Here is a 57671-nt window from a genome sequence, read left to right on the forward strand (position 1 = left end):
CTTGCTTGTACCGCTTGAATACGAGCACGCATGGTGGCATTGGCCTTTTGTAAGGCTTCTTGAAAGGCACGTACTTCGGCAATACTAATCCGGCTCATGAGGACAACGCCTTTCGAAGCTCGGCTTGCGTATGGTGCTTACTTCTTGTCTCCCTTAACTCGCTTATGAATGTACGCAATTGGTTTTTGCTAATTCGGATTTTAATCATATCCATTCACCTCTTTGTTGTCTAATAATTACATGGTTCAGTATAACACAAAGGAATATAAGAGGGAATTGTGCACGAAATCGCTAATTTTACAACTAAAACAAATACATTCATTGCAAAGCAAACCCTAGACAAATCCTTTGCCTAGGGTCTAAAATTTTTTTAGTTAAACCAACCTTTAACTCCGTCAGATACGTATGTTCCTACACCTTGGAAGAAACCGCCGACTGCATGCATGCTTTGCGTGAACCAGCCTGCTTCTTCGACATTTGCATTTGTGATAACTGGAACGGTTAACACGTCTGTGCCGTCAACATAGCCTAGCTTATCACCATCTTTAAGAGTAATGGACATCGTTCCTACGTTGGTACCTTTTTTGACTGGCGCATCAATTGACTTTTCTTTTAATGTTACTTTGTTGTCTAATTTGGCATCACCAGTTGAAATGGGGACAACGAGATTGGCATTTTCTCCAGTTACAAGGCCAACTGTATCTTCTTTCCCTTTCACGACATCAATCGTTTTAGGGTCTTTCACTGCAGTTCCTGCTTTTGCTACTTCTTGAACTTTAAAATTATTGAAAGCATAATCGAGCATTTTGTTTGTTTCGTCAAAGCGCGCACTGTTGTGCTGACCTGCGCCAGTTCCGCCATTTGCATGGAGAATGACTGTGATGACGCGCATACCATTTTGTTCAGCCGTTGCAGTTAAGCACATTCCCGCGTAATCAGTCGTACCCGTTTTAAGACCATCAACGCCTGTGCGGCCGTAAATCAGGCCTGGCAGAAGCCAGTTCCAGTTTGTCATTGCGATACGGTCGGACGTTCCCGGTCGGAAATCCTTCTTCGTAATGCTCGCCGTTTTCAGAACTTCTGGATAGTCATCGACGAGATGTTTCGCTAGTTTTGCCATGCCACGCGCGGTCATCTGGTTTTCATCTTTATTCGTCCCAACTTGTTCCATACCTTTTAGATCTTCATTGTTTAACCCAGTAGAATTGACGAACTTGTGGTCGCCAAGTTTTAGCTCATTCGCTTTCTTATTCATCATTTCAACAAACTTACCTTCGGAACCGGCGATTTTTTCCGAGAGTGCAATAGCCGCACCGTTTGCGGAATAAATAGCTATCGCCTCATATAACTCTTGGACGGTGTATTCTTCGCCGAGGCGGAGTGGCACGTTTGATAATGACGTGTCTTGTGAAATTTTGTGAGCGTACTCTGAAATCGTGACTTTATCGTCCCATTTTATTTTTCCATCATGAATTTGCTCAAGGAGAATGTATTCATCCATCATTTTCGTCATGGACGCAATACCTAATAATTTATCGGCATCTTTCGAATATAAGATTTTTCCAGTACTTTCCTCTATCGCAATGGCTGCACTCGCATTCACGTTTGGTGCATCTGCCGCCTGCGCTAAACTCGGGCTCATAAATAGTCCACTAATTGCAATCATTCCAGCCATTAAAACAGCGCCGATTTTTTTTGTAAATTTCTTCACTCTACCTTCTCCTTTATAAAACCACTGGCACGCGCCAGTTTTCTCTAAAATTAAAAACATAACCATTTTATTTTACCATGAATACGGAATACCGTACACCAACTATAGACTTATCTATTTTTTTATTATCGGCAAAATGACACAGGACGGATGTTCCGCATCATGAAAAATAACTTGGTTTGCGGGGATGCTCGTCGCCGTGTCAATAAAGCTTCCACCAGTGTTTGGATTCGGATCAAAACGCGGGAAGTTGCTTGAGGAAATTTCCACGCGAATCTGATGCCCTGGAAGAAACACATTACTAACTGCCCATAGATCAATCGTATATTTTAAAATGTGGTTTGCGACGTCATTTTGATGCACACTGGACGCACGAATGATTCCATCGGTCAAATTGAATGCCGTTCCGTCTGGCGCAACGTCCACCAGTTTGGCCGTAAAATCGGTGTTCACCGCATCCGTTTTCGCATACAATTCCACAACAATCGGCCCTGTCACTTCAAGTGGCTCCTCCACCGGAGCGGACGTGTAGCACAAAACATCTTCGCGAAGTTCAAGCGCCGCCTGATCTTTCGGTCCATCAACTTGAAGCCCCTTGTGGAGCGTACCACCGCCATTCGATGGCACCGGATTTTCAGGATTATACGTGTAAAAATCTTGCGTTTGATTCCCCTCCGGAAGCTTTGTGTGCAGCCTGCCGTAGCCATTTCGCGTGTTCGCCGACCCTTCGCTTGCCAAATAAAACGGCGTGAAGTGCGTATTCTCAAGCGGCCAATTTTTCGCCGACCGCCATTCATTCGCCCCCATCGCAAAATATTCAACCGCTGGACGCGGCGCCTCATCTCTGCCCTTCAAATGATGATCAAACCACGCAAGATGCAATTTATGCATACTCGGCCCGCTAAATTTATTCGCCGCCGACCCAAAATCCCGATTTCCAATGTACTGTGTGAAATTCGCATGCGTCCATGGCCCAATAATCAGTTTATCCCCCAAACCACGTTCATGCCCATTTTTAAAATTCGCAATCGTTTTATCCAAAAAGCAGTCGTACCAGCCCGCAATATGTAGCCCCGGCACATTCACACGCGCATAATGATCCCGCACCGTAATCCCGCGCCAGTGCGCATCATCTGGCCGAAGTGAGAGCAATTCCGAAAAATAATTCATCGCACCCGTTCGCACAATTGGTGGCCACTCCACATACGGCTTAAAGTCATACCAAGAATCAATGTCGTCTAAGTCACGCAATACATCTTGCAGACGCTCACTCCGTTTTGATGACTCTTCCCGTGCAATCATATTTGGAAGCATCGACTCCAAATTCCATGTTTCCCACATGCCGAGTTCGAGCGCACCGTTATGGTCATTAAACACGTCTGTCATACTATTTTGCGCCATCACAGGTGCAATCGCTTTTAGTTCAGGTGCTCCGCTAATCGCAGCAAGCATTTGCGTATAACCATAGTAAGATAGGCCAAACATGCCCACCACGCCGTTTGCATATGGCAGGTTAGCAGCCCATTTAATCGTGTCAAACCCGTCACTTTCCTCCGCCACATATGGCACAAATTTTCCAGAAGAAGAATAACGACCACGCACATCTTGCACAATAACCACGTAGCCCGCCTCCGCCAAAATTTCCGCCCGCATAAAGTTCAAACCGTACTCCTTGCTATAAGGTAGCCGCGTTAGTAAAACCGGGTAAGTGCCTTTTTCTGGGCGATAAATATCCGCCATAAGTGTAACCCCGTCACGTGTTTCCATAGCTACATTTCGTTCTAAAACAATCCGTCTCGATTCCATTTTAAAACCACCTCTCCACCTTATTTTTTCGTAAATTGGAAGAGAAGTCAAAAAAGAGGCTTCCTAATTTGCAGGAAACCCCCATTGTAATGATTTACTTCTATTTAGATACTTTAACGCTTTCCTTATTTTCCTTCTTCTTTTTTCGCCATAGAAGAAGCATTCCGAGTGTCAATAAGATAAACCCTAGCACTACCGTTTTGGTCGATGCAGTATCTCCCGATTTCGGAAGTGTTTTAGTTGGCTCAGATAATTTCAAAAGTTCCGCTTGTACAATGACTTCGCGAGTAAATTCCGCCACATTCCCGTCCGAATCCGTTACTTTATAAAAAACTTGGTACGTATCTGGGTAATTTGTATTTACGTTATTCGAAATAATTTCAATCTTAGCTGTCAAGTTGCCGTCCTCTTTATCTTGCGCTGTTAGATAGACAAACGGGTCAAACAACTCACCTTGTTTTAAAGTTATCGTCTCCTGCCCCGTTATAACCGGCGCCTCAGTGACAATTACTGTACGTATAAAGAACGCTTTATTTCCATCGCTATCCGTCACTTCGTAGCTTACTTCATACGTATCTGATTTACTCGTATCGACGTTGTTGCTTGTAATCTCAACTTGACTTGTAATGTCTCCATCTTCTTCATCCGTCGCGTTTATCGTACTCATTGGATCAAATTTCGCATTTGGATTTAAACGCGTTTTAGCTTCCCCAGTTATTAGCGGCATTTCTGTAACCAAAACCGTGCGGGTAAATACAGCTTTATTCCCGTCACTATCCGTCACCTCGTAGCTAACTTGATACGTGTCTGGTTTGCTCGTATCAACATTATTACTTGTAATCTCAACTTGACTCATCACTTCCCCGTCTTCTTTATCCGATGCCCCGATTGTACTCATTGGATCAAATTCCGCATTCGGATTTAAGCGCGTTTCCATCTCCCCTGTTATTACTGGGGCTGCTGTCACAATAACGGTACGAATGAAAGTCGCTTTATTTCCATCACTATCCGCGACCTCGTAGCTTACTTCATATGTATCAGATTTACTCGTATCAACAGGGTTGTTCGTTACAACAACACGACTCGTTATATCTCCGTCCTCTTTGTCAGCCGCTCGAATCGTGCTCATCGGATCAAATTCCACATTCGGGTTTAAGCGTGTTTCGCGCTCACCCGTTATCGCTGGAATATCTTTTACAATAATCGTGCGGTTAAAAGTCGCTTTATTCCCGTCACTGTCTGTAACTTCATAGCTTGCTGCGTATCTGCCTGATTTACTCGTATCAACCGAATTGCTCGTTACACGAACACGAGCTGTAATATCCCCGTCCTCTTTATCCGTCGCACGAATTGTACTCATTGGGTCAAACAGAGCATTCAGTTGTATAACCGTTTCCGCTTCCCCCGTGAGGACAGGTCGTTCATCGGTTCTCACCGCAATCGCATCATCAACTGCGTCTGCATTGTAACTTTCTTCCTCAAAGTTTTCATCACTATAGGTTGCTGCTGTATCAGGGCTCGCAGCAGATGTTTCACTGCTCCCAGTTAACGGAATGGTTACATTCACAGTAGCATTTTTTGCAATACTATCTGTTTTAAAAGTAAGCGTGCGCGTCGCTTCATTATAACTTTCCTGACTAACCCTCGTATTCGCGGACGTTAATCTTCCAGTTGTGTAGGATAACTCATTCGGAATCCGAACAGAAAATTGATTGTTAACAGCTGTCATCCCACCTATATTTTTAGCTTCCAATTGATAATCCGCACTCTGACCAATTTTTATACTATCCAAAGAAAATTGACCCTTCACTTGAAGTTCAGACGGCGTTGTAAACTGGACGTTATCTAAATAGTTTCCTCTACTCGTAAACTCACCCGTATTACTGACCGCACGAAATTGAAAGCGCGTTGTTGTTTGGCCCTCAGGAATTGTATAGCTACCTTTATATTCTCCCCAGCCACTATTCCCATCAGTCATTCTTACTTGTTCAATTAGTGCCCCACCAGGCGCACCAAATTCAGCAATAGCAATATCTGCCTTTTGTCTACCCATGTGATAGACTTGCCAACGAATTTTTGTCCCTGGTGTTGTTGAAATATCTTGATAAAGCGCTGAATTCTCATGTGCATTTAGTTCGGCCCATTGCGTGCCACTTTGTGCATGAAAAGTTTGCTGAATAATCGTATCAATAAAACCTGTCTTCAATAACTCAATTTGATTGTCGCTAGCTGTTGTTTGCCACCCTGGTACAAGCGATGCGTCAAACCAGTTCCAGTTTTCCGCACTGTTAAAAGATGGATTCTCAAAATCACCATTTTGAAGCGTATTAACTGCTGCATCATTTTGAACGTTTGAATGACTTACTGCCGTATCCGCATCTACTTGCATATCTAGCTTTCCTTTGATAATAGGCGAAATGATTAAGCCTGTCACAAGAGTCAAAACAGCAATGATTCTCATCTTTTTTTTGCCGATTTTTTTATTTTTCATTCAATCAAACCCCTTTTTGTTGAATTTTTTAAATTTTACAAATTATCTAACGATAAATTTGTATTTACAATATACACATATTTAAAAATAAGTGACAACCTTTATCTTTATATAAATCGAATCAAAAAACCTATTTTCACTTTTTTGTCAATTTTCAAAGACAAATAACTACATTTTGGACCTATCATACAAAAAAAACAAACCAGAAATTCTCCTTCTGGTTTGTTTCAACGTAAACTAATTTTGACTTTCTCGTTCAGCACTTTGATCAATTGCACGGAACATCTGATTGTAACGCTCTTCGTCTTCTTGATTATCCCGTACTACTTTTGCAACTGTGAAGGCAGATGAAATTAAACCAACAGCTCCCATCAAGTAATATCCTTTTACCATTAACGGTTCTTTTAACGTAATTAACCCAATTACCATCAATGCTAAAAATGTAACAAATGATCCCCAAGCCAACAATACAAAAGCTGGTGAATTTCGATAAGCTTTTCTCTTCATAGATAGTCTCCTTTTTTATAAATCTGTTTACTTATTCACTATATCATACCATTGTATGATTATTTGTGACAATTTTTCGACACTTATTCTTTTAAACATAAGAATTTTCCCGATTCCAGTTACTTATCCAGCAACCGCGTCTTGCATGTCTTCACTATTACATAAAACTACTTTGTTTCTCCCCGTATGTTTAGCCTCATAGAGCGCTTTATCTGCATATTGATAAAGCTTATTAAGTTGCTTTCTACTTTTTCCACCCGATGCGATACCGATTGAAATCGTTGTTCGAATTGTTTCGCTTGAGCTAAGTATAATAGGATGCTCTTGAATAGCTAATCGAATTTCTTCACCTATTTCATGGGCTTTTTCACTAGGCGCGTTTGGCAGTAGGTAGCAAAATTCTTCCCCGCCGACTCGGAAGAGATTTTCAGGCATCTCCACTTTCGTTTTCATCGTTTGAGCAATTGATTGGAGTACGCGGTCACCAGATGCGTGCCCATACGTATCGTTAACTTTCTTAAAAAAATCAATGTCCATAATAAAAATGGCGAGCTCCTGAATTTTCGGGTTCTTCGCAAGCTCTTTTGTACGGCTGCTGAAAGCTCTCACATTGTACAGCCCCGTTAAAAAGTCCACATACGCGTACTCAACCTCTTCGCGGAGTAAGCGTCGCGTCGTGAGCATATCATTGATAATAAAATTAATGCTAAATAGCGCTACGAATGAAACTACGAAGATATTCCCGCCAATAAAAAACACAAATGGCTGATATCCGTAATAAAGAAACAACGTAGCCGTATAAATCGTCACCCCTATTGTGTTTAAAAGGAGAAAGGACTGGATTTGGTGCAATTTGCTTTTCCTAAGCTTCACCGCAATAAAAATAAGCGGGAGTGCCACGGTTAACGTGCAAAACACCCCAAATAGCGTAGCTTCGTTTAGTCCTCCACCAATAAAAATACGAATGCCACAAGCAACCAGGGCGGCAAGGAGCGCAGGGGAAGCGCCAATATAATACGCTAATAGCATAAAAACAATAAAACGTAAATCAACTTGAATACCACTTGGTAACTTAATCGCGAAAAACATCAAAGCAAAGTTCGTCACAGAAGCCGCCATAACAATATAACAACGTGTTTTCCAAGTAAGACTCAACTTTTTTTCATTTGGAATTATCTTATTGATGATGTAGCAACCAGTAATCACAATGAAAACGTTGGTCAGAGACGCCATAATAACTTCTATTAACATATACATTCCTTTCCATGATAAATTCGTCTACTTTATTTTAACAATTTAAGCAAAGAATGTAAAATTAATCACAAAAAGGCGGTTTTGCCATTCAAATCTTATTTAACCTAACTTCCAACTCTTTAACCCAATTTGTAATGGCGTCATAAAACAAGACAAACTCAAAATCAGACATATTATAATGAACTATATATTGATTATCACGTAAGCAAATCATAATCGAAGAACGTATTTGTTCCTCCAAAGCATCTTTTTGAATGTCTTCACGATAAAATACCCAGTGTGTGGCTGTTGGGATTGGCTCCGTTTTCTTCTTTAAGTCTTCTGCAATGAGTCTACAAATTGTTTCTTCTAGTCCCTCTTCCTCTATGCTTGAAAAGTGCCCGTACCAAAGCGTACGACTGCATTCCTCACCTGAAGAGTGGCTCTCATCATAAAATTGTTTCATCTGCTTCAGCTCCTTTATACCTCTTAATTAAATCCTCAAGAAATTGCGTTTGATTATCAGACAACCTCTTTATTATAACTAGCAAAATCGAATGTTCCACGTGAAACATTCGATTCCTTCAACTACTTATCTAACTTCAATTTAGCTAAAGCCTCTGCCATAGGATTGTTAAATGGCTCATCTTCTTGTTTATTCTGCTGTTTCATATATTTCGCAACATCTTTTTTAGAAACATTTTTATTTTTTTCTTTGCCACGACGATCATTAAAGGCACTCAGTTTTTCACGATAGCCACACGTACCACAAACAAAAATTTGTTTATCTCCTTGCCCTTTTAGCTCTAGTTTTTTATGGCAATTGGGGCAGCGCGCATTGGTTGCACGCGATAGGGATTCGCGGTGCCCGCATTCTCGGTCTTGGCAAACTAGCATTGTGCCGCGCTTACCTTTGACCTTCAGCATTAACTTACCGCAGTCTGGGCATTTTTGCGAGGTGACATTATCATGCTTAAATTTGCGATCGTTTTGCTTGATTTCTAAAACGGCTTTTTTAGCATAGTCGCGCATTTCGCTCGTGAATTTTTGTTCGTTCAGTTTTCCAGATGCAATTTGCGATAGCTTTTGCTCCCAAACAGCCGTTAATTCTGGGGATTTCAAATCAGACGGAACTAAGTCCAGCAATTGGCGTCCTTTTGATGTAATTTGAATTTCTTTCCCGTGTTTTTCCAAAGAAAAGCTGTTGAAAAGTTTTTCAATGATGTCTGCGCGTGTTGCTACTGTGCCAAGCCCCCCCGTTTCACCAAGCGTTTTTGCTAAACTCTTATCGGAAGTCGCCATATACTTGCTTGGATTTTCCATTGCCGAAAGCAGTGTGGCTTCATTGAATCTTGCTGGCGGTTTGGTTTTTCCAGAACGAATTTGAACCTGTCTGACAGGAATTTTATCGCCGACTTTCATTTTGGTTACCGTATCAGCTTCATCGTTCCGCCCAGCTATCGCCTTCCAGCCAAGTGATTTAACTACTTTTCCTTTTAAAGAAAAGGCGACATCTTCCATCTTAGCTTCTACGCTCGTTTCCTCGTACACATAAGGCTCGGAAAGTACGGCTAGAAAGCGCGTTACAACTAGGTCATAAATTTTCCGTTCTTTGTCCGATAAATCGCCAAGTGACACAGTTTCTTCAGTCGGAATAATCGCATGGTGGTCACTAACTTTGCGGTTATCAACAAAAGATTTATTCGCTTTTATTCCTTTTTGGATAATGCTGCGCGCAAATTTCGCATATTCGCCGACACCGCAACCTTCAAGACGCTCTTTCAAAGTAGGTACGATATCATCAGAAAGATAGCGCGAATCTGTACGTGGATAAGTCAGCACTTTATGACGCTCATATAAATTTTGCATTAAGTTTAATGTTTCTTTCGCAGAGAAATCATAGCGCTGGTTCGCATCACGTTGCAGTTCTGTTAAATCATACAGCCCCGGCGAAAAACTCTTTTTCTCTTTCACATCGACACTCGTCACATGCAAATCAGCACCACGCAATTTTTTCAGAAGCGTTTCAATTCGCTCCTTATCAAAAACTTGCCCCTCTTTCCAAGTAAAAGTCCCATTTTCTGTAACGGCTTCGAGCGTATAGTGTTCTCTTGGCTTAAATTTTTGAATTTCTTCCTCACGAGCGGCAATCATTGCGAGCGTAGGCGTTTGAACCCGACCACAAGACAGCTGCGCGTTAAATTTCGTCGTCAATGCGCGTGTTGCATTAATCCCAACAACCCAGTCCGCAACCGAACGGGCAACTGCCGAATGATATAGGTTTTCATAGTTCTTTCCGGGCTTTAAATTTTTGAAGCCTTCCCGAATTGCCTTGTCCGTCACAGACGAAATCCACAGGCGCTTAACAGGTTTGCGCACTTTCGCATAATCAAGCACCCAGCGCGCAACTAGTTCGCCTTCGCGTCCCGCATCCGTCGCAATGACAACCTCCGAAACATCCTTTCTAAGCAAAAGTTTCTTCACCGTTTCGTATTGACGGCGTGTTTCTTTAATTGGTACTAACTTCATTTTTTCGGGTAAAATTGGGAGATCTGCCATATCCCAACTCTTAAATTTCGCGTCGTACATCTCAGGATCCGCCAGCGTAATGAGGTGCCCAAGAGCCCACGTCACAATATATTTGTCGCCTTCTAAAAAGCCGTTCTTGCCATTTCCGCGCGCATTTAAAACGCGACCAATATCTTTACCAACTGAAGGCTTTTCAGCTAGCACTACTGTTTTTGTCATTCTACATTCACTCCAGTTTGTTCATTTTGTAAAAGCGTTAAAAATTCAAAGCCATATTTTTCCATCTTCACCGCTCCAACACCTTTAATTTTCAGCATATCCGCTTCATTTTGCGGCATAAATTGACACATTTCACGCAGCGTTTCATCCGAAAAGATAATGTATGGTGGGACCTTGTCGCGTACGGAAAGCTCTCGTCGTTTCTCACGTAACAATTCGAATAGCGTTTGGTCCACATCAAGAACAACACGCGTCGCCTGTTTCGCTTCTTTTCGCATCACAATTAGTTCCGATTTCAGCACTTGAACGGCTTTTTCCGTCAAATAAAGCGAAGGAAATTGTCCGTCTGCCGGTTGTAAATATTTTTCCGCTGTCAAATAGTCGATGAGTTGCAAAACGTCTTTTTGTGACATGCCTTTCATTAAACCGTGCGTACTAAGCTGATCAAAACGCCATTGCTTCACTTTTTGGTCATTCGATCCGGTTAAAACTTTGGCCACAAGCACCTTTCCGAATCGCTCGCCCATACGTTTCACACAAGAAAATACTTGCTGTGCTTGAATCGTAATATCTTTTTCCTCACGTGTATCTAAACAATTACTACATTTCCCGCAGTTTTCCTCGTCCTCACCGAAATACTGAACGATATATTTTTGCAAACAAATCTCTGTGTATCCGTAACCCGACATTTGTCGCAGCTTGCGGTATTCGTTCTCTTTCCGTTCATCCGGGAGCTCCGATTGCTCAATCAAAAACTGCTGAATATGCGTATCCTGCGGCGAAAACAGTAAAATACAGTCACTCGGCACACCGTCACGTCCCGCACGTCCTGCTTCCTGATAGTACGCCTCCATGTTGCGCGGAATGTTGTAATGCAAAACAAAGCGCACATTCGATTTATTGATGCCCATGCCGAATGCATTTGTTGCTACAATCACTCTTTTTTCGTCAAAAAGGAAAGCAGTTTGTGTTTCGTCGCGCTCCGTATCATTCATGCCCCCGTGATATTTTCCGGACGAAACCCCGTTTTTATTCAAAAACTCCGCAATCCGTTCGACTTCCTTACGCGTAGCCGCATATACAATGCCCGATTCGGTATTATTTTGTGCCAAATAATCGAGCAAATACTTATCCTTGTCTTGCCCTTTTACGACTTGAAAAGCTAAATTATCTCTAGAAAATCCCGTTTTGATAACATGCTCATTTTGAATGCCGAGCAATTTGCAAATATCCTTTGAAACGTCTGGCGTTGCTGTAGCCGTCAAAGCGACAATCAGCGGCCTTACAGCCATATCATTCAAATAATCGCACAGCTTCAAATAGCTTGGCCGAAAATCGTGTCCCCACTGTGAAATACAGTGCGCCTCATCAATTGCAAAAAGCGAAATTTCCGTTTCATCTAAAAGGCTTTGAAATTGTGGCGTGTCTAGTCGTTCGGGTGCAATATACAGCATTTTGAGGTTCCCTGTCCGCGCCAAATTAAGTCTTTCATTCACTTCTCGAATGGATAATGTGCTATTAATAAACGTCGCCGAAATTCCCGCTGCATGAAGCGCATCGACCTGATCTTTCATGAGCGAAATAAGTGGCGACACCACAATTGTAAGCCCCTCAAAAACAAGTGCCGGAATTTGATAACATAGCGATTTCCCGCCGCCCGTCGGCATAATCGCAAGCGTGTCTTGCCGATTTAAAAGCTGCCGAATCGCTTCTTTTTGCCCCGAACGAAATGACGCATAACCAAAGCTCTTTTGTAAAATCTCTTCTGCCTGTTTGAGCACCATATACGCCTCCTTTTCCGAATTTAGTCTATTTAAAAGTGTACCACAAAACGCGCAAAATGAATAATCGCTCACCAAACGCAAAATTCCATTTTGACCTGCAATTTAGGCATGAAAAAAACACCCAAATAGGGTAATTTGAGTGTTTCTGTACATTATACGCTGTAATTAGGTGCTTCTTTTTGTAATTTGCATATCGTTGTGGGTGGCTTTCGCGAAGATTGACACAACAGTAGCCATGCTAGAACGAATTCCCCAAATTAACTGAAACTGCACATCATAAACAGAGCCTTTAGCCAGAACACGCCCTTCCATATTCACATGAAATTCAAGTTTTCAAAGTCGACATAAAAAAACCAACGTGGAAAAGGGAGGGAACCACGTTGGTTAAAAAGGGAGTTTTGGAATTTTCATTTGGGGGAAATGAAAATCATTTGTTGTTAGCTTATGGTTATATTTTAACTGCACTCTACTAAAATCTACTGTGAAAAAAATGAAAGTTTGTTAAGAAAAACACGTTTCCCGGTAAAGCTGTTATATTTTGTCATCTCTTGGTGGCTAAATCAAGTGGTTTTTCCAAACTTATTATTGCAGACTGATTCTTTCTTGTAAATATACTTTTTCAATCCATAAAAAAACCAGTGTGGAAAAGGGAGGAACCACACTGGTCAAAAAAGGGAGTTTTGGGATTTTCATTTAAAAGGGGAAAATGAAAATGTTTGTTGTTAGCTTATGACTATATATTACCGAGAAATCCCTAAAATCCACTGTGAAAAAAATGAAAATTCACTAAGAAAATGATTTATTTCTTTTCATTCAGGAAGCGAATCGCAATTTGTTTATACACATCAATCATTTCCAAATAATTCGCGATGCTGACATATTCATTCACTTGATGCGGCGTTTCGTTGCCTGGTCCAAAAATAATTGTCGCAAATTCTTTTTTTGATTTTGTGAATTCCGCAGCATCTGTCGTTCCTGAAATCCCAAGAAGCGGCATTTTCTTTCCGATAAGCTCTTGCGCCACATCTTGCGCGACTTGAACGAGTTCGGAGTCGGCTTCACTAAACACGGGTTGCTTATCATAATCCCACTTTAATTCCAATTGAACTTGCTCTTGTCCATTTAACTGTTCTACAATTTCAGCAAATTTTTGCTTCACTTCCTCATTGCTAACTTCTGGAATAGTTCGGATATTCCCTTGCATGTATGCTTGCTCAGGAATGCTATTCACTTGATTACCGCCTTCAATAATGGTGACATTATGGATAAATTTTCCTAAAATTGCATTTTCCTTCTGTATAGAGTGAACATAACTTTCTATTGCACGATAACAAAGCATCAAATTGTCAATTGCGTTAATTCCAAATTCAGGTGTCGAACTATGCGCATTTTTTCCAAAAGAAACAATCTTATAATTCATCGATCCTTTGTGCGCATAGACAATATTATGCCCGCTCGGCTCACCGATAATTAAACCATCTAAATTATCAGCATACCCTTCGTCAGTAAGCTGCTTAGCGCCTAGCTCCCCTACTTCCTCACCAACAGTCGCAAGCAATTTGATTTCTCCGTCTAACGAAATCTTCTCTTCGGCAAGTTCAATCATCGCAATAATAAGCGCCGCCAGCCCAGATTTCATATCCGTTGCCCCGCGACCGTATAGCTGATCATTTCGTTCAGTTCCTTCAAAAGGGGGCGTGTCCCAATCCGCCAAGTTCCCCGCATCAACCACATCCATGTGACCCGAGAAACCTAATACGCGACCATTTGGGTTCCCAATACGACTTATTAAATTCGCTCGCTTTTCAGCAAACATCACTTTTTGAGATTGAATCCCATGGCGACTCAAAACCGCAGCTAAATAGTCTGCCACAGCCTCTTCGTTTCCATTCGTAGAATCAATGCTTACAATGTCTTTCAAGATTTGTATTTTTTCTTGTCGCTCCATGTCCCATCCTTCTTTCACCTAGATTTACTCTTCCTTCTATTCCCTAAATTCATTACTTTTACGCACAAAAAAACCAACGTGGAAAAAGGGAGGAAACCACGTTGGTCAAAAAAGGGAGTTTTGGGATTTTCATTTTGGGGAAATGAAAATGTTTTGTTTGTTGTTAGCTTATGACTATATATTATCCAGATTTCCCTAAATTCTGCTGTGAATAATATGAAAGTTCCCTAAGAATTCCATTTTTTTATTTTAATAAACCTTTTTCTCGTAACTTAATATCATATAATTGATAATTTTCTACATCAAAACATACAAAACAAATTTCCTCTAAGGACGTTTCAGGTTCTGCAGATAGCCATTCGGAAACTGTATCTATTGCAACTTCAGCAGCCAGTTCTTTCGGGAATTGATAAATACCCGTTGAGATATTGGGAAACGCAATACTTTTTAGCTCTTTATATGCCGCGATATCAAGCGATTTCCAGTAGCAAGAAGCTAATAAATTCGGCTCGCGTTTATCTCCACCCTGCCAAATAGGTCCAACTGTATGAATAACGTATTTTGCCGGCAATTGGAATCCTTCGGTAATGACTGCCTCACCCGTTGTACAGCTTCCAATTTTTTGCGCAATCTTCTTACAAGCCGAAAGCAATTCGGGGCCTGCTGCTTGATGTATGGCACCATCTACGCCGCCACCGCCAAGGAGTGTGTTGTTTGCGGCATTTACAATTGCATCGGTCGTCTGTTCTGTAATGTCACCTTGTACTAAACGTATTTTCATAGAAAAGCACCTCCTCCCTCTATTTTAAAGCATAGAAAGAGAAAGTGCATTTTTTAAAGACGATTAATATCTTTTATAATCCATGGCTTCGGTCGAACGTGTAAAATATCATCTTGCACAAGTCGGCCAAGTGTTAGCGCAACAAACTCACGTGTTGCAGTCGAATACTTTGCTAAAATGGGTTGAGTAATCTCTGAAGGCAAAATAATTTGACCTTGTTCATCTTCTCTGCCAAGTTCTAGTCCAATTTGAGCAATACAAGCACGAATTCTTTCTTCTTTAGACAAAGTATTTTTGACTAAATGCTCCATCGCCATCTGCAAAAGTCGCTCCTTCTGATTTAAAAAAAAGCGCGAATCAATTCCAGCACGTGCTAAAATGCGAGTTAAGAAAGAATGATTAATTTCCCAACATGCCCCACTTGTCAAAGACTTGATATTTACTTGAGTTGTTGAGTCGAATTGCATAAGTGCATCTGGGGCAAAAAAAGCACTTTCAGTTAAAAATTTCAATGTTAATTCTTGTTGTTCCATCTCTTCAAAACTAAGGTTTAACATCATTGTTCCGGCAACTAGAAAATATACTTTTCCATCTGGATTTGATTCAGTAAAAATGGTTTGACCCTTTTTAAAAAGAATCATTTTAGCATGCTTATTAAAGTCTTTCTCACGTTTACAAAGGGTTAATATTTCATCTTCCGAAATCTGAGTGGCTTGATTCTCTCTATTATACATCATAAAAAACTCCTCTTTGTCGTTTCTCTCAACTAAAATCATAATCCACTTCTACTAATTTTGTTAAACCTTTTTTTGTAAAATTAATATATAAATTAACAAGTTTCACAAAAAAGTCACAAAAAATATCTTATTTTTGTTAAAATATAACTTTTTCAGAAAACCAGGAAAAATTTCCATCAAAATTGTTTAATATTTTATTATGCAAATAAAGTGTCCGTGAACAAGTTTCGTCAATAAAATATCGATCATGTGATATCACAATTAATGTTCCTTTAAATTGACGAATTGCTTCCTCAAGCACTTCACGCGATGCAATATCCAAATGATTCGTTGGCTCATCTAAAATAAGCGTGTTGACTGGCTGATTGATGAACTTGGCTAATCTAAGTCGCATACGCTCTCCCCCGCTTAGTTGCTCTACTTTTTGAAAGACCATTTCCTGATAGAACATAAAACTCGCCAACATGTTTCGTGCTTCTCCTTCTGGCACGTGAACCTCCTTACGAAATGCTTCAAGCACGGTTTCCTTGCCCGACATTTCGTCCATTTGTTGCGATAAATAAGCGATTTTCACATTACTCCCAACCTTCACACGCCCTTTGCTCGGTGCCTCCTCTCCTAAAATCATCCGCAGAAGCGTTGACTTACCGGCACCGTTATCGCCAATAATCGCAACACGCTCCCCCTCACGAATATGCAAATTAACATCTTCAAACAAAACCCGGTCATGAAATGATTTTGTCACTTCATCAAACAAGACAACATCTTCCCCGCTTCGTTTCGCCTCTTCAAACTGCAACTGCATTTCCTTTTGACTTAAAGCAGGACGTTTTACTTTTTCCATTCGCTCAAGCGCTCGTTCCATACTCTTGGCTCGCCTAAAGAAGTTATCATTTGGCGGGTTGGCTTGTATTGCCCATTCTCTAAGTTGCTTAATTGCTTGCTTCATCTTTTTAATTTTTTTCTGTTGGTCTTTATATGCTTGAAATTCTCTTAAAATCCGTTCTTCACGCTCTTTTAAATAGCCAGAAAAATTAGTATGGTACGTGATGAGTTCCTGATTTTCCAATTCAATCATTTTTGAAACAATTTCATCCAAGAAATATCGATCATGTGACACAACTAAGATGGCACCTTTATAGCGCTGTAAAAATTGCGTCAACCATGTCACTGCTTTTAAATCCAAATGATTTGTCGGTTCATCAAGTAAAATCAAATCGTTTTTTTGCAATAAAAGTGCTCCTAAAGCTGTTTTCGTCTTCTCACCACCACTTAAATCTTTAAATTTTTCCGCTTGTAAAGAACTGATACCCAGGCCATTCATTACTTTCGCAATTTCCGAATCCATTTCATAACCGCCTTGTTCCGCAAATGATGCAAGTAAATCGCCATATCGATCCATAATTTTAGTCGAGGCATCCATCTCCATTTGTTTTTCCAAGTTCTCCATTTGCGAAGCAATTTCAAGCAGATTAGAAAAACTGCTTTTTAAAACATCATAGACTGTCACATCAGCTGTTTTTTCTTGGAATTGATTCAACATACCGATTCGCAGACCTTTTTTTCGAGTCACATTTCCACTATTAATACTTTCCAATTCTGCAATAATTTTTAATATCGTACTTTTACCTTCACCATTTCGTCCAATGAGACCAACTCGTTCACCTTCCATGATTTGCATGGAAATATTGTTTAAAATGTTATCACCCGCAAAGCTTTTACTTACTTGATTTAAATCTATAATTTTCATCTTTCTTCCTCCTTCATACGCTGAAAAGAGGCATGAATGTTTCACGTGAAACATTTTTTGTACGCAAAAAAAAGCACCAGACAAGCGCCTGGTGCCTTCCCATTTATTCAAAATGAGATCCATGCTTCTCTTCAAATTCCATCTATGCATTTACTGAAAACTGGGCATACTTGTCCCCTGTAAATGCGAAAATGGAAAAAAGCGCACGAACAATATATAAGAATTCAACTAAACTTGCTTGTGCCTTTAAAAGAAACATCGATCTCACCTCACTTTTGATTTATTTCTTACAGAATAACTTGATTTTGGCATTTTGTCAATGAAACATGTTGTTTCAGTTTTGAAACTTTTACCAATCACATGAAACAATGACCAGAAAGGCATGAAACTATTTACGTTTAGAAATAAATCGCTTACATTGAGAATAACAAGTTTAATGACGGAGGTGTCAAAATGGAACATAAAAATCTAAAGCCCTTTCCAGAAGATTTCTTATGGGGTTCTGCATCTGCAGCCTATCAAGTTGAAGGAGCTTGGAATACAGACGGAAAAGGCCCATCAGTATGGGATAATTTTGTAAGAATACCCGGAAAAACATATAAAGGAACAAATGGAGATGTCGCTGTTGACCACTACCATCGCTACAAAGAAGACGTTAAATTGATGGCTGAACAAGGATTGCGCGCCTATCGTTTCTCCGTTTCTTGGAGCCGTGTAATTCCGCATGGCAACGGGGCGGTTAATGAAGCTGGCTTGCAATTTTATGAAAATCTCATTGATGAACTGATTTCTTGTGGGATAGAACCAATTGTAACGCTCTATCATTGGGATATCCCACAAGGTATTCAAGACGAATACGGCGGCTTTGAATCTCGGCGTATTATTCAAGACTTTACGGATTACGCGGAGGTGCTATTTAAACGCTTCGGCGACCGTGTGAAACACTGGGTGACCCTAAACGAGCAAAATGTATTCATCACGCACGGGTATCAATTGGAGTATCACCCTCCTGGGATTTCGGACTTAAAACGCATGTATGAAGCAAATCATATCGCCAATTTAGCGAATGCTTCCGCGATTAATAAATATCGCGAACTTGGCCTGGATGGGAAAATTGGACCTAGTTTTGCTTATGGACCAAGCTACTCGATTGATGCAAATCCAAAAAACGTTTTAGCTGCCCTTGATAATGAAGAACTAAGTGCCTATTTTTGGATGGATGTTTATACGTTTGGCGAATATCCTATTGCCGCTTGGAACTGGCTGGTAGAAAATGATCTTGCACCTACGATACAGCCAGGGGATATGGAGCTCTTAAAACGTGGTCGCCCAGACTTTATGGGTGTCAACTACTACCGCACTATGACCAATGCTTTCAACCCAAGAGATGGTGTTGGGGCTGGGAAAATGAACACGACGGGCAAGAAAGGCACTACGGAGGAAAGCGGGATCCCGGGAGTTTCGAAGCACGTGAACAATCCACATTTAGAGAAAACGAATTGGGACTGGGACATTGATCCGACCGGGCTTCGAATTGGGCTTAGACGTATCACGAGTCGTTATCGCTTGCCGATTATGATTACCGAAAATGGGCTTGGTGAATACGATTCGCTAACAGAAAACAAGGAGATTCATGATGAATACCGTATTGATTACATTCGTAACCATCTATATGCAATTCAAGAAGCAATCACAGATGGCGTCGAAATGATTGGTTATTGTACGTGGAGCTTCACAGATTTACTTAGCTGGTTAAACGGCTACCAGAAACGCTATGGTTTTGTTTATGTAGACCGCGATGAAACCGATGAAAAAGAGCTTGCACGTTATAAAAAAGATAGTTATTTTTGGTATAAAGATACGATTGAAGAAAATGGGCGCAATATTGAACGAGAAATGAAAAAATGAGTGCTACTCCTCCGCCCTTTTCGCAGGGCGGAGAAAAAACAGGAGGTTTACTATGAAACAAATTTTACTTGTTTGTGCAGCAGGAATGTCCACCAGTTTGCTAGTTGAAAAAATGAAAGCGCACGCAAAAGAGATTGGGGAGGATGTTGCGATTGAAGCGCTCTCGATTTCTGAAGCAAGCAATAAAATAAATGATGTCGATATCGTCATGCTTGGCCCACAAGTTCGCTATCAGGAGAAGCAGATTAAGGAAATGGCTGCTGGCCGAATACCTGTAACCGTTATTGATATGATTGATTATGGTAAAATGAACGGTGCTGCAGTCTTAACGAAGGCGCTTGCTGCAATTCACTAAAAATTAAATGATTTTTAAAATGGGAGGTTTTTTAAATGAGTATGATGACCAAATTTGAGCATGGTATGGAGCGCTTTTTAGTTCCCGTGGCAAACAAGCTAAATTCACAACGCCACATTGCAGCCATTCGTGATGCATTCATTTTAGTTTTCCCTTTAATTATGGCTGGTTCAATCATTATTTTACTTAACTTTGCAGTCCTATCTCCAGACGGATTTATCGCTAAAATTTTATTTCTTGGTAAGATTTTTCCCAATTTAGCGGAAGCACAAGCCATCTTTGCTCCTATTTTACAGGGCTCCACCAACATAATGGCCATTTTGATTGTTTTTTTAGTGGCACGAAACTTGGCAATCTTTTTTAAACAAGATGAGCTCTTATGTGGTCTTACAGCTATTGGGGCATTCTTCATAATCTATACGCCGTACACGATGGTTGAGGAACAAGCTTACTTAACTATCAAATTCTTAGGTGCCCAAGGGCTTTTCGTCGCTCTAATTGTTGGTCTTATTACTGGGGAAGTTTTCAGTCGGTTAGCACGTAACGAGCGGTTAGCAATTAAAATGCCGCCCCAAGTGCCGCCAGCGGTTTCACGCTCGTTTAGAGTGCTTGTACCGGTTATTATTGTCATGATTCTCTTCTCTGTTTTAAATTACCTTATTTCGCTGATTGCTCCAGCGGGACTTCACGATTTGGTGTATAAAGTCATTCAATCACCACTTAAAGATATGGGGACAAATGTTTACTCCGTCTTAATTCTTGGCTTTATTTCGAACTTGCTTTGGATTCTTGGTATTCATGGTCCAAATACAGTTGCTGCGATTCGTGATACCATTTTCACTGAACCAAACTTAGCAAACTTATCTTACGTTTCGGAACATGGATCGGCTTGGGGCGCACCATACCCGGCAACTTGGGCTGGCTTAAATGATGCTTTTTCTAACTACGGCGGCTCTGGAATGACGCTTGGTCTTTTAATCGCCATCTTCATTGCCTCTCGCCGCGCTGATCATCGTGATATTGCCAAGCTTTCTATTGCGCCCGGGCTTTTCAATATTAACGAGCCTGTCATTTTCGGGCTACCAATTGTATTAAACCCGATTATGTTTATTCCTTTTATCGTCGTACCGGCAGTCACTACACTAGTTGGGTATTTCTTTGTAGCAACGAAAATCATTCCACCGATTGCTTATCAAGTGCCTTGGACAACTCCAGGCCCGCTGATTCCTTTCCTCGGAACAGGTGGAAACTGGCTAGCTCTACTGGTTGGGCTACTCTGCCTGGCCATCGCAACTGTCATTTATTTACCATTTGTTATTATTTCGAATAAAGTAGCCGCGTCTGATGCTGCAATGGACGCTAAAGCAACCGAATCGGCTGAGAAAACAAAGCCCGAAGTTGTAAATGAATAATTAAATCGCGCACACCAAAAAAGAAAGTTCTCAAGAAGGAGAACTTTCTTTTTTAGGCATGTTCTTGATTATATGTACGTTTTGCCATCGATTCTAGCAAAAACAACACAGGAATTTGAGTCGTAATATTTGTCCGGTCAACCATTTCTGGCGTCACAAAGTACGGAATATTTACATCTGAAAGCCCTGCAAGCGTGTTCTTTGTTGTGTTCGTAATGCTAATAATTTTACTGCCATACTCGCGCATGTTCTGCGCCTGCAAAATGACTTGATCTGTTTCACCAGATACCGATAAAATAATCATAACAGCATTCTCAAACTGCTCTCCAGGATTGGGGTAAAAGGGGTCTTTAATATAAAAGGTTCTTTTTTTCAAGTTGGAGAAATAACGGGAGCCATATTCTGCTAGAATCCCTGATGTCCCTATCCCGAAAAACACAACCAGGCTTGCTTGCTGAATCATGCTAACTGCAGCATCCAATTGCTTGTCATAGTCACGATTTAACGTCCGCTCAAAAAACTCTTCCAAAACCTCAACTGTATCCGCTGTTTTCCTCTTACTATTTGATTTAGCTTCTTGTTTTAATTGAACTTTAAATTCTGAAAAGCCGTCAAATCCAAGTTTTCGTGTAAAACGAACAATTGAAGCTGGCGAAACATGTGTCGCTTCTGAAAGTTCTCTCACTCGCATAAACATAACTTTATCCCGATTTTCCATAATAAAACGGTATAAATGTTGTTCTGTTTCCGTAAATTGCTTAATAATTTCATAGGAAAACATCATATTCCCCCCGATTTGTTATGATTATTTCCCGGGAAATAATCATAGAAAGCAGGTTGATTTCAACCTGCTTCCTTCTTATTTTATAATGATGGAATGTTTTTCTTTCTTTTAATGTACCATCTAAGTGCTAGAATGGCAGCTCCGGCAATGACCATGACCGTTGGATCTAACGCAACGTTAATTGCTGGTGGAACTGTAATTTGAACAATCGTCATAATGAACATCCACAGTGCGATAACTAGGACGGCCATTAATATGTAGCGAAGTGTTCCACCTTTTCTTCCTGCACGCATTTCTGTTGCATAACGGCGTAAAATAATCATGGCGAAACCACCTATAATACCCGTTATAAGGAGAACAGCTAATCCTAAAGTTTGTCCTTGGAAATAAGCACTCAATCCTGAAATAAGCATCATTGCGCCCAGAACGAGTAAGCCTCCGTCTAAACCAAGCCACCATTTGCTTGTATTTGGTGCCGCTTCAGCACGTGCTGCTTTAACCGTTAAAGAAGTGACATATTCTGTCGGTGTTAAGTCAAACAATTTGCGGGCCGTTATGCCTTGTTTTTGTTCCGCCAAGATTTTTTCTGTCATTTCAATAAGAATACTTTCTTGCTGTACTTCTGGGTAACCCGTCTGACGTAAATGTTTTTCAACTTCTTGTACATATTGCAAGTTCTTTTTTGTGAGCTTTTCTTTTTGCTCGGCTAAAGAAATGTTTGTCGTTTCAGTAGTCACTAAATTAATTCCTCCTAATTTTCAAGCTGAATTCTTTTCCTACAAACTCTATTATACCTAAACTTTTTCTAAAACGCGATATTATTTCAACTTGATTTTGCCATTTGGAAATACGCATTATAGCGCCGAACAATCCATATTGCTGCGAAAAAGGCAATGAAAAGGACGACTATCGCAATACTGAGATAAAGGGACAAGGAAATACCACTTTCTACATTGCCATCCGTAGCATTGGCAACAAATAAACCTGAACTGAGCGCGAAAAAGAAATACACAATCCATTTCACCCAGCCAAACGCGAACAATTGGCCATTGCGTTCCAATTTTTGGTTATTAAATAGCCAAATGGCGAAAATAACACATGCAATCATTAGTGCAAAGAAAAACCAAAGCGGGCCGACTGATTTTAACTGCATATCAAACGGCGAGAAGACTTTCAAATAGTCCTCACGTAAAATGAGCGATGACATATCTAATTCACCCTTATTGCGATTTAAAATCATATACATTTTGTCTAGGCTGGCGATAAGCAACACTGGGAAGAGAAGCGCACCAACACCTATTAAAACGCTCGCAACTGGCGAAGCAATACATAAGCCGATAATGACGGCTACTAAGAAAATTAAAATAAAACTTAGGTAGGCTCCTAAAATGTCGTGAAGCAATTTCGTTTTTTCCCAGTCAAGATATTCGGCTGGTATTTTAGCCTGAAAGTAAAGCATTCCCGCCCCTAAAGAACTGAGGAGACCGACTGTGATTGCGCTGATGCCTAGCAACATTTTGACCGATATAACGTGGCGTCTTTTGTATGGCAACATGGCGGTAAAGCGATTTTTGCGTGTGAACCGCTCAAAGGCAACGATAAATAATCCAAGAGCAAAGACAGCAATCTTAATGATGTCAAAGAAAATCGATCCTGTAAATGATATGTAATAAGGACTTATATCCTCATATTTTGGGTTTACCAACTCTGGAAATAGTGGATTCAAATAAACAATCGTTAAATTCGTTTTAATCTCTTCTTTGGAAAGCTGCAAATCGGGGTCACTTTCCTGTTCTTTTTGGAAACTTTCAGAATGATAATAGTCGCGCGTATCTGCCCACGTATTCGCATCCGTCATCAGCCCGCCAAAAATCCCGATAAAAAACATGATAACAAGAAGAACTAAAATCCATCTAGCGCTTTGCCACTCCTTGTACCACAATCCTTTTGAAAACATATTTTTTCCTCCTTATAACTCTAAGTACGAAATCTTTTCTTCTGCTAAATAAAAGGTGAAAATGTCCTCCATCGTCATGGTCATTTCCTCCAAGAGAAGGACTTGTTCTCGTTTTAAGCGCTCTAAAAATTCCTCTTTATCTTGTGATACGTAAATCGTAAAGATTCGTCCATTCCGGTAAAGCAGTTTCGCTTCCTGCTTAACAAAATCCGGCACACCTTTTGTTTTAAAAGCGACTTGAATTTTCATTGTCTGCTGCCTAAATTCTTCCAAATACAAATCCAGTTCAAGCGATGCGCCTTTTAGAAGTAAAACACGGTCAGCAATTTCGTCAAGCTCGTCTAGGCGATGCGAGGCGACTATAACGCTTGTATGTTTCTCCTTCGCCTGCTCTAAAATAAAATTCAAAATGTCACGTTTAATCATGACGTCAAGCCCTTCCATCGGCTCATCTAAAAGTAAATATTTCACATTTAAGGAAAAAGCTAAAATCATAAAGAATAACGCTTTCCTACCTTTTGAAAAAGAAATGATTTTGGTGTCCATCTTCATGTCAAAACGTTCCATTAGCTCTTGAAAATAAAATTCATCGAAATCCGTATAAATTGAGCGGTATAGTTTTACAATCGTCTTGACATTATGAGAGTTAAAATAATTCATACTATCTTCTAAAAAGAAGATTTCTCGCTTTAAAGCTGGCTTATTTAAAATATTCTCGCCATCAATTGTGACTTTTCCTTCATCTGGCAAAAAAATCCCAATTATCGTGCTAAATAAAGTTGTTTTTCCGACACCATTTCGTCCGATAAGCGCTGTAATTTCACCCGGCTTTAACTCAAAAGAAATATTTTGTAACACAATGTTGTTATCAATAACTTTTTTGATGTTTTCTACGCGCATAATATCCCATTCCTTCCAAAAATATACTTACCCATTTATTATACATGAAAGCAGTGTAACTATTAAAGTATTTCACAAACCAATTGTTATACTATTCACTCGCTTTGTTGTAATATTGAGTATGAAAATAAACGCGCCTGAGGTGAAAACATGATTAACTTAGATTCACAGTACATTTCTTTTATTAAAAAAAACCCTCGTTTAGCTAAACAACTTTTTTCGGGACATTTCGGATTGGAAAAGGAAAACTTACGCGTGACGCCTAGTGGGCATCTAGCGCTAACCAAGCATCCCTCTATTTTTGGACCAAAAGAAGAAAATCCATATATTAAAACCGATTTTTCGGAAAGCCAAGTTGAAATGATTACGCCTGTCTGCGATTCTGTGGAGGATGTTTATAATGCGATTACAAATTTGCATAATATTGTTTCGCTGGCGCTTCCTGAAAATGAGCAGCTTTGGCCAAACAGCAACCCTGCCCTTATTCCGGCCGAGGAGGACATTCCGATTGCCGAATACCAGACAAAGGATCATCCAAATCGCCTTTACCGCGAACATTTAGCGGTGGAGTACGGCAAGAAAATCCAGCTTTTATCTGGCATTCATTACAATTTCTCTTTTTCTGATGATTTTTTGAAAGAGCTTTTTCAAGCGTTTCGCAAGGAAAATGAGACGTTTCAGGCTTTTAAAAATCAGATTTACTTAAAAGTGGCCAAATATTTTATGAAAAATCGCTGGTTATTGATTTACTTAACGGGCGGCGGCCCTGCCTATATGGACGGCTTTACGACCGTTCCTGATGCTGTGAAAACTGCGGATAATGCGCGTATTATAAAAGACGGCATTTCCTTACGAAACAGCTCTGCGGGCTATAAAAACAAAGATTCCTTGCATATTGATTATGATTCTTTTGATGGCTACATTTCCTCAATTGCTAGCCACATTGAAAATGGTCGAATTAATAGCATGCGTGAATTTTACAATCCTATTCGGTTAAAAAATAGCCATACCGACCAAACGCTTGAAAGCCTAGCTGAACAAGGCGTTGAATATATTGAAATTCGCGCAATCGATTTAAATCCACTTGAGAAAAATGGGATTTCCAAGGAAACTTTGCATTTTATTCATCTGTTCTTAATTACTGGTTTGCTTTCTGAAAATAATCGACTTTGCCCTGATAATCAGCAGATATCTGATGATAATGAGGAGAAAATTGCACTTTTCGGCCTTGCACAACCACCTATTATGGGTTGTGACCATGTCGAAACTCCATTTTTAGAGGCTGGTTTGCTAGAATTAAACAAAATGTCGACGTTCCTTTCAGAGCTTGTCCCAGACGATAAGGAGCTGCAAGACGTCATTTCACTTCAAAAAGAACGTCTGGCTAACCCTGCAGAAACGATTGCCGCCCAAATTGCGACAAAAATTAAAGAGCTCGGCTATTTAAACTTTCATTTAAATGTCGCTAAGGAATCACTAGAAGAAGCAGATGCCGAAGCATACCGTTTTATCGGCGCGGAAGACATGGAACTTTCTACGCAAATTTTATGGAAATCTGCCTGGAAGAAAGGTTTAAAAGTCGACGTTTTAGACCGGTCGGAAAACTTTTTACGTCTGTCACTTGGTGATAAAAGCGAAATTGTGAAGCAAGCAACCAAGACGTCTAAGGATAATTATGTGACGGTACTTGTAATGGAAAATAAAGTGGTGACAAAACGCATTTTGGCTGAAAATGACATTCGCGTTCCGTTTGGGGAAAATCATACTGAGCTAGAAGATGCTCTTTTGAGCTATTCAAATTTCGCAGGAAAACAAATTGTGATTAAGCCTAAATCAACGAACTACGGTGTAGGCATCAGCATTTTTAAAAACTTTTTCACAAAAGAAGCTTTTGAAGAAGCTATCAAAATTGCGTTTAGCCATGACTCTGCGATTATGATTGAAGAATTCATTCCTGGCGATGAATATCGTTTTCTTGTAATGGGTGATGAAGTGGTGGCGGTGCTAAAACGAATTCCGGCTAACGTTGTTGGTGACGGAATTCACTCGATTCGCGAACTTGTGGAGGAGAAAAATTCGGATCCACTACGCGGGACAGATCATTTAAAGCCGCTCGAAAAAATCCAACAAGGGCCTGAAGAAACCTTGATGCTTTCGCAGCAGCAGTTGATGTGGGAGGATATACCGAATTTAAATCAAACGGTTTATCTCCGGGAAAACTCAAATATTAGCACTGGCGGTGATAGTATTAACGTCACTGATGAAATGGATTCTTACTATAAAGATTTAGCTGTTCGTGCGGCAAAAGTTGCCCATGCAAAGATTTGTGGTGTCGATATTATTGTGCCACCTAATCCAACTGACTATTTAAATGCAGCGATTATTGAGCTAAATTTCAATCCTGCTACTCATATGCATGCGTTTCCTTACAAAGGTGAACGTGTTGCGACAGGTGATAAAATTATCGATTATCTTTTTAAATAACCTTTTGGAGATAATTAGATTTTAAAAATAAAAAGCATGAAACCGGTAATCACGCCATTTTGAAATTGGCCCTACTGGTTGCATGCTTTTTATTTTGACCAGACTTTTTCATTTCACTTAAAACTCTAAAAGATGGAATACAGACTGGGACTAGGGCTTCCCCCTCTTTTTAATACCGTTTTTATTTTTGTATATAATTTTATTGATTTTCATTTTTTCGTATGATAATATATAAAAGAAAACAACACAAAAAAAGAGGAGGATTTACATGAACACTATTAAAAAAACTTTTTTCCCAGCACTTCTATTTTTAGCAATGGTTGCAGCAATTGTATGGGTAGTACCTTCACAAGATGCTGAGGCAGCAGTTCCAGAAAATAATTTAACTTATCTTCTTACTTGGCAAGCCCCAACTGGCGAGATTGATTACTACACAATTTATAGAGATGGGCTGAAAATCGGAACCACTTCTGGAACTGGCTTCTATGATATGGGTCTTGCACATGGAACTACATATAAATATAGAATCGACGCTACTTATAAAAATGGACATGTCCAAATATATTGTAGTTACCCTAGAACCTACACAACAGCTGGAACAAATGATTTAACGTGTAAAATAACTTGGAGAGCTTCTTCTTCCGATGTTGAATATTATGTTGTCTATCGTGATGATATAGTAATTTTCACAACTGATGGCTTATCTTTTGTTGACCGAAACCTTACACCAGGAGAAACATATCGCTATAACTTACAAGCTGTCGATAGAGCTGGAAATAGGTCTGTAAAAACTGCTCCACTTTACTACACAGCTCCAAGTAATTAAAGCAGAGCCTATTCCTCTAAAAGTTTAGATTAAAAACTCTAACTTTTAGAGGTCTTTTTATTGTTTTAAATTTAAATTACATATGGTTTAAGATTGTCTATAAAGAAAAACCCGACCGGCTAAATCCAGTCGAGTTTTAACTAAAATAGTAAGCTTTTGTTTCACGTGAAACACTTTATACGTTAAATCGGAAGTGGACAACGTCCCCATCTTGCATGGGGTATTCTTTTCCCTCCAGACGAACTTTCCCAGCCTCTTTAGCACCTTGCTCTGAGCCGTATTCAACGAGTGCATCATATGCAACCACTTCGGCACGAATAAAGCCGCGCTCAAAATCTGTATGGATAATTCCCGCACATTGCGGCGCTTTCATACCCTTACGGAAAGTCCATGCACGTACTTCTTGCACGCCAGCAGTGAAATACGTTGCTAATCCCAGTAATGAATATGCAGAACGAATTAATTTATCCAAGCCAGATTCTTCAATGCCAAGCGCTTCTAAAAATTCACGCTTATCTTCGTCTTCAAGTTCCGCAATTTCTTCCTCCGCGCGCGCGCATACTGCAATAACTTCTGAGCCTTCGCTAGCCGCGAATTCCTGCACTTTTTGCACATAAGGATTGCTAGACGGGTCAGCCACGTCTTCTTCACTCACATTCGCAACATAAAGAACAGGCTTTTTAGTTAAAAGGAAAAGGTTCTTGACAATTTTGTCTTCCTCTTCATTAAATTCCACTGCACGTGCTGGTTTATCGTTCTCAAAAGCGTCTTTTAGCTTAGAAAGCACGTTAAATTCAGCGACAGCGTCCTTGTCTTTCTGCTTTGCAAGTTTCTCCACACGACCAATTCGCTTATCAACCGTTTCAAGGTCTGCTAAAATCAGCTCTAAATTGATTGTTGAAATATCGTCTAGCGGATCAACTCGGCCTTCAACGTGTGTAATATTTTCATCTTCAAAACAACGTGTCACATGACAAATTGCGTCCACTTGGCGAATGTGAGATAAAAATTTATTACCAAGCCCCTCACCTTTACTTGCTCCTTTTACAATCCCAGCAATATCGGTGAATTCAAACGTAGTTGGTACCGTCTTTTTAGGTTCTACAAGTTCAGTTAATTTATTTAAACGTTCATCAGGAACTTCTACAATTCCTACATTTGGATCAATTGTTGCGAAAGGATAATTGGCTGCTTCCGCCCCAGCTTTCGTAATTGCATTGAAAAGTGTAGATTTCCCTACATTGGGAAGCCCCACAATACCAGCTGTTAATGCCATGTTTAAATTGCTCCTTTGTTAGTTATTAACATACAAAACGAGTTAGTCTCGTTTATTTTCACTAAGTAACATTATAAAGGTTTTTCCCCTAAAATACCACCCTCCCATAAAAAAACAAGCCAGTTAAAACCGGCTCGTCAGTTTACTTTCATTTTAAATCTGTAATATGTTTTTCTAAATCAATACCTGTTCCGGCTGCAACTCGAGCTGCAAACTCTGGTTCAGCTTGATAGAAGTTGCGCAAGTTGCGCACTTTAATATCTTCACGGACAGTTTCCCAGTCATCAACAATATTTTTAACAAGCGCGTCACGCTCCGCTTCCGTATAACGATGCCACACTTCTTTCGCATGTCCAAAATTATTTTTCTTCTCCGCTTCAAGGCGGCCAGCAACATGACCTCGTATTTCTTGCTCTGGCTCAATATAAGTTGGATTTTCTTTTGGCTCCGTCTCATAACTATTTGGTTCAAAATTAATACCACTCGTCTGTTGTTTAAATGGCATTGCCCCATCACGTTGATTATTTTGCACAGGTGTTTTCGGGCTATTTATCGGCAATTGCAAATAATTTGGTCCCACACGGTGCCGCTGCGTATCTGAATACGAAAATAAACGACCTTGCAATAAGCGATCCTCCGACGGTAGCATACCTCTTACAAGCACTCCCGGATTAAATCCAACCGATTCCGTTTCCGCGAAAATATTTTCAGGGTTACGATTTAATTGGAGCGTTCCGACTAATTCATATGGGAAAACATCTTCAAACCAGTCTTTCGTAGCATCTAGTGGATTGAAATCAAATTTATCAAGGTCAGCTGGATCTAATACTTGCACATATAAATCCCACTCCGGATAATTACCTGCTTCAATGGCTTCATATAGGTCACGTGACGCATGGTTGAATTCTTTCGCCTGAATTTGAGAGGCTTGTTCGGTTGATAGATTGACAATCCCCGCTTTTGGTTGCCAACGCAATTTTACGTATACCGTTTTTCCTTCTTCGTTTATCCATTTAAACGCGTGTACACTTGAACCCCTAATTTCCCTATAAGAAGCAGGTGTTCCTTCGTCACTGAATAAGTATGTAATCATCGTAATCGCTTCTGGCGTCAAACTGATGAAGTCCCAATAACGGTTTGGGTCTTGAATATTTGTTCGCGGATCTGGCTTAAGCGAGTGGATTACATCTGGAAATTTAATAGCATCACGAATAAAGAAAACTGGTAAATTATTACCTACAAAATCATAGTTCCCTTCTTCTGTATAAAACTTAACTGAAAATCCGCGCGGGTCTCGAAGCGTTTCAGGAGAATGCAATCCGTGAATAACTGTTGAAAAACGAGCAAACACTTCGGTCTCCTGTCCTTCTTCTTGAAGAAAGTGCGCCATAGTATATTTTTTCATACTATTCTTAACAACAAATTTCCCGTGTGCGCCTGCTCCTCTCGCATGCACAACACGCTCTGGAACACGTTCTCTATCAAAATGGGCTAGTTTTTCAATTAATACATAATCCTCTAGCAAAGTAGGTCCTTTGAGTCCCGCAGTCATCGAGTTTTGATTATCACCAATCGGAACACCTTGATTTGTTGTCAAATCTTTTTTATCATTCATGTTAACCCCTCCATCTGTTTAAAATAATTATTAAATGATACTAATTATAGTGTAAGGTAGGCCATTTAATTATTCAACTATTTCAACTTAAAAAAAGAATCTAGATTCTAAGATCCAGATTCTTCAAATTTTGTAACTATTTTCTTCACTTTACGCTCAAACTCTCGTCTTGGCAGCATCACGCTATGCCCACAACCAACACACTTTATCCGAATATCCATTCCCATCCGAATAATTTGAAATTTATTTTCCCCACAAGGGTGAGGTTTTTTCATTTCAACAATATCGTTTAAGCCAAAATCTAATTTATCCAAACTCACTCACCCTTCCAAGAACTCCTTTAATCTAAATCGATATCTAAAATATCTAAAATCCTGTTCAAATCGTCGTCCGACAAAAATTCGATTTCAATCTTTCCTTTTTTATCTCGGCGTTTAATATTGACTGCTGTTCCAAATTTACTCCGCAATTGATCTTCACTTTCGCGAATATAAGCTGGTATCTTCTTAGGCTTTAATGTTTCACGTGAAACATTCTCATTTGTTTCCGTAACTAGTTTCTCTAACTGTCTAACAGTCAAGCCATCTTTCACCGTTTTTTTCGCAAGCGGTAAAATGTTTTTCTTTGCTTTTAAACCTAGCAACGCCCGACTATGTCCAACTGATAACGAGCCATCTCGCAGCATATCTTGAACTTCATCTGGTAAAGTTAACAACCTGATAAAATTAGCAATATACGGACGACTTTTCCCAACACGTTCCGCTAATCTGGCTTGTGTTAATTTTAAATTCTCCATTAAAAATGCGTATGATTCGGCCTCTTCTAGCGGAGATAAATCTTCACGTTGTAAGTTTTCTATAACGGAAAGCTCCATTAATTCAACATCGCTAAGTTGGCGTACAACAGCTGGTATTTCTTCTAAATTCGCCGCTTTGGAAGCTCTGAAACGTCGTTCACCTACTACAATTTGATACTTGTCATCAATTTGGCGTAAAATAATGGGCTGTAAAACACCGTGCGTCTTAATTGAATCCCGCAATTCATTGATGGCCTTCTTATCAAAATTCTTTCTTGGCTGAAATGGATTTGCTTCGATTTTCTGAGTTGCAACAAAAACAACTGCTTCTTCATTCGTATCCACTGTATTAAAAAGTGCATTTATACCTTTACCAAGGCCTTTAGCCATGCGAAATCACTTCCTTCGCTAGTTCTAAATAAACTTCTGCCCCTTTTGATTTTGCGTCGTATAGAAGAATCGGTTTCCCGTGGCTAGGCGCTTCACTAAGTCGAATATTTCTCGGAATGATTATATCAAACACTTTATTTTGGAAATATTTTTTAACTTCTTCAATGACTTGAAGACCTAAATTCGTTCGCGCATCTAGCATGGTTAGAAGTACTCCCTCAATTTGCAAATCTGCATTTAAATGCTTCTGTACAATTCGGATTGTATTTAACAACTGGCTAAGCCCTTCTAGCGCATAATATTCGCATTGAACTGGAATAAGCACAGAATCTGATGCAGTGAGCGCATTTAAAGTTAATAGTCCTAATGATGGTGGACAATCAATTATAATGTAATCGTACTCTTCTTTCAGCGTATCAATTGCTTTTTTAAGCCGGATTTCTCTAGAGATAGCTGGTACCAATTCCACTTCTGCCCCAGCAAGCTGAATAGTAGCCGGAACGACATCCAGATTATCTAATTCTGTCTTCTGTCTAACTTCTTGAATTGGAACATCATCAACGAGAACATTATAAACACAATTTGTAATCTCGCCTTTATTAATGCCCACTCCACTCGAAGCATTCCCTTGTGGATCAATGTCCACAAGCAAAACCTTCTTTCCTAAGAAAGCCAGGCTTGAACTCAAATTAACTGAAGATGTAGTCTTTCCTACACCACCCTTTTGATTTGCTAATGCAATAACTTTGGTCACTTTTTTCTCACCAACCCTTATCTACTTGCTGAAATATATATCTTCTTTTCTATTTTACCAAAACTTTTTGATTTCGTCTTATATTTCTTCAAAAAAATGTTTCACGTGAAACATTTTAACTGAATTCCATTGTTTTACAACACATAAAAAGACGCCGCAAAGGGCGCCCTTAAAGAATTTATAGCATATTATTTCGCTGAGATTTCATTTAAATTAAATGTTGCCTTAACTTCCAGTGCCTGCCAAGCCTTTTGATACATACGCAAAGTCAAATCTGGATCTCCTGCTTCAATACGCTCGATAATTGTTGGCGATAAGTCTGATTTTAGCGCCATATCAAGTTGAGACCACTTCTTAGCAATTCGCTTGGCAAAAACAAATTGACCTAGTCTCGCAGAAAAACTATCTAAATAGTGAACGATACCTTCGTTTTCATACGCAAGTTCTTTTAAAGTGTTAAAATCATAGTCGCTCATACCAATGCTTAGCTCGGCCTTTACACGACTTAGGAAAATTCGTTTTGCTTCTTCACGATAAGCTCCCATGTTATCTGTAAATGGGTTCTTATCTTTGAAATATCCTTTAGCAAAACAGTAGTATGTTTCAGATTCTGAGAAGGCAGTAAAATAAATAAGGCGGCAGTTTTTATCTTTAAAATGAATTTTCATTTCTTGAATAGGTTGGTCAATGGACGTTTCAATACGCGTGCTTTGCAGGGAATACGCTTGGCTCTTCCCTATCGTAAGATGAATATCTGGTAAAATTTGCTTGCCAGTACTCATTTTTCTTGTTTCCGCTTGTTCCAATTGTAACAGCCCTTGAAGAAGTAACGTTGCCATCAAAGGTTCTTCAAGAATTAAGTTGCGTACAAAGTCATACGCTTGAAATTCACCTTGTTCGTCTTTTACAAAAACAATTTTAGCCATACACCTGCGCGGTTAACCCGCTCCCTCCTTTATCTCTTATCTGTTTTTTACATTTTCCTTTTTCTATACCCTAAAAAAAGAAAAACAATCCCTTGCAAGATTGCCTCTAGTTGTTTGCTGCATCATACTTTTTCGCTTTTTTATACCAGCCATAAATATCACGTACGAGTAGGATAATATATACGAAAGCAACAATGTACATTAAATAACCTAATCCCATATTTAAAAATGCTCTTGCCGTGCTCACTTCAGACGCCGCACGACTCGTCAACATCGGGTACATAAAGAAAATAACCATGCGTTGCGGTTGCAAGCTCAAGATAGCCGTTGTAATAGAAGATACGAATGATGGTAAAATCATTGCCGCGCAACTAATTCCGATAATATGCCAAATAATTTTCACGATTTTCATAACAGATTCCTCCCTATGATTTATTTTTTGGAATCTGAATCGTAATCTCAAAAAATTCCTCGGATTCCTGCTCTTTAACTTCTAAGTCTAACCCACTTTTTTGAACCAGCTGAACAGATTCTTTAATCGTGTTAAGCGCAATGCGAACATCCTTACTGACAGCCCGAATTTGTGGCTTTTTAGGCTTAGGAGCTTCTTCTTTTTTTGTTAAAATTTCTTGAATAAGTTGGTCGGTTTGTTTCACATTAAAATTTTGCTTGATAATTTCGTTTAAAACCAATGTTTGCTGCGCCTCTGTTTCAAGAGCGAGAAGCGCACGCGCATGCCTCTCAGAAATATCTTTCACCAAAACCGCGTCCTGAACCTCTTTAGGCAACTTCAAAAGCCGTAGTTTATTCGCAATAGCCGATTGGCTCTTCCCAACTTGTTTCGCTAAATCGCCTTGCGTCACACTTTGCATATCAAGAAGCGCATCATACGCTTTCGCTTCCTCAATTGGCGTCAACTGTTCGCGCTGCAAATTTTCAATTAATGCAACCGCAGCCGTCTCATCATCATTAAAATTCTGAATAATCGCAGGGATTTTTTCTAAATTTAAATGGCGTGCCGCACGATACCTTCTTTCTCCAGCAATAATTTCATAGCCGCCATCTTTTATTTCGCGCACTACGATGGGCTGAATTAAACCGTGAATTTGGATGGTTTCAGCCAATTCTTCAATTTTATCTTGATTAAAAACCGTTCGCGGTTGAAATTGGTTAGGTATAATGGAATCAATTGACAGCTCTTCAACATGTTTTTGCAAACTCATTTCTTCGGCTTCGTTATTCTCATTTTTATCCTTTTTTCCAAATAGTGAAAAAGCCATGCAGTTTCGTCCTTTCCAAGCTTCGTTCGCTCATTTTAAGTCCTACTTCTATTTTAGCAGAATGAAAAACATTACTCAATCGGTTGTTTATTCGGGGTTCCCGCCTTACGCGGATACTTATTCGGTGTTTCCTTTGTTTTTTCAATGACATATATATTTCGTTCGCTTCGCTCAACCGGAAGTTCAAACGCAAAATGATTCGTCACTTTTCCCCCAAAAAGAGAAATTGCCTTTGCAGCCACTTCGAGCTCCTGCTCCGCCTGCTGTGCCTTCATCGCAAGGAAAACTCCGCCTTTTTTCACAAGCGGTAAGCATAGCTCCGACAACACACTCATTCGCGCAACGGCACGAGCTGTTACGAGGTCAAACTGCGCCCGGTGTGCCTTGTTTTGGCCGAATGTTTCCGCGCGGTCATGATAGAAATTCACATTTCCAAGTTGCATTTGTTTCGCCAAATGATTCAAAAATGTAATTCGTTTCGCGAGGGAATCGACAATGCTAACTTCAAGGTGTGGGAAGCAAATTTTAAGTGGAATGCTTGGAAAACCAGCGCCCGCCCCAACATCACAGACAGATTTAACATTTGTAAAATCTACAAAAAAAGCAGCCGAAATCGAATCATAGAAATGTTTCAAATACACGTCTTGTTTTTCAGTGATTGCGGTTAAATTCATCTTTTCATTCCATTCGACCAGCGTTTTATAGTAACAATCAAATTGATTCATTTGATCTTCATTTAAAAGAATGCCTTTTTCAGCAAGAGCAGCCTTAAATTGTTCTGGATTCATTTTCTTCCCCTTTTCCAATCATTTTCCATTTTATTTTATCATAACTCGGGCATTCTTGTTAGACTATACCAACAAAAAAAAGCATTTAAATCGGAATCAGCCAAGCTAAAACCTGTTTAAATGCTTCTTAAGCTTATTTCACTTTCGCAATTTTTCCTTGTTCAATATAAACGAGCAAAATGGAAATATCTGCTGGGTTGACGCCGCTAATTCGGCTAGCTTGTGCGATGGAAAGTGGTCGAATTTTTTTGAGCTTTTCAACCGCTTCTGTCGCAAGTCCGAAAATCGCGTCATAATCAATATTTTCAGGGATTTTCTTGTCTTCCATGCGCTTCATTTTTTCAACTTGCTGATAGGACTTTTCGATGTAGCCTTCATATTTGATTTGAATTTCCACTTGTTCTGCAACATCCGGTGAAGCAATTGTTTCACGTGGAACAATTTGGATGATTTTTTCGTATGTCAATTCTGGACGGCGCAAGAAATCTGCGGCTAAAATACCATCTTTAAGTTCGGCGCTACCTAAACTGCGTAGCATCGCTTGGACTTCCTCAGTCGGCTTAATTCGCGTCTTTTGGAGGCGTCTGATTTCTGCTTCAATTTTGGCTTTCTTTTCTAGGAAGCGAGCGTAGCGAGCATCCGAAATCAAACCAATTTCATGTCCAATTTCCGTTAGGCGCAAATCCGCATTATCATGGCGTAGGAGTAAACGGTATTCTGCGCGAGAGGTCAATAGACGGTACGGTTCCTCCGTCCCCTTTGTAACCAAATCATCAATTAAAACACCAATATACGCCTCGTCGCGGCCTAGAATAATTGCGTCCTTGCCTTGCACCTTGCGGCAAGCGTTAATTCCCGCCATCAGGCCTTGACCGGCCGCTTCCTCATAGCCACTCGTGCCGTTCAGTTGTCCGGCTGTAAACAAGCCCGGAATAAGTTTCGTTTCAAGCGATGGCCAGAGCTGGTCAGGCATCACAGCATCATATTCAATCGCGTAGCCCACACGCATCATTTCAACATTTTCAAGCCCCGGAATCGTCCGAAGCATTTTTTCTTGAACGTCTTCTGGCAAGCTCGTTGAAAGCCCTTGGACATAAACTTCTTCAGTGTTGCGACCTTCCGGTTCAAGGAAGATTTGATGGCGCGGCTTATCACTAAAACGCACGATTTTGTCTTCAATGGACGGGCAATAACGCGCGCCCGTTCCTTTTTTCGTGGCTGTAAACATTGGCGAGCGACTTAAATTTTCATTAATAATGGTATGTGTGCCTTCATTTGTGTAAGTGAGCCAACACGGCAATTGGTCAAGCACCATGCTAGTTGTTTCAAAGCTAAATGAACGCGGGTTTTCGTCTCCCGGTTGAATTTCTGCTTGCGAATAATCAATCGAACTTGATTTGACACGCGGAGGGGTGCCCGTTTTAAAACGTCTTAAAATGAAGCCTAATTCCTCCAAGTGTTCGGACAGCTTGACGGACGGTTGCTGATTGTTTGGACCACTGGAATATCTTAGTTCGCCGACAATAATTTCACCGCGCGAAAAAGTACCCGTCGTTAAAATGACAGCATCCGCCGTGTATTTTGCACCGCCATTTGTAATGACACCTTTGCAAACTCCGTCTTCGATGACTAGGCGATCAACGAGACCTTGCTTTAGCGTAATATTAGGCTCTTTTTCGATGGTGTGCTTCATTTCGTGCTGATAATCCCATTTGTCCGACTGTGCACGGAGCGCGCGCACTGCTGGGCCTTTTCCGGTGTTTAGCATGCGCATTTGCACATACGTTTTATCCGTGTTACGTCCCATTTCGCCGCCGAGCGCATCGATTTCGCGTACGACAACGCCTTTTGCGGGACCGCCGACAGACGGATTACACGGCATGAATGCCACCATATCCAAATTAATTGTGAGCATGAGCGTTTTTGCGCCCATACGCCCGCTAGCTAAGCCTGCTTCAACGCCTGCGTGGCCAGCTCCAACGACAATAACATCATATTGTCCTGCATCATAAATTTGCATCTATTTCACTCCTTATTTTCCAAGGCAAAACTGATTAAATAATTGATCTAATAATTCGTCCTGTACCGAGTCGCCTGTAATTTCGCCTAGCAAGTCCCAGGCGCGGGTCATATCAATTTGCACGATATCAACTGGCATTCCTGTTTCAACACCTAAAATGACAGCGTCTAGCGCGTCTGACGCCTGATGAAGCAAGGCGATGTGGCGCACGTTTGAAACATACGTCGCATCTCCAGCATCAATTTCGCCAGTGAAGAAGAGCGTTTTAATTGCTTCCTCAAGCTCCACAATGCCGCCGTCCGTTAACATGGATGTTTCTACGACTGGTTGCCCGCCTGCTAAACGCGTGACGCTAGCGATATCTATTTTGCGTTCTAAATCGGTTTTGTTTAACACGACAACAAAACGGGTTCCGCGTGCGGCTTCAAAAAGCGCCTCGTCCTCTTTCGTTAGCGGTTCATTTTGGTTCAAAACGAGCAACAGAAAATCGGCTTCTGCGAGAGCTTTTCGTGATCGTTCTATCCCGATTTTTTCTACAATATCCTCGGTTTCGCGAATGCCCGCCGTATCAATCAAGCGAAGCGGCACGCCGCGCACATTCACGTACTCTTCAATGATGTCACGCGTCGTTCCTGCGATGTCCGTGACAATCGCTTTATCTTCCTGAATGAGCTGATTCAAAAGCGATGATTTCCCCACATTTGGTCGGCCGATAATGGCCGTCGCAAGACCTTCTCGTAGAATTTTCCCCTGACTTGCGGTTTGAAGCAACTGATTCACCGATGCTTTCACGAGGTGCGTTTTCTCGAGTAGCATTTTCACGGTCATTTCTTCCACGTCGTCGTATTCTGGGTAGTCGATGTTCACCTCGACTTGCGCTAGCGCGTCTAAAATTTCCTGTCTAAGGCTCCGGATTAAGCGCGACAAATTGCCGTCCATTTGCTTGAGCGCAATGCCCATCGCTCTGTCCGTTTTCGCTCGAATTAAGTCCATCACGGCTTCCGCTTGTGATAAATCAATTCTTCCGTTTAAAAAGGCGCGTTTTGTGAACTCTCCTGGTTCAGCTAGGCGAGCGCCACTTCTTAGTAGGAGCTGCAACACCTGATTCACCGATACGATGCCACCATGGCAATTGATCTCCACAACATCTTCACGTGTAAACGTCCGTGGCGCACGCATAACCGAGACCATCACCTCTTCAATTGTTTCGCCTTCTTCTTTTATATGACCATAATGAATGGTATGACTTTCTGCGTCACTAAGCCGTTTTTTGGCATAAAAAATACGATCCGCTACTGGAATCGCCTCATCACCGCTTAATCGAATAATTGCAATGGCACCCTCGCCTGGCGGTGTTGAGATCGCAGCAATAGTATCAAAATCCATTCTACCCCACCTTTCTCCGCAACAAAACGGATAAATTTAGTTTGAATAAATTTTCATTTGCACTCAACAGTTCGCTCTGCTTTCACCAAAGCTTGCTATTCACAAGTTATAAAATTTAATATCTACTATTTTAACTTATCCACATGTGAATAACAACCGTTTTTTTAAAATTAGACTGATGAAGATTATCATCAGTCTAATTTACTTTCTAGTTCGTGGACAAAAAGACCGCTTAATAGTTTAGGTTCAAACCATGTGGATTTTGGTGGCATAATTTCATTGGCGTCTGCCACGCTTAGTAGGTCATTCATTGTTGGCGGGTACATGGCGAAGGCAATAGAAAATTCGCCACTATCTACGCGTTTTTCTAGTTCGGAAAGGCCGCGAATGCCGCCAACAAAATCGATGCGGTCGTCACGTCTAATATCGCGGATGTCGAAAATCGGTGTGAGCACTTCATTTTGGAGAATCGAAACATCAAGGCTGCCGATGACATCATTCGGTATGCGACTTTTTTTGGCGGTTAAGCCGTACCAATTGCCGCCTGTGTAAAGTCCAATTTGTTTTGGCGCGCTTGGTTTAAACGGCGCAGATTGTTTTTCTGTGATGTCAAAACGCGCTTTTAGTTGGTCGAAGAAATCGGTCGGGATAGGTACATTTAAAACGCGATTGTAGTCGAGGATTTCGAGTTCTTCAGCCGGGAATAAGACAGCTAAAAAGAAATTGAATTCCGCGTCTGGCCCTTCATTCGGGTGCGCCTCCCTCCGTTTTAATCCTACCTTAACAGCCGATTCCGTGCGATGGTGGCCGTCCGCAATGTAAAGCGCCGGAATGGACGCGAATGCCGCCGAAATGCTTGCGACAATGTCCGCATCGTCAATATGCCAAACCTTGTGTGCCACATCGTTAAAGCTTGTAAAATCATAAATAGGGTCGTTTTCAGCCTTAAATTGCTGAATCACAGCATTGATTTCTGCTTTTCCACGGTACGTCAAAAAAATCGGACTCGTATTCGCATCACAAGTGTCAACATGACGAATCCGGTCGAGCTCTTTTTCCTCCCGCGTGAACTCATGCTTTTTAATCTTCCCAGAAATATAGTCGTCAATCGCCGTCGTTGCTGCAATCCCCGTCTGCGTGCGCCCATTCATCTCCAGTTCATAAATGTAAAAACCCGCACGAACATCTTTTTTCAACCATTCTTTTTGTAAAAACGCCCGTAAATTTTCTTTCGCTTTTAAGTAAACCATGTCATCATACGGCGATAATGATTTCTCAAGATCAATTTCCGCTTTATCAATATGTAAAAATGAATATTCATTCGCATCGCCTAGCACCCTTGCTTCTGCACTACTTAAAACATCGTATGGCAAGGACGCCATTTTATTCGCTACATTTTCATTCGGTCTTACTGCCTGAAACGGTCGTACATTCACCATTAGTTTTCCTCCTAAATTTGAAGAGCCTCAAGAAATTTCTCAAGGCTCCATTATTTCCCGGGAAATAATTTATACCGTAACGCCTAAAGGCTCGATAATTCGCACACGCAAAATGCCACCAACAGCTTCTAATTCAAGCTTGATTGCTTCTAAACTATTGGAATCATTTCGGTCCATATCGACTAGCGTATATGCATAATCGCCGCGGCTACGGTTCGTTAAATCCATAATGTTCATCGCATGATTCGCGACAATCGTCGTCACTTGTCCAACCATGTTCGGGATATTGCGGTGGCACACACCAATTCGCGGATGCCCGTTATAGGGCATATCAACCGCTGGATAGTTCACCGAATTTTTGATGCTACCTGTTTCTAAGAAATATTGTAATTCGCGGGACGCCATCAGCGCACAATTGGTTTCCGCTTCTTCCGTTGAAGCACCAAGGTGAGGTAGGACGCGAACTTTTTCCGTTTGAAGCAGCTGCTTGGTTGCAAAGTCAGTAATATACATGCGCAATTGATTGGCTTCTAGCGCCTCACAAATTGCGTCTTGATTCACAAGTTCCCCGCGGGAGAAGTTAAGCAACACGGCGTTTTGCTTTAATAAAAGCAAGGTTTCCGCATTGAACATTTCGCGCGTATTGTCGCGCAGCGGAACATGAACCGTAATATAGTCGCATGTCGCTAAAACTTCTTCAAGTGTGATGGCACGTTTGACGTCTTTTGAAATCTTCCATGCCGTGTCCACCGAAACATACGGGTCAAAGCCAACGACATCCATACCGAGCGCCACCGCATCATTGGCAACCAGTGCACCAATCGCGCCAAGTCCAATAATACCTAATTTTTTCCCATAAAGCTCCGTTCCAGAAAAAGCCTTTTTGCCCGCTTCTACTTTCGTTTCAACATCCTCGTCATCGATTCCTTGCACCCAAATGTTGCCCTCGATAATCGGCCGAGCCGCCATAAATAAACTCGCAAGCACTAACTCCTTCACCGCATTTGCATTGGCTCCAGGCGTATTAAATACGACAATACCGCGCTCCGAGCAGACTTCAAGCGGAATATTATTCACACCCGCACCAGCGCGCGCAATCGCCTTTAATGATTCTGGGAAATCATAATCGTGCAGACCATAACTTCTAAGTAAAATACCATCAGGGGACGCATTCGCATCAAGCACATATTTTTCCAAATCAAAAGTTCTTAACCCCTCATCGGCAATCGCATTTAACGTTTCAATATTAAACATGAACCTTTCCCCCTTCATGGCTACGTGCAAAATCCTTCATAAAAGCAACAAGCGCCTCAACGCCTTCAATTGGAAACGCATTGTACACGCTCGCCCGCATTCCGCCAACCGAACGATGCCCTTTTAAATTCACAAAACCTTTTTTTAGAGCCTCTTTTATAAACGCTTGATCTAGTTCTGCGTCACCGGTCGTAAAAGGAATATTTGTCAGCGAACGAACAGACGGCTCAACAGGTGAGCTAAATAGATTCGATTCATCGATATACGAATAAAGCAGACCTGCTTTTCGGCGATTCAAAGCCTCCATGCCGCTCACACCACCTTGCGCCTTAATCCATTCGAATACTAGTTTCGCCACATATATCGCAAACGTAGGCGGCGTATTGTGCATCGACCCATCATCTGCCATCACCTGATAATCAAGCATAGAAGACAAGTTCTCCGCCCCCCCAATTAAATCCTCGCGAACAATGACAATCGTAAGTCCAGCTGGGCCGATATTTTTTTGCGCACCCGCATAAATAAGTCCAAAATCACGCACATCGTAGTGGCTCGCTAAAATATTCGATGACATATCCGCAACTAACGGCACATCACCCGTCTTAGGCACGTTAAATATCGCTGTTCCTTCAATCGTATTGTTTGCTGTAATATGCAAATAAGCTGCATCTTCAGACGGTGCAGGGATATTTGGAATATAGCTGAAATTTCTATCTTCAGATGACGCAATGACGGAAGTCGTAACATTCGGCAGCTTTTTAGCCTCTGAAATTGCCTTTTTCGACCAACTTCCTGTATTCACAAATTCTATTTTTTTGCCTTGCGCTAAATTTAAAGGCACCATCGCAAATTGTAAACTTGCACCGCCTTGTAAAAAAAGCACTTTGTAATTATCTGGAATATCCATTAACTCGCGAAGCAGCTGCTCGGCCGAATCAATAATTTCTTGAAAAAGTGCAGACCTATGGCTTAGCTCCATGACTGACATCCCTGATCCTTTATACGATAATAGTTCTTCTTGGACTTGCTTTAGTACTGGAACTGGCAAAGTTGCCGGTCCCGCTGAAAAATTATAGACACGCTCCACTCATCATCGCTCCTGTTCACAGTCATTTTACTAAAAAACGAATCACCAGTATTTCTTCTCAAAAGGTTACCAATCATTTGCGCCAACCGGTGAGACATGAGCCTTTTTTGTTTTTTTCGACAAGACACCTACTTTCGAAATTGTGAAGTTAGCCACAATTTTTTAAATTGCTTAAAAAAACTGTCTTTTTATACTTTTGTATATTATAGCAGAAGCTCTTTTGAATTTAAACAAAAAAATAGCAAACGACCATGATAGTCGCTTGCTATTTCCCTACATTAATTCAATATTCACTATATCGCTAAATTGAACGGCATAGATAATTCCAAGTACATCTTGCAGTAAAATCTCCTGCGTTACTTCATCTAATTCGAGAGGCACAAGCTCTAACGTGCGTACCCAGCCTAACCCGTGAAAAGCTTCCGGATCTTCAAATGGAGCCAAGTTTAAATGGGCTACGTCGGCCTCCTCAAAATATTGCAAACGCACCAGCCATTCTCGTTTTATGGCATCTTGAAGTGTAATAAGAAAACTTTCTTGTTCCACAACATCGCGCACTGGACGCACTTTTAAAGACGCTAGACTGGTATCAAATTCAATTTCTTTTAGCGGCAAAGCATAAACCATTATCATCACCTCTTCCTAATTTTATTATACGAACAAACGTTCTTTTTTGCAAGTTTTTTATTCTTACTTTTAAATTTTTTCATTTAGAACCACAACATAGATAGCGTTTACATGAACTTTTCTCGAAATTTTATAGTTGAAATTAAAAATATAGTTGCTATACTTATGTAAGTAGATAACATTTAAAAAGGAGTTTTAATCAATGACAAATACATTTTTAGATTCAATTAAAGTTCGCCGTTCCATCTATGCTTTAGACAAAAACGTCTCTTTATCACAAAACGAAATCGAGGACATCATCAAGGAAGCCGTTAAATTAAGCCCATCTTCTTTTAATTCCCAAAGTTCTCGTGCCGTTATTCTTTTTGGAGAAAGCCATGACAAGCTTTGGAATATGACGGAGGAAACGCTTCGCGGCATCGTTCCTGCTGAAAGCTTTGCGTCCACTGAAGAAAAAATCGCTTCATTCCGTGCTGGCTACGGCACCGTTTTATTCTTTGAAGATACAGAAGTTATCGAAGGCTTACAAGAAAACTTCGCTTTATACGCAGACAACTTCCCAATCTGGTCTGAACAATCAACTGGTATCGCGCAACATTCTGTATGGGTGGCACTTGCAAACGCTGGAATTGGCGCGTCCTTGCAACATTACAACCCCCTAATTGATGATGCTGTACAAGCTGAGTTCGACCTTCCAGCAAACTGGAACTTACGCGCACAAATGCCATTTGGTAACATTGTCGCTGAACCAGGTGAAAAAGAATTTATCGATGACGAAAAACGTTTCCGTACGTTTAAATAAAAAAAGAAGCCACATGTCGCTGAATGACATGTGGCTTTTTAAATGAAACTTTTTACACGACTACGAAGCTCCTCGCAACTTACAATTCCCGCAATACTCCCTTTTATTTCACCATCCACAATTACGATGGAATTCGGAATCCCTTTCACTTGAAAACGCTCCGCAAGTGGTCTTTCTTTATCTATATTTACCTTCACAACTTGAATAAATTCGCCTTCCATCTCAGAAAATCGGTCTAGCGTTGGCCAAAAACATCGGCACGGTGCGCACCATTCTGCCCAAAAATTCAATAATATTCTCGGATGATTGGAAATTAATTCGTCAAGTTCCTCTTCTTTCGCATGTATAATCGCCATTTCCCTCACCTCTCGTTCAGATTATGCCAAAGTCCATTATGCGTCAAGCAAACGAGCTTAGGTGTTTACTTTTTAACACTTTTCACATATTTTTTTATCCCGATAAACCAGTAACTCATAATCGCAAGTGCAATTACACCAGCAGCAAAAAGCAAATCTGGGAGAAAAGCATGCTCAAAATTTCCTTTACCGCCGAGCGCGTAGACAACATTTGTGATCGTCAACTTTTCAGAAAAAAGGCTCCCCAGGAAAAGCAAGAACACCAATGTAATTTGATGTGCAATACTGCCTAATTTATTCCAACGACTTCGGAGCAACAAGCTCGCGTCTTTCATCGCGTCCGACGAATGACTATACGCCTGCCGATTTAAAAACCGGCCCGTCATTGAAGAAAACATGCCTATAATGAAAACGCCAATTGAAATCGTCCATGGGAAAACCATACAGACTACCCCAATGGCTATTCCTATCGCGTATAGCTCCAAAATCGGGCGCTTTTTCCAAAATTTCTTAAACAACGGTTCAAATAGCAGTGAAAATATAATGCCGAAAAAATACACTAAATAAATTCTAAACATCATGTAATTGAAATTTTGCTCTGCTAAAGAGTAAAACGTCCCATATAAGAGGGCAAAACTAACGGCCATTCCTTGACCAAGTGAAAAATAGTGAACGAGCACGGATAGTTTTAAAACAGGACGGAAGCGAATAAGCGTCACGGTTAAGATGATAATCCCTACTAGGCAGGCTAGAACTGCAAGGGTTACTAGGCTTGCCAAATCAGTTGTTCGGACACCTTTTATAACGAAAATGATGGCTGAAAACACAAGAAAAATAATAAATGGGCGCATTAAAAAGCCGGTTTTTTCAATTCTCCCCACTTCATAATTTGGCAATTTGTAAACAAAATAGAAAGTCACAACTAAAAGTAGCGCATAAAATAAGAACGCCACCCATGGAAAAGTAAACTTCACGAGGAAGATTGCGGCACAAATTGCGACAAGGAGAACAGAAAGCGCAGCTAAGTAATTTTTATTGCTCATTTTTCTCCCATAAAAAAATCGCTCGTGATATTGCAAAGTAATGTAAAGTGGCAGAATCATACTGCTTGAAATTCCGATAAAAACGGCACCGATTTCAATCCAAAATGTTGCGAACGGGGCAAGCGTGGCAATTAGCGAACCGAATATGCCCATGCATAAAAGTAGCAATAAATGCTGTTTGGCGTTCATTCTTCTACCGAATGCGTTAAATAAAAATGTTCCTGTGTAATTAAACACGTAAAAAATAATAAGTGCGGCATAGCCGTTTAGCCAGCCTTCGTACTCATTTCCGACTAAAATAAATAGTAGATATGGCAAAAATGGCGCTGCATTCACAACCGCATACATATAAAACTTCCCTCTAGGGCTCATCCAATTCAACCTCCCTATTCCTTTTCAATCATACACTTTTTCTAGCGACTTTTCACACATTATTAGCCATGTTATAATGCAAAAAAAGACGTTTTTAGAAGGAGGAATTCAGTTGAAAGAAATCAATTCTTTTCTAATGTTCCAAAATAAAGCGGCTGAACAGGCGATACAGCTCTATTTAGAAACTTTTCGTGATGCGGAGATACTCTTCATAAATAAACAGCCAAATGAAGCTGATGGCATCATGCTTGGGAAAATCAAAATCCATAATTTAGAAATTTTCATAAGCGATAGCAGCGTTAAACACGATTTTGATTTCACCCCATCTACTTCTTTTTTCATTAACTGTGAGGATTTAGAAGAACTCGAATCCTATCTTGCCCTACTTTCCGCAGATGGCAAAGTTTTAATGCCTCTAGATAACTACGGATTTAGCCAAAAATTCGCATGGGTATCAGACCGCTTCGGCATTTCATGGCAACTAAATCTACCATAATGTTTCACGTGAAACAATTTTTAAATCTCTCACAATAGGTTTGCGATGATAATTTTGTTTTCACCCATTTTTCGGCAAGCAAAAAGGAGACTCCAATACGCGAGACTCCTTTTCATTTTATTCTAAACTAATTGAGGCCTAGGTTATTTATTCTTTTTAGGCTTTCTCCACATAATCACAATTAAGAGGCCAACTATAAAAATAACACTTATTCCGATAATGATTGTCCAAAAGTTAAAGGTTGGCATTGTTTTCGTTTGAAAAACCATTTCGCTCTTACTTACTTGAGTTAATGAGAGTTTCTGTACTAAGTCTGCCGTTACAATGAGGCGATTTGTTGTTGCTGTTGGTTTGTCACAAGTAATAAGCGTAAGTGTAGGCTTTTCCGTTTGTTTCAACACATTTGTATTCGTTTCTGGAACTACTTTTACGTTTGAAATTTGGTAGCTGTATTGAAATGTGTCGTCTTGGAGATAAACCTTTTCTCCCTTTTTTGCATTCATAAGAGGACCAAAGAAAGCATTCTCTCGGTGAATATGATGGGCGGCTAAAACATAGTTACCCTCTCCCATTTTCCGGTCACTAACCACCGGAGCTGCACCTACATATAAATTTTCGTTTGTCATTTTTTGTAATATCGGTAGCTGGATATGGAGCTCCGGTATGCTAATTCCGCCAACAACATCCTCCGAATAGTTGTGCGTCGCTGATTTCGATATGCCTTTTACGGATGGTGGCTGTATATCTGCAGGCGTATTGCTCTTAGGAGCTTCTGTGCCCGCCTTATCTTCATTTGCTGCAAGTTCTTGACTTGTATACTGCGTTACATCATATTTAGTCGTCTGGTAAGTTAGGTATTCATTTTTCAGAAAAGGTATACTAAAAAGAAGAACACCAATCCAGATTAGCAAATAGCAAGTAATTCGGAATTTCATAACTTAGTGACTCCCTTATTTAAAACAGATTAATTCTGTATTTTTATCGATTTTTGTTGAGCTGTTTTTGTGCTTGAAATAACAAGTTCCAGACTATCTGCTTTTGCTGCTTTTGCAGGCATTTCAAAAACGAGTTGTCCTTCTTTACTTTCTCCCTTTGCTAAAGTACTCAAGAAAAAGACATCTTTCATTTTCCCGTCTTTATTTAAAGCGTTTGAAATTGTTGCGCTTTCAGATAATGGATATTCTTTTTTTGTTTTTGTATCTTTTATTTTAAATGTCAATAGGCTAGCCGGTTGCTCTTTATTAGCTTGATTGGTCATTTCAGCATCTAAGATGAGAAATGTTCCTGTTGCTTTCTTTTTCCACTCAGAAGTCCCGACTTGATCTGTCGTTTCTTGACTTAATACTTGTACTTTCATGTTGTCTACAACTGCACTAGTAGCTTCTTCTTTAAAATTAAACGCCCAGTAGCCTCCAAATCCAATCAAAACTACACTGACAACGATAATGAACAAATACCATTTATTACGTTTCTTCATTTTTGAATCTCTACTTTCTTTTTAAAATTGCGATGAAAAGTTGTTCGACATTTTGGACAGCTTACATTTTGCATTTTTTGTTGAATTGTAAAATGATAACCACACTTCTTACAATGAAAACTTACCTCTTTATTTTTTAAATAGGCTTGAATAATCGCTTCTTGTTCCTTTAGCGACTTCTTTTGAATCCTTGGATATGTTTCGGGCTCATTATTTTTCAATTTTTTATTTCCTTTCAAAAAATAGCTAGGCAAGACACTCTTGCCTAGCTATTGTTGTGTTAAGCGTTATTGTTACGTTTTCTGCGCGCTACAAGCGTAAGCGTGCCTAGTAGTACAAGTGCACCAGCAAGTATCCAAATCATGTTGTCGGTATCACCTGTATGAGGTAGATTACCAGCAGGATAATCAAGTGGTGGTGTTACTGTTGGTTTTTCCGAATAGATTGTTTTAGATGTTTCACCAAATGTTAGGCTCGCACTATTTGGAATACCCCCATTTTTAACAAATGGCGCTAATTCTTCGTTTGTCGCACTATCTTTGATTTTTGTCGTAATCGTCATTGTATACGTATGACCTGCTAGATACGAGAAGTCGCCATCTTTCTTCGCTAAGTCAAACGAAACGTTGTTTCCATCAATGTTTACTTGACCATTGCCTGTTACATCTGTTCCGTTTTCATCAACTACAGTAACATTTTGAATGTCTAGTAGGTCATTAACTGCATCGCTGATGTTAGCTTGTGCCCATGATGATGTTGTGTTTCCAAAGCTTGTTTTTACATGCCAGTCAAAGCTGTCATCGCGGTTTGCCAAGTCTAGGTGTTGTGTGTTCTCGACATCTTTATGAATCACTGGCTCCTCTGTTGGAGGAGTAACAGTTGGAATTTCAGAGTGAATCACTTCTCCGGCATTACCAAAGTGTAGATCCGCTTGGTTTGGAATTCCTCCTGAAGCAATATATGGTGCTAACTCTTCGTCTGTTGCACTATCTTTGATTTTTGTCGTAACTGTCATCGTGTACGTATGACCTGCTAAATACGTGAAATCGCCGTCTTTCATTGCTAAGTCAAACGAAATGTTGTTACCGTCAATGTTTACTTGACCATTGCCTGTTACATCTGTTCCGTTTTCATCAACTACAGTAACATTTTGAATGTCTAGTAAGTCGTTAATAGTATCGGTGATACTTGCTTCTGCCCATGTTGTTGTTGTGTTTCCAAAGCTTGTTTTTACATGCCAGTCAAAGCTGTCATCGCGGTTTGTTAAGTCTAGGTGTTGCACGTTTTCAACATCTTTATGAATCACTGGTTCCTCTGGCGGTGGAGTAACAGTTGGAATTTCAGAGTGAATCACTTCTCCGGCATCACCAAAGTGTAGATCCGCTTGGTTTGGAATTCCTCCTGAAGCAATATACGGTGCTAATTCTTCGTCTGTTGCACTATCTTTGATTTTTGTTGTAATCGTCATTGTATACGTATGACCTGCTAAATACGTGAAATCGCCATCTTTCATTGCTAAGTCAAACGAAATGTTGTTACCATCAATGTTTACTTGACCATTGCCTGTTACATCTGTTCCGTTTTCGTCAACTACAGTAACATTTTGAATGTCTAGTAAGTCGTTAATAGTATCGGTGATACTTGCTTCTGCCCATGATGTTGTTGTATTTCCAAAGCTTGTTTTTACATGCCAGTCAAAGCTGTCGTCACGATTTGTTAACTCTAGAGCTTGCGTGTCCTCGACATCTTTATGAATCACTGGTTCCTCTGGCGGTGGAGTAACAGTTGGAATTTCAGAGTGAATCACTTCTCCGGCATTACCAAAGTGTAGATCCGCTTGGTTTGGAATTCCTCCTGAAGCAATATATGGTGCTAATTCTTCGTCTGTTGCACTATCTTTGATTTTCGTTGTGATTGTCATCGTGTACGTATGACCTGCTAAATATGTGAAATCGCCATTTTTCATTGCTAAGTCAAACGAAATGTTGTTACCGTCAATGTTTACTTGACCATTGCTTGTTACGTCTGTTCCATTTTCATCAACTACAGTAACATTTTGAATGTCTAGTAAGTCGTTAATAGTATCGGTGATACTTGCTTCTGCCCATGATGTTGTTGTGTTTCCAAAAGTTGCATTTACATGCCAGTCAAAGCTGTCATCGCGGTTTGTTAAGTCTAGGTGTTGCACGTTTTCCACATCTTTATGAATCACTGGTTCCTCTGGCGGTGGAGTAACAGTTGGAATTTCAGAATGAATCACTTCTCCAGCATTACCGAAGTGTAGATCTGCTTGGTTTGGAATTCCTCCTGATGCGATATATGGTGCTAATTCTTCGTCTGTCGCACTAGCTTTGATTTTGGTTGTAATTGTCATCGTGTACGTATGACCTGCTAAATACGTGAAATCACCATTTTTCATTGCTAAATCAAATGAAATGTTGTTGCCGTCAATGTTTACTTGACCATTGGCTGTTACATCTGTTCCGTTTTCATCAACTACAGTAACATTTTGAATTTCTAGTAAGTCATTGATTGTATCCGTAATACTTGCTTCTGTCCATGATGTTGTTGTGTTTCCAAACTCTGCGTTCACATGCCAGTCAAAGCTGTCATCACGGTTTGTTAAATCTACATGTTGTGTGTTTTCCACATCTTTATGAATCACTGGTTCCTCCGGCGGAGGCGTCACAGTTGGAATTTCAGAGTGAATCACTTCTCCAGCATTACCAAAGTGTAAATCTGCTTGGTTTGGAATTCCTCCTGATGCGATATATGGTGCTAATTCTTCATCTGTTGCACTATCTTTGATTTTTGTCGTAATCGTCATCGTGTACGTATGACCTGCTAAATATGTGAAATCGCCATTTTGCGTTGCTAAGTCAAACGAAATGTTATTACCATCAATGTTTACTTGACCATTACTTGTTACGTCTGTTCCATTTTCATCAACTACAGTAACATTTTGAATGTCTAGTAAGTCGTTAATGGTATCGGTGATACTTGCTTCTGTCCATGTTGTTGTTGTGTTTCCAAAAGTTGCATTTACATGCCAGTCAAAGCTATCATCGCGGTTTGTTAAGTCAAGGTGTTGCACGTTTTCAACATCTTTATGAATCACTGGTTCTTCTGGCGGTGGAGTAACAGTTGGAATTTCAGAGTGAATCACTTCTCCAGCATTACCGAAGTGTAGATCCGCTTGGTTTGGAATTCCTCCTGAAGCAATATACGGTGCTAATTCTGCGTCTGTTGTGCTATCTTTAATTTTTGTCGTAACTGTCATCGTGTACGTATGACCTGCTAAATATGCGAAATCGCCATTTTGCGTTGCTAAGTCAAACGAAATGTTATTACCATCAATGTTTACTTGACCATTACTTGTTACGTCTGTTCCATTTTCATCAACTACAGTAACATTTTGAATATCTAGTAAGTCGTTAATGGTATCGGTGATACTTGCTTCTGCCCATGATGTTGTTGTGTTTCCAAAAGTTGCATTTACATGCCAGTCAAAGCTATCATCACGATTTGTTAAGTCTACATGTTGTGTATTCTCAACATCTTTATGAATGACTGGTTCCTCTGGCGGTGGAGTAACAGTTGGAATTTCAGAGTGAATCACTTCTCCGGCATCACCAAAGTGTAGATCCGCTTGGTTTGGAATTCCTCCTGAAGCAATATATGGTGCTAATTCTTCATCTGTTGCACTATCTTTGATTTTTGTCGTAATCGTCATCGTGTACGTATGACCTGCTAAATATGCGAAATCGCCATTTTGCGTTGCTAAGTCAAACGAAATGTTATTACCATCAATGTTTACTTGACCATTACTTGTTACGTCTGTTCCATTTTCATCAACTACAGTAACATTTTGAATATCTAGTAAGTCGTTAATGGTATCGGTGATACTTGCTTCTGCCCATGATGTTGTTGTGTTTCCAAAAGTTGCATTTACATGCCAGTCAAAGCTATCATCACGATTTGTTAAGTCTACATGTTGTGTATTCTCAACATCTTTATGAATGACTGGTTCCTCTGGCGGTGGAGTAACAGTTGGAATTTCAGAGTGAATCACTTCTCCGGCATCACCAAAGTGTAGATCCGCTTGGTTTGGAATTCCTCCTGAAGCAATATATGGTGCTAATTCTTCATCTGTTGCACTATCTTTGATTTTTGTCGTAATCGTCATCGTGTACGTATGACCTGCTAAATAATTAAAACTACCATCTTGCATCGCTAAGTCAAACGAAATGTTATTACCATCAATGTTTACTTGACCATTGCTTGTTACATCTGTTCCGTTTTCATCAACTACAGTAACATTTTGAATATCTAGTGAGTCGTTAATGGTATCGGTGATACTTGCTTCTGTCCATGTTGATGTTGTGTTTCCAAAAATTGCATTTACATGCCAGTCAAAGCTATCATCACGATTTGTTAAGTCTACATGTTGTGTGTTCTCAACATCTTTATGAATGACTGGTTCTTCCGGTACATCATTAACAACGACACCAACACGTTCAGGTTCAACAGCTTGTAGATTGTTAGAAGCATAAGCAAATGAATTCCATGCTGCACGAGTTTGTTCATCGATTGTTGGGTTTGTTAAACTTGCATCTAACACTGTTGGTGCTTGCATAGAGAAGTTTAACGCGATGTTATCACCAGTATTAAAGCTTGCATTATCAAGTAAAGTAATCTTAAAGCTGTGAATTTGACTCCAATCCATTACAGATGTTGCGTCCATCCAATTTGGTTGTTGCGCATCTATTGGATTTGTAATTGGAGTTGTTGTTTCTGGATAAAGAACGTTTTCTGTTAAATCATCTCTAGTCGGATTAGTAGCCGTACTATAAGTGATGGCTACTTTTCCAGCCCATTCAGCCGGAACTGTAATCGGACCCGTCATAATTGGTGTAAATTGGCTTCCCCGTTGTGTATTATCTGTAATACCTAAATCGCCAACAGAAGGAAGTACGTCCATTAATACCATTTGATTAACTTGGGTTTCTCCGTCATTTGTAAGATTAAGTTGATAATCAATTGTTCCACCTAATGAAGTATGACCAAATTTAGAAAACTCCGTATCTTGGTCGCCTTTAACAAGTTTAGAAGTCGTAATCTTATCTTCGCGAAGAATATAGTATTTATTACCTGAAACTACTAAGTTTTCATCTACATTACCATTGCCATTAATATCATTTGTATCTTGTACTTTAACAGAATTAGTAATAACATCCCCGGTTTGTGTTGGAACGTCAAAATTAGCGTCTCCAACCGAACCATAGACCATTGGTGTTAAAGTAGATGGTGCATCTTCGGCAATATTAACAGCGAAGAAATAAGAAATGGATTTTCCAGGATATAAACTATCTTCATTCCATTTAACGTGAATTAGTTGTTGCCCCGTTCCATTGTAGTTGGAATCAACTATTTTAATAGTTCCCTCTTCGTTATTTCCATCAGTGGTAGCTGATCCCCACGTAAGCTGATCAGCCATTTGATACATAGGATTCGCTTCATCCACGGTAACCCCTTTTGGAAGCAACAACATCTCTTCTAATGGACTTCCTGCTTTTTCTACAGAAGAAGTGTCATTAGCTAATTGACCTTGAACAAAATTTCTTCCTGGTTGAACAATCCCGTTTTCTTGATTTACTATTTTGATAGAGCTACTAAGAATTGGAATCGAACCTGCTGGTTTTGGAACAATGGTTGCCGTTCTCTCGCCTGTCAGCGTCGAACTATCATTCATATCAGCATCATTATTCCAAGAAACTTGATTTCCTGCTACATCATAACCTGTAACATCATAGGAAACCGTATTAGAAATTGTACCTGTATATCCAGACTCCACACTATAGTACATATAAATCCAATTGTTATATCCTGCTGGTCGATATTGATAGGAATACCGAATCTTACTAACATGCGTCCCATCAGCAATTCCATAATCATGTAATTTATATGTTCCTGGTCCAACACCTTGTGCTAGTAATTGTTCTTGCCCATTAATCGTGACATAGATATCCACTTTCGATTCTTTTGAAGGGTCAACAGAAACCGCATCAGGAGGAGCAAAATCTGGGTTATAGTCACTAGGATTAATCACAAACTCACTTAAATTTAGTGCGTCATCAATATTATAATTAACTTCGTATTTATCATAATCCATCGTACGACTATTTGTTGTGTAGTTTGTTAACGCTATAGAAAACCCTAAACGAGCACTATCATATACACTTGGATTTGGATTAGCACTATCTCCGCCAACACCGCCTTCTGCATCCTTAGGACCATAATGCACTGGAGTAATAAGCGTTCCAGATGGTGCTGGAACATCTCCACCAAATGGACCCGCATACGTCTTAGCGGTTGCATCCTTAGAAATCGCTTGATCACTGTAATCTACAGCTGAAACCGTAGCGGTATTCGTATAGGATGTTATCTCCGTTATGCCCGCATCATAAGTCGTACGGACTTCAATCGTTTTATTAAATAAGGAATCTCCGCTTGCTACTGCTTTTTGTGCATCAATCGTAGGTGCATCAAATTCCCATGTTACAGTTCGTGCTGCGCTATCATACACTCCGCCAGAATCATCACTAACATAAGTTAATCCCGCGGGAATCGTATCTACTACTTTAATTTTACTTCCTTCTTTAAAGTAAAGTAAGCCTGTGTCTTTTGCATCTGCATTAACTTTGATAGACCATACACCAGTATCGCCTTCTACTGCTGGATCACTACTTGCAGTACCATTTTTCAATGTTTCTACATATGCTTTTGAAACCGAAACACTTGATGAAGCTTTTGCTGTAACAGTTGCATCATCTGTTGCATTTCCAGTAAAATTATCAGCTGTGAAACTAGCCTTTGCAACGAACTGTGTTCCATCCGTTGTGACACCATTTTCAGTGTGTACCTTAATAATTACTTGCTCTGCTTGCCCAGCACTTAATGTATCAAAATGATACGTTAAACGATGTGCATTAGCATCATAGCTTGGAACAACATTGAAAATGGCCAACTCATTTAAATCCTGCGTAAATGAACCATTCGCTGGAAGATCAATAGTAATATTTGCATTTTGATATGTTATTTGACTTCCTGTTACTTTAAAGTTCAAAGCAAAAACAGTATCTTGCCCTGCTTGAACAGAAGCGTTCACTGGAGCAATATCAATATCAGCATTGACAGTCCCAGATTTAAGTGAAGGCGTTCCTAACGAGCTTTCTGCCGTAATTAGCAATGTGTTTGATGTGTGATCCACACCATCTATAGTTGTTTTACCGATAAGACCATAATTACCCGCTTTTTCAGCCTTCAATGTTAAATCAGCGGCGTTATCTTTTTTATCCTCATTCCAAGTAATCGTGATTTCTGATTTATCTTGGTTAAAAGTTGCAGTTTTAATGTTTGCTTTTAAGTTGTTGTCGGCAACTTTATCAAAGGAAATATCATTTGGGATTGCAATTGTTGCTGTATCACCACTTGTTTGGGAAATATGAACATCAAAATTAGAGCCCGTTTTAACGTTCTGATTTTCCGTTGATAATTTAAGCACTTGATCTTCTGTACCTGAGTTAGTGTTTGTTGCAGCTAAACTAACAATGGGAGATACAAGCGTTTGAATGATCAATAGCAAAATTGCAATGCCAGCAAATCCTTTTTTGAAATTTGGCATCTTTCTTCCCTTCCTTTGTAATCTATTAATTTGATAAACATCCTTTCTCTTACGAAATGTGGTTGCATATAATATCGTATGCCATTAGATTTTAGCATTACTAACTTCAAAACCTATGCGTAATTTACACATTTAAAAAAATTTTTGTGACTATTTTTAAAACATTAGTCAATCTCTATTAAACCATTGCTTTCACTATCCTAAAACAACTCTTTAATAAACGTTCTTTATTGTCACCACATGATTAACTAAATAACTTTTCCATGATTAAAATAAAACCACGGACAACGTAAAAATTACAGAAAATATTTGGCTTTATTTTATATCGCTGAAAAGAAAAATGTTATAAAATTTTAAACGCAATAAAAAAACTTAAACTTTTGTTTCAATCACACCCTATCATATTATAATTGATAACTTTGAAACGCTTGTGTAGTTTACACATTTCAAATCTTGTTTGTGGCAATTCTTTAAAGTTCTACCTTATATCCTACTTCAGCATTATGATAAACAAAAATAAGCATAAACCTAGTAACTACCATCCTCAAAATGGCTTTATTACTAGATTTATGCTTTTAAATCTATTTATCTTGAAACGAACTCAAAAAATCAGCTTTTAGAAGCCTCTTGTCACTAGCGCTGCGACATTGCGAGCTGTCCGTTCAATATTTTCAGCCGCGTCATAGAGCGTTTCAGCAAGCGAAGCTACACGACCTATTGAAGGGAAAACAGCCGTAATACCTTTTGAATAAAGCTCCGAAACGTCTTCTGTCACACTACCACAGATGGCGATGACGGGCACGTTTTTGGGGGCACATTTTGCTACACCAAGCGGCGCTTTTCCTTGCGCGGTTTGACCGTCCATGCGCCCTTCGCCCACAATGATAAGATCAGCATCTTGGCAGACTTTTTGCATCTTTAAGCGAGCTAAGATGAATTCAATTCCAGCGTTTAGTTCCGCAGAAAGGAATTCGGCAAGTCCGGCACCCATTCCACCTCCCGCTCCGCTACCTGGTTCAGTTGGAATGCGGCCAAAATGGCGGGTATAAAAATCGGCGAGCATGGCATCAACGCGGGCAATTTCAGCTTGCGGCAACCCTTTTTGAGGTCCAAAAATGGCTGTCGCGCCGTTATCCCCACAAAGCGGACTCGCCACATCGCTTATGACGCGAATTTTGACGTTTTCAAGCGCCTTTGGAACACCTGTGCCATCAATTTGCGTGATGCGCGCTAGGTTTTCACCAATTGGTGCCACTTCATTTCCCGCAGCGTCTAGGAAGCGGTAGCCCATACCTGCTGCCATTCCAATTCCACCATCATTTGAGGCGCTACCGCCAACGCCGACTAGAATTTCTGTGGCGCCCAAATTTATCGCATGGCGAATGAGTTCCCCGACGCCAACTGTGCTCACTTTTAGAGGGTTGCGCATTTCACGCGGGATTAAGTCGAGCCCGCAAACTTCGGCCATTTCAATGAAAGCAGTGTGCTCTTTAAAAGCGTATGACACATTCCGCTTTCCTCCCAAAGGGCCAGTTACTTCGAGCTCCTGAACTTCCGCTTCGTACGCGTCAGAAAGCACCGCAAGCGTCCCTTCGCCGCCATCAGCTACTGGAAGCAAAACGTATTCTGCGTGTGGGAAAACCTGCGCAAAACCTGCGCGAATGCTTGCAGCCACTTCTTT

At 40.2% G+C, this 57671-nt stretch carries 45 protein-coding genes (1 of these 45 running past the window's edge); 7 read left to right on the plus strand and 38 right to left on the minus strand.

Annotation, left to right across the window (positions count from 1 at the left end; all coding sequences use genetic code 11):
- Window positions 1-370: 370 nt before the first annotated feature.
- The 12 genes from pbpD1 to abc-f all read right to left on the minus strand — a co-directional run bounded on the left by pbpD1 (window position 371) and on the right by abc-f (window position 17496).
- Window positions 371-1711 (minus strand): D-alanyl-D-alanine carboxypeptidase PBPD1, encoded by a 1341-nt coding sequence (gene pbpD1, locus CFS04_RS07615; protein ID WP_088810049.1) that lies wholly within the window; start codon window positions 1709-1711, stop codon window positions 371-373.
- A 114-nt stretch (window positions 1712-1825) separates the two neighbouring features.
- Window positions 1826-3517, minus strand: coding sequence for a CocE/NonD family hydrolase (locus tag CFS04_RS07620; protein WP_088810050.1), 1692 nt, complete (start codon window positions 3515-3517; stop codon window positions 1826-1828).
- A 100-nt stretch (window positions 3518-3617) separates the two neighbouring features.
- Window positions 3618-6008 carry an immunoglobulin-like domain-containing protein gene (locus CFS04_RS07625; RefSeq protein WP_088810051.1) on the minus strand — a complete coding sequence of 797 codons (2391 nt, stop codon included), beginning with the start codon at window positions 6006-6008 and terminating at the stop codon, window positions 3618-3620.
- Between the two features lie 237 nt (window positions 6009-6245).
- The gene (locus CFS04_RS07630) at window positions 6246-6515 is read right to left on the minus strand and encodes a YiaA/YiaB family inner membrane protein (protein ID WP_088810052.1); all 270 of its coding nucleotides are present in this window, start codon (window positions 6513-6515) and stop codon (window positions 6246-6248) included.
- 123 nt (window positions 6516-6638) lie between these two features.
- Window positions 6639-7766 carry a GGDEF domain-containing protein gene (locus CFS04_RS07635; protein WP_159457911.1) on the minus strand — a complete coding sequence of 376 codons (1128 nt, stop codon included), beginning with the start codon at window positions 7764-7766 and terminating at the stop codon, window positions 6639-6641.
- A gap of 91 nt (window positions 7767-7857) precedes the next feature.
- On the minus strand, window positions 7858-8214 hold the full coding sequence (locus CFS04_RS07640; protein ID WP_088810054.1) for a hypothetical protein: 357 nt from the start codon (window positions 8212-8214) through the stop codon (window positions 7858-7860).
- A 122-nt stretch (window positions 8215-8336) separates the two neighbouring features.
- Window positions 8337-10496 (minus strand): DNA topoisomerase III, encoded by a 2160-nt coding sequence (locus CFS04_RS07645; RefSeq protein ID WP_088810055.1) that lies wholly within the window; start codon window positions 10494-10496, stop codon window positions 8337-8339.
- Window positions 10493-12277: a DNA helicase RecQ gene (gene recQ / locus CFS04_RS07650; protein ID WP_088810181.1), complete on the minus strand. Its 1785-nt coding sequence runs from the start codon at window positions 12275-12277 to the stop codon at window positions 10493-10495. Before recQ ends, CFS04_RS07645 begins: the two co-directional genes overlap by 4 nt.
- Window positions 12278-13079: 802 nt before the next feature.
- The gene (locus tag CFS04_RS07655) at window positions 13080-14228 is read right to left on the minus strand and encodes an ArgE/DapE family deacylase (RefSeq protein WP_088810056.1); all 1149 of its coding nucleotides are present in this window, start codon (window positions 14226-14228) and stop codon (window positions 13080-13082) included.
- Window positions 14229-14472: 244 nt separating this feature from the next.
- Window positions 14473-15009, minus strand: coding sequence for an O-acetyl-ADP-ribose deacetylase (locus CFS04_RS07660; protein ID WP_088810057.1), 537 nt, complete (start codon window positions 15007-15009; stop codon window positions 14473-14475).
- Window positions 15010-15062: 53 nt separating this feature from the next.
- Window positions 15063-15785: a Crp/Fnr family transcriptional regulator gene (locus CFS04_RS07665; protein WP_088810058.1), complete on the minus strand. Its 723-nt coding sequence runs from the start codon at window positions 15783-15785 to the stop codon at window positions 15063-15065.
- A gap of 97 nt (window positions 15786-15882) precedes the next feature.
- Entirely contained in the window at window positions 15883-17496 is a 1614-nt protein-coding gene (abc-f, locus tag CFS04_RS07670; RefSeq protein ID WP_088810059.1) for a ribosomal protection-like ABC-F family protein, read from the minus strand.
- Window positions 17497-17949: 453 nt separating this feature from the next.
- Here abc-f and CFS04_RS07675 point away from each other — a divergent pair, with 453 nt between their 5' ends.
- From CFS04_RS07675 to CFS04_RS07685, 3 genes are read left to right on the plus strand one after another with little or no spacing between them, the layout of a single operon-like run.
- Window positions 17950-19404, plus strand: a complete 1455-nt coding sequence (locus CFS04_RS07675) for a glycoside hydrolase family 1 protein (RefSeq protein ID WP_088810060.1) — start codon at window positions 17950-17952, stop codon at window positions 19402-19404.
- A 52-nt stretch (window positions 19405-19456) separates the two neighbouring features.
- A complete protein-coding gene (locus CFS04_RS07680) occupies window positions 19457-19759 on the plus strand; it encodes a PTS sugar transporter subunit IIB (RefSeq protein ID WP_088810061.1) in 303 nt (100 codons plus the stop codon).
- Window positions 19760-19794: 35 nt separating this feature from the next.
- Window positions 19795-21171 (plus strand): PTS sugar transporter subunit IIC, encoded by a 1377-nt coding sequence (locus tag CFS04_RS07685; protein ID WP_088810062.1) that lies wholly within the window; start codon window positions 19795-19797, stop codon window positions 21169-21171.
- A 52-nt stretch (window positions 21172-21223) separates the two neighbouring features.
- Here CFS04_RS07685 and CFS04_RS07690 read toward each other — a convergent pair whose 3' ends face one another.
- The 4 genes from CFS04_RS07690 to CFS04_RS07705 all read right to left on the minus strand — a co-directional run bounded on the left by CFS04_RS07690 (window position 21224) and on the right by CFS04_RS07705 (window position 24812).
- Entirely contained in the window at window positions 21224-21952 is a 729-nt protein-coding gene (locus CFS04_RS07690; protein WP_088810063.1) for a MurR/RpiR family transcriptional regulator, read from the minus strand.
- Between the two features lie 83 nt (window positions 21953-22035).
- On the minus strand, window positions 22036-22692 hold the full coding sequence (locus CFS04_RS07695) for a DUF1129 family protein (protein WP_088810064.1): 657 nt from the start codon (window positions 22690-22692) through the stop codon (window positions 22036-22038).
- 86 nt (window positions 22693-22778) lie between these two features.
- A complete protein-coding gene (locus tag CFS04_RS07700; RefSeq protein WP_088810065.1) occupies window positions 22779-23912 on the minus strand; it encodes a hypothetical protein in 1134 nt (377 codons plus the stop codon).
- A gap of 12 nt (window positions 23913-23924) precedes the next feature.
- Window positions 23925-24812: an ABC transporter ATP-binding protein gene (locus CFS04_RS07705; RefSeq protein WP_088810066.1), complete on the minus strand. Its 888-nt coding sequence runs from the start codon at window positions 24810-24812 to the stop codon at window positions 23925-23927.
- A 150-nt stretch (window positions 24813-24962) separates the two neighbouring features.
- Here CFS04_RS07705 and gshAB point away from each other — a divergent pair, with 150 nt between their 5' ends.
- A complete protein-coding gene (gene gshAB / locus CFS04_RS07710; RefSeq protein ID WP_088810067.1) occupies window positions 24963-27296 on the plus strand; it encodes a bifunctional glutamate--cysteine ligase GshA/glutathione synthetase GshB in 2334 nt (777 codons plus the stop codon).
- Between the two features lie 268 nt (window positions 27297-27564).
- Entirely contained in the window at window positions 27565-28122 is a 558-nt protein-coding gene (locus tag CFS04_RS07715) for a hypothetical protein (RefSeq protein WP_088810068.1), read from the plus strand.
- A 175-nt stretch (window positions 28123-28297) separates the two neighbouring features.
- Here the strand turns inward: CFS04_RS07715 and ychF are convergent, their stop codons facing one another.
- The 15 genes from ychF to CFS04_RS07790 form a co-directional block, all read right to left on the minus strand.
- Window positions 28298-29398 (minus strand): redox-regulated ATPase YchF, encoded by a 1101-nt coding sequence (gene ychF / locus CFS04_RS07720; protein ID WP_088810069.1) that lies wholly within the window; start codon window positions 29396-29398, stop codon window positions 28298-28300.
- Window positions 29399-29546: 148 nt separating this feature from the next.
- A complete protein-coding gene (locus CFS04_RS07725) occupies window positions 29547-31013 on the minus strand; it encodes a catalase (protein WP_088810070.1) in 1467 nt (488 codons plus the stop codon).
- Window positions 31014-31120: 107 nt separating this feature from the next.
- Complete coding sequence (locus tag CFS04_RS07730; protein ID WP_369821467.1) at window positions 31121-31327, minus strand: DUF951 domain-containing protein; 207 nt, start codon at window positions 31325-31327, stop codon at window positions 31121-31123.
- Between the two features lie 26 nt (window positions 31328-31353).
- A complete protein-coding gene (locus tag CFS04_RS07735) occupies window positions 31354-32199 on the minus strand; it encodes a ParB/RepB/Spo0J family partition protein (RefSeq protein WP_088810072.1) in 846 nt (281 codons plus the stop codon).
- A complete protein-coding gene (locus CFS04_RS07740) occupies window positions 32192-32953 on the minus strand; it encodes a ParA family protein (protein ID WP_088810073.1) in 762 nt (253 codons plus the stop codon). The genes CFS04_RS07735 and CFS04_RS07740 overlap by 8 nt, the downstream gene beginning before the upstream one ends.
- Window positions 32954-33141: 188 nt before the next feature.
- Window positions 33142-33879 (minus strand): transcriptional regulator, encoded by a 738-nt coding sequence (locus CFS04_RS07745; protein WP_088810074.1) that lies wholly within the window; start codon window positions 33877-33879, stop codon window positions 33142-33144.
- A 106-nt stretch (window positions 33880-33985) separates the two neighbouring features.
- Entirely contained in the window at window positions 33986-34291 is a 306-nt protein-coding gene (locus CFS04_RS07750) for a hypothetical protein (protein WP_088810075.1), read from the minus strand.
- 13 nt (window positions 34292-34304) lie between these two features.
- On the minus strand, window positions 34305-35159 hold the full coding sequence (gene noc / locus CFS04_RS07755; RefSeq protein WP_088810076.1) for a nucleoid occlusion protein: 855 nt from the start codon (window positions 35157-35159) through the stop codon (window positions 34305-34307).
- A 71-nt stretch (window positions 35160-35230) separates the two neighbouring features.
- Window positions 35231-35947, minus strand: a complete 717-nt coding sequence (rsmG, locus tag CFS04_RS07760; protein ID WP_088810077.1) for a 16S rRNA (guanine(527)-N(7))-methyltransferase RsmG — start codon at window positions 35945-35947, stop codon at window positions 35231-35233.
- A gap of 133 nt (window positions 35948-36080) precedes the next feature.
- A complete protein-coding gene (gene mnmG / locus CFS04_RS07765) occupies window positions 36081-37967 on the minus strand; it encodes a tRNA uridine-5-carboxymethylaminomethyl(34) synthesis enzyme MnmG (protein WP_088810078.1) in 1887 nt (628 codons plus the stop codon).
- A gap of 12 nt (window positions 37968-37979) precedes the next feature.
- Complete coding sequence (mnmE, locus tag CFS04_RS07770) at window positions 37980-39353, minus strand: tRNA uridine-5-carboxymethylaminomethyl(34) synthesis GTPase MnmE (protein ID WP_088810079.1); 1374 nt, start codon at window positions 39351-39353, stop codon at window positions 37980-37982.
- Window positions 39354-39544: 191 nt separating this feature from the next.
- Complete coding sequence (locus CFS04_RS07775; RefSeq protein WP_088810080.1) at window positions 39545-40792, minus strand: DUF1015 domain-containing protein; 1248 nt, start codon at window positions 40790-40792, stop codon at window positions 39545-39547.
- 69 nt (window positions 40793-40861) lie between these two features.
- Window positions 40862-42046: a 3-phosphoglycerate dehydrogenase family protein gene (locus tag CFS04_RS07780; protein WP_088810081.1), complete on the minus strand. Its 1185-nt coding sequence runs from the start codon at window positions 42044-42046 to the stop codon at window positions 40862-40864.
- The gene (gene serC, locus CFS04_RS07785; RefSeq protein WP_088810082.1) at window positions 42039-43133 is read right to left on the minus strand and encodes a 3-phosphoserine/phosphohydroxythreonine transaminase; all 1095 of its coding nucleotides are present in this window, start codon (window positions 43131-43133) and stop codon (window positions 42039-42041) included. The genes CFS04_RS07780 and serC overlap by 8 nt, the downstream gene beginning before the upstream one ends.
- A 273-nt stretch (window positions 43134-43406) precedes the next feature.
- Window positions 43407-43760: a hypothetical protein gene (locus CFS04_RS07790; protein WP_088810083.1), complete on the minus strand. Its 354-nt coding sequence runs from the start codon at window positions 43758-43760 to the stop codon at window positions 43407-43409.
- Window positions 43761-43962: 202 nt separating this feature from the next.
- On the opposite strand from CFS04_RS07790, the gene CFS04_RS07795 reads away from it, so the two are divergent.
- On the plus strand, window positions 43963-44562 hold the full coding sequence (locus tag CFS04_RS07795; protein ID WP_088810084.1) for a nitroreductase family protein: 600 nt from the start codon (window positions 43963-43965) through the stop codon (window positions 44560-44562).
- 38 nt (window positions 44563-44600) lie between these two features.
- On the opposite strand, the gene CFS04_RS07800 is transcribed toward CFS04_RS07795, so the two are convergent.
- Both CFS04_RS07800 and CFS04_RS07805 read right to left on the minus strand, forming a co-directional pair.
- Complete coding sequence (locus CFS04_RS07800; protein ID WP_088810085.1) at window positions 44601-44918, minus strand: co-chaperone YbbN; 318 nt, start codon at window positions 44916-44918, stop codon at window positions 44601-44603.
- Window positions 44919-44983: 65 nt separating this feature from the next.
- Window positions 44984-46333, minus strand: a complete 1350-nt coding sequence (locus CFS04_RS07805) for a hypothetical protein (protein ID WP_088810086.1) — start codon at window positions 46331-46333, stop codon at window positions 44984-44986.
- Window positions 46334-46445: 112 nt separating this feature from the next.
- On the opposite strand from CFS04_RS07805, the gene CFS04_RS07810 reads away from it, so the two are divergent.
- A complete protein-coding gene (locus CFS04_RS07810) occupies window positions 46446-46829 on the plus strand; it encodes a VOC family protein (RefSeq protein ID WP_220387119.1) in 384 nt (127 codons plus the stop codon).
- A 143-nt stretch (window positions 46830-46972) separates the two neighbouring features.
- Here CFS04_RS07810 and CFS04_RS07815 read toward each other — a convergent pair whose 3' ends face one another.
- The 5 genes from CFS04_RS07815 to CFS04_RS07835 form a co-directional block, all read right to left on the minus strand.
- Entirely contained in the window at window positions 46973-47764 is a 792-nt protein-coding gene (locus CFS04_RS07815) for a class A sortase (RefSeq protein ID WP_088810088.1), read from the minus strand.
- 29 nt (window positions 47765-47793) lie between these two features.
- The gene (locus tag CFS04_RS07820; RefSeq protein WP_088810089.1) at window positions 47794-48306 is read right to left on the minus strand and encodes a DUF4352 domain-containing protein; all 513 of its coding nucleotides are present in this window, start codon (window positions 48304-48306) and stop codon (window positions 47794-47796) included.
- On the minus strand, window positions 48303-48527 hold the full coding sequence (locus CFS04_RS07825; protein ID WP_088816008.1) for a hypothetical protein: 225 nt from the start codon (window positions 48525-48527) through the stop codon (window positions 48303-48305). Before CFS04_RS07825 ends, CFS04_RS07820 begins: the two co-directional genes overlap by 4 nt.
- A gap of 59 nt (window positions 48528-48586) precedes the next feature.
- Window positions 48587-55990 carry an isopeptide-forming domain-containing fimbrial protein gene (locus CFS04_RS13045; protein WP_088810091.1) on the minus strand — a complete coding sequence of 2468 codons (7404 nt, stop codon included), beginning with the start codon at window positions 55988-55990 and terminating at the stop codon, window positions 48587-48589.
- A gap of 616 nt (window positions 55991-56606) precedes the next feature.
- A protein-coding gene (locus tag CFS04_RS07835) for a glycerate kinase (RefSeq protein ID WP_088810092.1) crosses the window boundary here: on the minus strand, window positions 56607-57671 show its 3' portion. It continues 48 nt past the right edge of the window; only the last 1065 of its 1113 coding nucleotides appear in the window; the start codon falls outside the window, past its right edge; the stop codon is at window positions 56607-56609.

The sequence above is a fragment of the Listeria sp. ILCC796 genome (assembly GCF_900186175.1).
Lineage (GTDB): Bacteria > Bacillota > Bacilli > Lactobacillales > Listeriaceae > Listeria > Listeria goaensis.

Coding starts and splice junctions, on each gene's coding strand:
- CFS04_RS07635 (WP_159457911.1), bottom strand. CDS start 7,766: ATGTTAATAGAAGTTATTATGGCGTCTCTGACCAACGTTTTCATTGTG.
- mnmE (WP_088810079.1), bottom strand. CDS start 39,353: ATGGATTTTGATACTATTGCTGCGATCTCAACACCGCCAGGCGAGGGT.
- CFS04_RS07820 (WP_088810089.1), bottom strand. CDS start 48,306: ATGAAGAAACGTAATAAATGGTATTTGTTCATTATCGTTGTCAGTGTA.
- CFS04_RS07685 (WP_088810062.1), top strand. CDS start 19,795: ATGAGTATGATGACCAAATTTGAGCATGGTATGGAGCGCTTTTTAGTT.
- mnmG (WP_088810078.1), bottom strand. CDS start 37,967: ATGCAAATTTATGATGCAGGACAATATGATGTTATTGTCGTTGGAGCT.
- CFS04_RS13045 (WP_088810091.1), bottom strand. CDS start 55,990: ATGCCAAATTTCAAAAAAGGATTTGCTGGCATTGCAATTTTGCTATTG.
- abc-f (WP_088810059.1), bottom strand. CDS start 17,496: ATGAAAATTATAGATTTAAATCAAGTAAGTAAAAGCTTTGCGGGTGAT.
- CFS04_RS07745 (WP_088810074.1), bottom strand. CDS start 33,879: ATGGCTAAAATTGTTTTTGTAAAAGACGAACAAGGTGAATTTCAAGCG.
- CFS04_RS07665 (WP_088810058.1), bottom strand. CDS start 15,785: ATGATTTTAGTTGAGAGAAACGACAAAGAGGAGTTTTTTATGATGTAT.
- CFS04_RS07790 (WP_088810083.1), bottom strand. CDS start 43,760: ATGGTTTATGCTTTGCCGCTAAAAGAAATTGAATTTGATACCAGTCTA.
- CFS04_RS07625 (WP_088810051.1), bottom strand. CDS start 6,008: ATGAAAAATAAAAAAATCGGCAAAAAAAAGATGAGAATCATTGCTGTT.
- CFS04_RS07680 (WP_088810061.1), top strand. CDS start 19,457: ATGAAACAAATTTTACTTGTTTGTGCAGCAGGAATGTCCACCAGTTTG.
- CFS04_RS07805 (WP_088810086.1), bottom strand. CDS start 46,333: ATGAGCCCTAGAGGGAAGTTTTATATGTATGCGGTTGTGAATGCAGCG.
- CFS04_RS07780 (WP_088810081.1), bottom strand. CDS start 42,046: ATGTTTAATATTGAAACGTTAAATGCGATTGCCGATGAGGGGTTAAGA.
- rsmG (WP_088810077.1), bottom strand. CDS start 35,947: ATGAATCCAGAACAATTTAAGGCTGCTCTTGCTGAAAAAGGCATTCTT.
- CFS04_RS07630 (WP_088810052.1), bottom strand. CDS start 6,515: ATGAAGAGAAAAGCTTATCGAAATTCACCAGCTTTTGTATTGTTGGCT.
- ychF (WP_088810069.1), bottom strand. CDS start 29,398: ATGGCATTAACAGCTGGTATTGTGGGGCTTCCCAATGTAGGGAAATCT.
- CFS04_RS07815 (WP_088810088.1), bottom strand. CDS start 47,764: ATGAAATTCCGAATTACTTGCTATTTGCTAATCTGGATTGGTGTTCTT.
- CFS04_RS07715 (WP_088810068.1), top strand. CDS start 27,565: ATGAACACTATTAAAAAAACTTTTTTCCCAGCACTTCTATTTTTAGCA.
- CFS04_RS07645 (WP_088810055.1), bottom strand. CDS start 10,496: ATGACAAAAACAGTAGTGCTAGCTGAAAAGCCTTCAGTTGGTAAAGAT.
- CFS04_RS07690 (WP_088810063.1), bottom strand. CDS start 21,952: ATGTTTTCCTATGAAATTATTAAGCAATTTACGGAAACAGAACAACAT.
- CFS04_RS07660 (WP_088810057.1), bottom strand. CDS start 15,009: ATGAAAATACGTTTAGTACAAGGTGACATTACAGAACAGACGACCGAT.
- CFS04_RS07795 (WP_088810084.1), top strand. CDS start 43,963: ATGACAAATACATTTTTAGATTCAATTAAAGTTCGCCGTTCCATCTAT.
- CFS04_RS07735 (WP_088810072.1), bottom strand. CDS start 32,199: ATGGCTAAAGGCCTTGGTAAAGGTATAAATGCACTTTTTAATACAGTG.
- CFS04_RS07700 (WP_088810065.1), bottom strand. CDS start 23,912: ATGTTTTCAAAAGGATTGTGGTACAAGGAGTGGCAAAGCGCTAGATGG.
- CFS04_RS07620 (WP_088810050.1), bottom strand. CDS start 3,517: ATGGAATCGAGACGGATTGTTTTAGAACGAAATGTAGCTATGGAAACA.
- CFS04_RS07705 (WP_088810066.1), bottom strand. CDS start 24,812: ATGCGCGTAGAAAACATCAAAAAAGTTATTGATAACAACATTGTGTTA.
- CFS04_RS07800 (WP_088810085.1), bottom strand. CDS start 44,918: ATGGCGATTATACATGCGAAAGAAGAGGAACTTGACGAATTAATTTCC.
- CFS04_RS07775 (WP_088810080.1), bottom strand. CDS start 40,792: ATGGTGAATGTACGACCGTTTCAGGCAGTAAGACCGAATGAAAATGTA.
- CFS04_RS07725 (WP_088810070.1), bottom strand. CDS start 31,013: ATGAATGATAAAAAAGATTTGACAACAAATCAAGGTGTTCCGATTGGT.
- CFS04_RS07750 (WP_088810075.1), bottom strand. CDS start 34,291: ATGAAAATCGTGAAAATTATTTGGCATATTATCGGAATTAGTTGCGCG.
- CFS04_RS07655 (WP_088810056.1), bottom strand. CDS start 14,228: ATGGAGCGACAAGAAAAAATACAAATCTTGAAAGACATTGTAAGCATT.
- noc (WP_088810076.1), bottom strand. CDS start 35,159: ATGGCTTTTTCACTATTTGGAAAAAAGGATAAAAATGAGAATAACGAA.
- gshAB (WP_088810067.1), top strand. CDS start 24,963: ATGATTAACTTAGATTCACAGTACATTTCTTTTATTAAAAAAAACCCT.
- CFS04_RS07675 (WP_088810060.1), top strand. CDS start 17,950: ATGGAACATAAAAATCTAAAGCCCTTTCCAGAAGATTTCTTATGGGGT.
- CFS04_RS07640 (WP_088810054.1), bottom strand. CDS start 8,214: ATGAAACAATTTTATGATGAGAGCCACTCTTCAGGTGAGGAATGCAGT.